The 57,516-nt window shown below is 68.7% G+C and carries 53 protein-coding genes (1 of these 53 only partly in view); 32 read left to right on the top strand and 21 right to left on the bottom strand.

The annotated features are described in order from the left end of the window. Positions 1-1,044: 1,044 nt before the first annotated feature. Positions 1,045-1,974 (bottom strand): zinc-binding dehydrogenase, encoded by a 930-nt coding sequence (locus AB0L60_RS17750; RefSeq protein ID WP_364614613.1) that lies wholly within the window; start codon positions 1,972-1,974, stop codon positions 1,045-1,047. A 140-nt stretch (positions 1,975-2,114) separates the two neighbouring features. On the opposite strand from AB0L60_RS17750, the gene AB0L60_RS17755 reads away from it, so the two are divergent. After that, the gene (locus AB0L60_RS17755; protein WP_364614616.1) at positions 2,115-2,762 is read left to right on the top strand and encodes a TetR/AcrR family transcriptional regulator; all 648 of its coding nucleotides are present in this window, start codon (positions 2,115-2,117) and stop codon (positions 2,760-2,762) included. Between the two features lie 15 nt (positions 2,763-2,777). Here AB0L60_RS17755 and AB0L60_RS17760 read toward each other — a convergent pair whose 3' ends face one another. Further along, on the bottom strand, positions 2,778-2,987 hold the full coding sequence (locus AB0L60_RS17760; RefSeq protein ID WP_364614619.1) for a hypothetical protein: 210 nt from the start codon (positions 2,985-2,987) through the stop codon (positions 2,778-2,780). A gap of 253 nt (positions 2,988-3,240) precedes the next feature. On the opposite strand from AB0L60_RS17760, the gene AB0L60_RS17765 reads away from it, so the two are divergent. Beyond that, a complete protein-coding gene (locus AB0L60_RS17765; RefSeq protein ID WP_364614622.1) occupies positions 3,241-3,435 on the top strand; it encodes a hypothetical protein in 195 nt (64 codons plus the stop codon). 31 nt (positions 3,436-3,466) lie between these two features. Here AB0L60_RS17765 and AB0L60_RS17770 read toward each other — a convergent pair whose 3' ends face one another. Both AB0L60_RS17770 and AB0L60_RS17775 read right to left on the bottom strand, forming a co-directional pair. After that, positions 3,467-3,742, bottom strand: coding sequence for a hypothetical protein (locus AB0L60_RS17770; RefSeq protein ID WP_364614625.1), 276 nt, complete (start codon positions 3,740-3,742; stop codon positions 3,467-3,469). Positions 3,743-4,140: 398 nt separating this feature from the next. Beyond that, positions 4,141-5,643, bottom strand: coding sequence for an MFS transporter (locus AB0L60_RS17775; RefSeq protein WP_364614628.1), 1,503 nt, complete (start codon positions 5,641-5,643; stop codon positions 4,141-4,143). Between the two features lie 114 nt (positions 5,644-5,757). On the opposite strand from AB0L60_RS17775, the gene AB0L60_RS17780 reads away from it, so the two are divergent. Then, entirely contained in the window at positions 5,758-6,390 is a 633-nt protein-coding gene (locus tag AB0L60_RS17780) for a TetR/AcrR family transcriptional regulator (protein ID WP_364614631.1), read from the top strand. Between the two features lie 316 nt (positions 6,391-6,706). Here AB0L60_RS17780 and AB0L60_RS17785 read toward each other — a convergent pair whose 3' ends face one another. From AB0L60_RS17785 to AB0L60_RS17800, 4 genes are all read right to left on the bottom strand, one after another. Further along, positions 6,707-8,137 (bottom strand): three-helix bundle dimerization domain-containing protein, encoded by a 1,431-nt coding sequence (locus tag AB0L60_RS17785; protein WP_364614634.1) that lies wholly within the window; start codon positions 8,135-8,137, stop codon positions 6,707-6,709. Positions 8,138-8,290: 153 nt separating this feature from the next. Then, positions 8,291-8,683: a hypothetical protein gene (locus tag AB0L60_RS17790; protein ID WP_364614637.1), complete on the bottom strand. Its 393-nt coding sequence runs from the start codon at positions 8,681-8,683 to the stop codon at positions 8,291-8,293. A gap of 256 nt (positions 8,684-8,939) precedes the next feature. Then, entirely contained in the window at positions 8,940-9,374 is a 435-nt protein-coding gene (locus tag AB0L60_RS17795) for a ferritin-like domain-containing protein (protein WP_364614640.1), read from the bottom strand. Continuing rightward, the gene (locus AB0L60_RS17800) at positions 9,371-9,955 is read right to left on the bottom strand and encodes a hypothetical protein (protein ID WP_364614643.1); all 585 of its coding nucleotides are present in this window, start codon (positions 9,953-9,955) and stop codon (positions 9,371-9,373) included. Before AB0L60_RS17800 ends, AB0L60_RS17795 begins: the two co-directional genes overlap by 4 nt. A 318-nt stretch (positions 9,956-10,273) precedes the next feature. On the opposite strand from AB0L60_RS17800, the gene rimP reads away from it, so the two are divergent. From rimP to AB0L60_RS17835, 7 genes are all read left to right on the top strand, one after another. Then, complete coding sequence (rimP, locus tag AB0L60_RS17805) at positions 10,274-10,888, top strand: ribosome maturation factor RimP (protein WP_364615226.1); 615 nt, start codon at positions 10,274-10,276, stop codon at positions 10,886-10,888. Next, positions 10,885-11,934, top strand: coding sequence for a transcription termination factor NusA (gene nusA / locus AB0L60_RS17810; protein WP_364614646.1), 1,050 nt, complete (start codon positions 10,885-10,887; stop codon positions 11,932-11,934). The genes rimP and nusA overlap by 4 nt, the downstream gene beginning before the upstream one ends. A gap of 152 nt (positions 11,935-12,086) precedes the next feature. Continuing rightward, positions 12,087-12,392 carry a YlxR family protein gene (locus AB0L60_RS17815; protein WP_364615229.1) on the top strand — a complete coding sequence of 102 codons (306 nt, stop codon included), beginning with the start codon at positions 12,087-12,089 and terminating at the stop codon, positions 12,390-12,392. Between the two features lie 108 nt (positions 12,393-12,500). Then, complete coding sequence (gene infB / locus AB0L60_RS17820) at positions 12,501-15,596, top strand: translation initiation factor IF-2 (RefSeq protein ID WP_364614649.1); 3,096 nt, start codon at positions 12,501-12,503, stop codon at positions 15,594-15,596. Between the two features lie 109 nt (positions 15,597-15,705). Beyond that, a complete protein-coding gene (locus AB0L60_RS17825) occupies positions 15,706-15,996 on the top strand; it encodes a DUF503 domain-containing protein (protein WP_040859602.1) in 291 nt (96 codons plus the stop codon). A gap of 20 nt (positions 15,997-16,016) precedes the next feature. Then, a complete protein-coding gene (gene rbfA / locus AB0L60_RS17830) occupies positions 16,017-16,469 on the top strand; it encodes a 30S ribosome-binding factor RbfA (RefSeq protein WP_364614652.1) in 453 nt (150 codons plus the stop codon). Positions 16,470-16,476: 7 nt separating this feature from the next. Further along, the gene (locus AB0L60_RS17835; protein WP_364614655.1) at positions 16,477-17,463 is read left to right on the top strand and encodes a bifunctional oligoribonuclease/PAP phosphatase NrnA; all 987 of its coding nucleotides are present in this window, start codon (positions 16,477-16,479) and stop codon (positions 17,461-17,463) included. 19 nt (positions 17,464-17,482) lie between these two features. On the opposite strand, the gene AB0L60_RS17840 is transcribed toward AB0L60_RS17835, so the two are convergent. Then, positions 17,483-17,863 carry an MFS transporter gene (locus tag AB0L60_RS17840; protein WP_364614658.1) on the bottom strand — a complete coding sequence of 127 codons (381 nt, stop codon included), beginning with the start codon at positions 17,861-17,863 and terminating at the stop codon, positions 17,483-17,485. An 83-nt stretch (positions 17,864-17,946) separates the two neighbouring features. Next, positions 17,947-19,515 (bottom strand): DUF4139 domain-containing protein, encoded by a 1,569-nt coding sequence (locus AB0L60_RS17845; RefSeq protein WP_364614661.1) that lies wholly within the window; start codon positions 19,513-19,515, stop codon positions 17,947-17,949. A 401-nt stretch (positions 19,516-19,916) separates the two neighbouring features. Between AB0L60_RS17845 and AB0L60_RS17850 the strand changes: the two genes are divergently transcribed. Continuing rightward, complete coding sequence (locus tag AB0L60_RS17850; protein ID WP_364614664.1) at positions 19,917-21,335, top strand: MATE family efflux transporter; 1,419 nt, start codon at positions 19,917-19,919, stop codon at positions 21,333-21,335. Positions 21,336-21,401: 66 nt separating this feature from the next. On the opposite strand, the gene AB0L60_RS17855 is transcribed toward AB0L60_RS17850, so the two are convergent. The 3 genes from AB0L60_RS17855 to grpE form a co-directional block, all read right to left on the bottom strand. Next, a complete protein-coding gene (locus AB0L60_RS17855) occupies positions 21,402-22,547 on the bottom strand; it encodes a Rieske 2Fe-2S domain-containing protein (protein ID WP_364614667.1) in 1,146 nt (381 codons plus the stop codon). A 19-nt stretch (positions 22,548-22,566) separates the two neighbouring features. Then, entirely contained in the window at positions 22,567-23,355 is a 789-nt protein-coding gene (locus AB0L60_RS17860; protein WP_364614670.1) for an SDR family oxidoreductase, read from the bottom strand. 63 nt (positions 23,356-23,418) lie between these two features. Then, positions 23,419-23,943, bottom strand: a complete 525-nt coding sequence (grpE, locus tag AB0L60_RS17865; RefSeq protein WP_364614673.1) for a nucleotide exchange factor GrpE — start codon at positions 23,941-23,943, stop codon at positions 23,419-23,421. Between the two features lie 49 nt (positions 23,944-23,992). Here grpE and AB0L60_RS17870 point away from each other — a divergent pair, with 49 nt between their 5' ends. From AB0L60_RS17870 to AB0L60_RS17880, 3 genes are all read left to right on the top strand, one after another. Then, positions 23,993-25,675 (top strand): Hsp70 family protein, encoded by a 1,683-nt coding sequence (locus AB0L60_RS17870; protein WP_364614676.1) that lies wholly within the window; start codon positions 23,993-23,995, stop codon positions 25,673-25,675. 27 nt (positions 25,676-25,702) lie between these two features. Further along, on the top strand, positions 25,703-28,099 hold the full coding sequence (locus AB0L60_RS17875) for an Ig-like domain repeat protein (protein ID WP_364614679.1): 2,397 nt from the start codon (positions 25,703-25,705) through the stop codon (positions 28,097-28,099). Positions 28,100-28,184: 85 nt separating this feature from the next. Continuing rightward, positions 28,185-29,141: a metallophosphoesterase gene (locus tag AB0L60_RS17880; RefSeq protein WP_364614682.1), complete on the top strand. Its 957-nt coding sequence runs from the start codon at positions 28,185-28,187 to the stop codon at positions 29,139-29,141. 67 nt (positions 29,142-29,208) lie between these two features. Here the strand turns inward: AB0L60_RS17880 and AB0L60_RS17885 are convergent, their stop codons facing one another. From AB0L60_RS17885 to AB0L60_RS17895, 3 genes are read right to left on the bottom strand one after another with little or no spacing between them, the layout of a single operon-like run. Continuing rightward, entirely contained in the window at positions 29,209-31,455 is a 2,247-nt protein-coding gene (locus AB0L60_RS17885; RefSeq protein WP_364614686.1) for a xanthine dehydrogenase family protein molybdopterin-binding subunit, read from the bottom strand. Then, positions 31,452-32,459: a xanthine dehydrogenase family protein subunit M gene (locus tag AB0L60_RS17890; protein ID WP_364614689.1), complete on the bottom strand. Its 1,008-nt coding sequence runs from the start codon at positions 32,457-32,459 to the stop codon at positions 31,452-31,454. The genes AB0L60_RS17885 and AB0L60_RS17890 overlap by 4 nt, the downstream gene beginning before the upstream one ends. Further along, a complete protein-coding gene (locus AB0L60_RS17895; RefSeq protein ID WP_364615233.1) occupies positions 32,456-32,935 on the bottom strand; it encodes a (2Fe-2S)-binding protein in 480 nt (159 codons plus the stop codon). The genes AB0L60_RS17890 and AB0L60_RS17895 overlap by 4 nt, the downstream gene beginning before the upstream one ends. A 303-nt stretch (positions 32,936-33,238) precedes the next feature. Between AB0L60_RS17895 and npt the strand changes: the two genes are divergently transcribed. From npt to AB0L60_RS17935, 8 genes are all read left to right on the top strand, one after another. Beyond that, positions 33,239-33,913 carry a 4'-phosphopantetheinyl transferase Npt gene (npt, locus tag AB0L60_RS17900; RefSeq protein WP_364615236.1) on the top strand — a complete coding sequence of 225 codons (675 nt, stop codon included), beginning with the start codon at positions 33,239-33,241 and terminating at the stop codon, positions 33,911-33,913. Next, the gene (truB, locus tag AB0L60_RS17905) at positions 33,913-34,866 is read left to right on the top strand and encodes a tRNA pseudouridine(55) synthase TruB (protein ID WP_364614692.1); all 954 of its coding nucleotides are present in this window, start codon (positions 33,913-33,915) and stop codon (positions 34,864-34,866) included. The genes npt and truB overlap by 1 nt, the downstream gene beginning before the upstream one ends. Before the next feature lie 149 nt (positions 34,867-35,015). Further along, positions 35,016-35,411, top strand: a complete 396-nt coding sequence (locus tag AB0L60_RS17910) for an ester cyclase (protein ID WP_364614695.1) — start codon at positions 35,016-35,018, stop codon at positions 35,409-35,411. Positions 35,412-35,486: 75 nt separating this feature from the next. After that, the gene (locus AB0L60_RS17915) at positions 35,487-36,380 is read left to right on the top strand and encodes a LysR substrate-binding domain-containing protein (RefSeq protein WP_364614698.1); all 894 of its coding nucleotides are present in this window, start codon (positions 35,487-35,489) and stop codon (positions 36,378-36,380) included. Positions 36,381-36,566: 186 nt separating this feature from the next. After that, positions 36,567-37,301 carry an SDR family oxidoreductase gene (locus tag AB0L60_RS17920; protein WP_364614701.1) on the top strand — a complete coding sequence of 245 codons (735 nt, stop codon included), beginning with the start codon at positions 36,567-36,569 and terminating at the stop codon, positions 37,299-37,301. 249 nt (positions 37,302-37,550) lie between these two features. Beyond that, a complete protein-coding gene (locus AB0L60_RS17925) occupies positions 37,551-38,498 on the top strand; it encodes a hypothetical protein (protein ID WP_364614704.1) in 948 nt (315 codons plus the stop codon). 19 nt (positions 38,499-38,517) lie between these two features. Next, the gene (locus tag AB0L60_RS17930) at positions 38,518-39,564 is read left to right on the top strand and encodes a M4 family metallopeptidase (protein ID WP_364614707.1); all 1,047 of its coding nucleotides are present in this window, start codon (positions 38,518-38,520) and stop codon (positions 39,562-39,564) included. Positions 39,565-39,589: 25 nt separating this feature from the next. Next, positions 39,590-39,889, top strand: a complete 300-nt coding sequence (locus AB0L60_RS17935) for a protealysin inhibitor emfourin (protein WP_364614710.1) — start codon at positions 39,590-39,592, stop codon at positions 39,887-39,889. Positions 39,890-39,915: 26 nt separating this feature from the next. Here AB0L60_RS17935 and AB0L60_RS17940 read toward each other — a convergent pair whose 3' ends face one another. The 4 genes from AB0L60_RS17940 to AB0L60_RS17955 form a co-directional block, all read right to left on the bottom strand. Continuing rightward, positions 39,916-40,707 carry a metal-dependent transcriptional regulator gene (locus tag AB0L60_RS17940; protein ID WP_354839238.1) on the bottom strand — a complete coding sequence of 264 codons (792 nt, stop codon included), beginning with the start codon at positions 40,705-40,707 and terminating at the stop codon, positions 39,916-39,918. 44 nt (positions 40,708-40,751) lie between these two features. Further along, complete coding sequence (locus AB0L60_RS17945; protein ID WP_364614714.1) at positions 40,752-41,858, bottom strand: sulfite oxidase; 1,107 nt, start codon at positions 41,856-41,858, stop codon at positions 40,752-40,754. 114 nt (positions 41,859-41,972) lie between these two features. Further along, positions 41,973-42,710, bottom strand: a complete 738-nt coding sequence (locus tag AB0L60_RS17950) for a hypothetical protein (RefSeq protein WP_364614717.1) — start codon at positions 42,708-42,710, stop codon at positions 41,973-41,975. A 59-nt stretch (positions 42,711-42,769) separates the two neighbouring features. After that, complete coding sequence (locus AB0L60_RS17955; protein WP_364615239.1) at positions 42,770-44,317, bottom strand: HD domain-containing phosphohydrolase; 1,548 nt, start codon at positions 44,315-44,317, stop codon at positions 42,770-42,772. A gap of 209 nt (positions 44,318-44,526) precedes the next feature. Here AB0L60_RS17955 and AB0L60_RS17960 point away from each other — a divergent pair, with 209 nt between their 5' ends. The 7 genes from AB0L60_RS17960 (at position 44,527) to AB0L60_RS17990 (ending at position 53,275) form a co-directional block, all read left to right on the top strand. After that, positions 44,527-45,120, top strand: coding sequence for a hypothetical protein (locus tag AB0L60_RS17960; RefSeq protein WP_364614720.1), 594 nt, complete (start codon positions 44,527-44,529; stop codon positions 45,118-45,120). A gap of 84 nt (positions 45,121-45,204) precedes the next feature. Beyond that, positions 45,205-46,164, top strand: a complete 960-nt coding sequence (locus tag AB0L60_RS17965; RefSeq protein WP_364614723.1) for a bifunctional riboflavin kinase/FAD synthetase — start codon at positions 45,205-45,207, stop codon at positions 46,162-46,164. Between the two features lie 131 nt (positions 46,165-46,295). Then, entirely contained in the window at positions 46,296-46,565 is a 270-nt protein-coding gene (gene rpsO, locus AB0L60_RS17970) for a 30S ribosomal protein S15 (protein ID WP_040859570.1), read from the top strand. Between the two features lie 419 nt (positions 46,566-46,984). Next, a complete protein-coding gene (locus AB0L60_RS17975) occupies positions 46,985-49,246 on the top strand; it encodes a polyribonucleotide nucleotidyltransferase (RefSeq protein ID WP_354839254.1) in 2,262 nt (753 codons plus the stop codon). Between the two features lie 106 nt (positions 49,247-49,352). Then, the gene (locus tag AB0L60_RS17980) at positions 49,353-50,672 is read left to right on the top strand and encodes a pitrilysin family protein (protein WP_364615242.1); all 1,320 of its coding nucleotides are present in this window, start codon (positions 49,353-49,355) and stop codon (positions 50,670-50,672) included. Between the two features lie 84 nt (positions 50,673-50,756). Continuing rightward, positions 50,757-52,502: a protein kinase gene (locus AB0L60_RS17985; RefSeq protein WP_364614728.1), complete on the top strand. Its 1,746-nt coding sequence runs from the start codon at positions 50,757-50,759 to the stop codon at positions 52,500-52,502. Between the two features lie 89 nt (positions 52,503-52,591). Continuing rightward, positions 52,592-53,275, top strand: a complete 684-nt coding sequence (locus AB0L60_RS17990; RefSeq protein ID WP_364614731.1) for a pyridoxamine 5'-phosphate oxidase family protein — start codon at positions 52,592-52,594, stop codon at positions 53,273-53,275. 126 nt (positions 53,276-53,401) lie between these two features. Here the strand turns inward: AB0L60_RS17990 and AB0L60_RS17995 are convergent, their stop codons facing one another. Next, complete coding sequence (locus AB0L60_RS17995; RefSeq protein WP_364614734.1) at positions 53,402-53,764, bottom strand: ArsR family transcriptional regulator; 363 nt, start codon at positions 53,762-53,764, stop codon at positions 53,402-53,404. Between the two features lie 93 nt (positions 53,765-53,857). On the opposite strand from AB0L60_RS17995, the gene AB0L60_RS18000 reads away from it, so the two are divergent. From AB0L60_RS18000 to AB0L60_RS18010, 3 genes are all read left to right on the top strand, one after another. Continuing rightward, positions 53,858-55,102 (top strand): MFS transporter, encoded by a 1,245-nt coding sequence (locus AB0L60_RS18000; RefSeq protein WP_364614737.1) that lies wholly within the window; start codon positions 53,858-53,860, stop codon positions 55,100-55,102. Positions 55,103-55,386: 284 nt separating this feature from the next. Then, positions 55,387-56,796, top strand: a complete 1,410-nt coding sequence (locus AB0L60_RS18005; RefSeq protein WP_364614740.1) for a pentapeptide repeat-containing protein — start codon at positions 55,387-55,389, stop codon at positions 56,794-56,796. 88 nt (positions 56,797-56,884) lie between these two features. Beyond that, a protein-coding gene (locus AB0L60_RS18010; RefSeq protein WP_364614743.1) for a hypothetical protein crosses the window boundary here: on the top strand, positions 56,885-57,516 show its 5' portion. It continues 118 nt past the right edge of the window; 632 of the gene's 750 nt are visible here — the first part of the coding sequence; the start codon lies at positions 56,885-56,887; the stop codon falls past the right edge of the window.

Consider the following 57,516-nt stretch of genomic DNA (forward strand, 5'->3'; position numbering starts at 1 on the left):
ACAGCCACCAATCCCTGTGCTCCGCAAGCGATCCGGCGCACACCACGACTGTTCAACTTCATTCTTCGAACTCCTGCTCGCGACCTGGCAACTCCTGGTCGTGAGGAACGGTAATCCCGCCCGGTTGTGAATCGAAGACGTTTCCAAAACCTGGTGTGCCCCGAATCCCTTGGGCAACGGGATTCTGATCATCGGGGATATTCGTCGCGAGCACGCTATTCAGGCGGGCTCATGGAGTTGCAACGCTTCCGGTTTCACGTGGATACCCTCAGCGAGGTCCGCCCGGGCAGATTCCGTTGGCATTGCAGGAGTCCGTCGCGCGGGGCAAGAGCTGCCCGAGCAGGGAGGCGAGTGATGACGAACCGCTCGAACTCCCCGCGTTGGCGGTGGGTGTGCTATCCGCGACGACGTTGACCCCGGGCGCCGATGCGGGGGTGCCGGCGTAGGCGGGGCTCGAGGCTGTGGCGAGGGCCGCCGTGAGCGCGAAGAGAGCGAGTCCGGTTCGGGCGGTGCGACTATGCAAGATCATGCAGCGAAGACTAAGTGAACCAAACGTGTTTCGAATCAACTCCGGCGACCCCAATATCCGGGGCAACCCGTGACTGGGCCGGGTCCGTTCCGATGAGCGCCCGGCGAGCGGAACAACAGGGAGTTGACCTGCGGGTAGCGGTCTACCTCGCACATAGCTGCCGAGGCGACGAAACCACCGGACACACTATTCTTCCGCGTACCGTGCTGACCGAACCGGCCGGCACGACCCTCTCTGAATGCATGCGTGGCTGTCGTTTTGGGGGCCCCAGCACCACATTCCAACGGGCGCCGAAAAGTGCGACTCGCAGCGGTAGATGCGGTGTTGTCGCACCCTCAGGTGGCGCGCCGGCCGCCGGAACCTGGTGTGGTGCAGAACGTCCGCTACTGCCGAATGCCGGATGGAGTGTTGTACCCGAGGATGGCCTCATGGGGGCTTTGCGGATGCGTGGTCAGGCAGGTTAGTCGGCGGCGAGGAACCTATCGTCTCCGTCGAGGCATGGATTGACGAAGCGGTCAGCTCAGGTCGAGGACAGCTTTGCCGTGAAGTCGGCGCGACAGCAACGCCTCGGTCGCTTGCCCCACCTGGTTCCAGTTTCCCCGCCACGCGATACCCGCGTCCAGGCTTCCGGCCGCGACCTGGCCGGCGAGCCAGCTCATATCCGGGCCCAGGTTCGTGCATGCAAACAGGAAGAATGTGGTGATCGAACGGTCGTGGCGGCCTTGATCGCCGAAGAATGCCCCGAACTCGAATGTCTCGCCCTGTCCTGCCGAGTGGCCGACTGCGACCACCGTGCCACCCTCGGCTAGCCGCTGGTAAGCGTCCACCAGCTGGCTTCCTCCGACGAGATCCACCACTCCGTCAACCAGATTCGGCAACTCGGCCGGGCTGGACACGACCTCGGCCGCCCCCGATGCCCGGAGGGCCTCACCGTGTCGGACGGGGTCTCCGGTGGTGGCGAGGACGTGCGCGCCGCCGAGTTTCGCGAGCTGGACAGCGAAACGACCGACTCCGCCGCTCGCGCCCGTGATCAACACCCGCCGGCCCAGGATCGGGCCGAGCCGATGCAGCGCCCGCAGCGCGGTGGCACCCGCGATCGGAACGGTGCTCACTGCGCCCAGGTCCGCACCATCCGGGACGACGCCAAGCAAGTCGGTGTCCACCGCACGCAATTGCGCCCACGCCCCGGCCGTCCCGAGCGTGACCACGGAGGTGCCGACCGCCGGACCTGAACCATCGGCGGCAGCGCGTTCGACGATCCCGGCCGCGTCCCAGCCCAGTACCTGTCCGTCGGGGGCATTGGCCAGTGCGAACCGGACCTCACCGTAGTTGAGCGAGGTCGCGGTGACCCGTATGAGTGCCTGATTCGGGGCCGGTTGCGGGTCGGGCACCTCCCCGACCCGCAAACCCGACTGCACAGAATGATCGACAACCAGTGCGCGCATACGTGGACGCCTTTCGAGACAGCACAAACATGTGGTCGTTCACCGCCAAGGCCGACGGCGACGACAATGTGCCACTCAGTGGCAAATGCTGTCAAGTAGCGATAGCTTCCTGGCGGCAGTATTCCGATACCCTGGCGGCCATGTCTGACGCTGTGATCGATCAGTTGCCGCTGCGCGAACGCAAGAAGCTGCGCACCCGGCAGGCACTGATCGACACCGCACTGGAGATGTTCGGTGATAGGGGTTTCGACCACGTCACCCTTGATGCCCTCTGCGATGCCGTCGAGGTGTCCAAACGCACCTTCTTCCGCAATTTCACCAGCAAGGAAGACGTCGCCATGGCACCCCTGCAGGACCTGTGGACAGCCTTCCTGACCGAACTGGCTGCTTGTGACACCGATTCCGGGACACTGCTGCAGACCCTGCAGCACACGCTGCTGACCGCCCTCGATCACACAGCCGTGGACGGCTGGGCAGAGCGTGCGGTGCGCAGCCATCGTCTCGCCCGCGCCACTTCCGCCATGGCGGCGCACAACCTGCAGTTCTGCGACCGCACCGTTGGTGAAGCCCTGGCGATCCTCGACCTACGCTTCGAGCTCGACCTGCCCGCCGATCAGCGTCCCCGCCTTGCTCTCGATATCCTCATCGCCGCCTTCCACAGCGCTCTCGACGCCTGGAGCAACCACCCTCGGCCAGACATCTCAACCTTGGCAATCCAACTGCGTAACACGTTCTCCTGCGTGCCCCAAGCGCTGATCATGACGGCGACGCCACGGCATGCCGACTGAGCACCACAAGACGGCTCAGCCGAAGAAATCGAGCAGGAAGGGCGCGAGTAGTTCGGGCTGGTTCAGGATTTCGTGATCAGCACCGGGTAGCACTACCCGGCGTGCGCCGGGGAGGGCGGCGGCCAAGGCCTGGTTCGCGGTCTGGATCCGAGGCCACGTCTGATCGCCGTTGACGACCAGCGGCGGGACAGTGATCGCGGCGTAGCGGTCGGATTGCAGACGCATCTGAGGACCTTCACCGGCGCGGCCTGACACACCCGGCGAGAAGCAACGCACGATAATGCCGCTACCCGCGCGGTTCGAGCCGGCCGGCCGGGGATGTGGGAGATCAACTGGGACTGCCGATCCGGGGCCCGCAGTGCGCGCTATTGCCGAGTTTCGGGCCACCGGTGCAATCCCGCACAATCCGCTGTAGAACAGCGATTTTCCGCCAATTCCTCAGCTGTAGGGCACGTTCGGAACGGTGGGTTGGCCGTTCATGCCCGCATGGCAGCGCGCTCTGCTGGTGCATCCTGCGCTGACCGAGCCCGCCGGTGCGCTGCAGCCGAAAATCAACGGGCACTGGGTCTTCGACGTCGACGGAACTCCGGTTACTGCCGAATGCAGCATTTCTTCGATCGCCGGACCTCCTTCTACCGCGTCTGTCGAGTGGATTGGTCGAGGCAGGATGTGAGAGCGGCCTCGACACTCATTGCAACCGTAGTTCAGAGCGGCGTGATCACCTGTCGGATCGGCAAGCCTTGGCGCCGCGCGAGAATGATCCCCCCGAGCTTGCTCTCGGCTGAGGTGAGAGTTCTGGATGCCTCGACGACGAAACCGGCATCCTCTAGCCACGCACGCATTTGGCTGTGCTGGCGACGATGGACACAGAGGTTCATTTGGTGCCCGCCGTAGCCATGGGTCATCAACTGCGACTCGGCTCCGACGTGGAAGCCCAAGGCGAAGCCGAGATCGACTGCGCCACAGTTGATCCTGTCCAACTCGGGCTGTTGGTATCCGGGGGTCGTCCCTGACTGCCGAGTACCTGTGCACCACAGGTGACGGTTGCGTCCGCGTAGAGCCGATCTCCAATCGTTCGTACCCTGGCAGGCACAGACGCTAGCGAGGGTGTCCGTGCACTATGCAGAATCATCGTATTCCGCACCATTGCTCGCAGCTCCTGACCGAACCGGCCGGCGCGGGGTGGTCGGCGGGCGGAATCTGTTGCGCCGCAGAGTATCCGCTACTGACGCGAACTCGCCATGAGGCCGCGTAGTGCCTTGTTCGAACCGGCCACGCAGCATCGGAAGAGAACGGACTGAGGCCATCTCGGGCTGCTGACTCCACAGAACTTCCTGCGGTGCCGAGCTGCGCCCGAATTGGACCTCAGGCCCGACCGTCAGAGGCTGGTCGACACCGTCGCGAACTCGCCGGCGCGCGCCAGGGCGATGTCCTCGTCGACCTCGTGCCGGGTCAGGCGCCGGCCGCTGGGGCCGAGGCCGAATCCGGCCAGTAGTGCCGCCACCGCGAAGAAGGCCGCGCCGGTGAAGAAGGCGATGCGGTAGGCGCCTTCGGCGGGCAGGGCCACCACCGCACCGTTGGGCAGGGCGTGGCGCAGGGTGTCGCTGGTGAGGATCGTGACGACCAGCGCGCTGCCGATGGCGCCGCCGACGGTGCGCATGATCGAGTTGATCGAGTTGGCGATTCCGGTCTCGTGCGGTGCGACATTGGCGACCAGCAAGGCGGGCATGGCGGCGTAGGCGATCGCGATCGCGGCATTCGCGACGACCAGTGCGACAACGACTTCCGCGCTTGTCGCGTGGAGCAACGCCAGGGCGGTGAGAGCACACAGGCCGATGACGCTGGCGAGCAGCAGAACAAAGCGCGGGCCGATCCGCCCGACCAGACGCCCGGCGAGCGGACCCATCACCACCGACACCACGGCGCCCGGCAGCATGAAGGCCACACTCGTGCGCAGCACCGAGGCGTCGAAACCGAAACCCGCCAGCGCCCGCGGCGTCGCCACGAAATAGGTCGCCCCCAGGAACACGCTGAACATCGCGAAACCGACGCAGAAACTGGCCAGGTTGGTCACCGCGACCGGCCGATGCGCCAGCAGCGAGGTCGCCACCAGCGGCTCACGCAGCTTGGACTGCAGCAGCAGGAACCCGGCCAGCACGATCGCCGCGGCCACGAACAGCCCGATCACTCTCGCGCTGCCCCAACCCCATTCGTGTCCCTGCGAGATCGGCAGCAACAGGCAGACCAGACCGGTGCCGAGGACCGCGGCACCCACATAATCGACGCGGCCGCCCTGCCCCGCGCGGCGCGGCAATGTCACGAACGCCAGCACCAGCACCACTGCCGTCAGCACGACGCACAGCCAGAAGATGCGGCGGTAGTCCGCACCGCCCTGTGTCAGCAGACCCGTCGCCACCAGCGCAACACCGCTGCCCACGCCCAGGGTCGACGCGGTGATGGCCAACGCCCCGGTCAGGCGCTCGGCAGGAAGTTCGTGGCGCAGCACGCTGATCGCCAGCGGGAACAGGCCGAAACTGGCTCCCTGCAGGGCCCGTCCGACGATGAGCAGATCGATGCTGTGCGCCGACGCGGCGAGCAGGCTGCCGGCCAGCGTGACCACGAGCGTCGACAGCACGACCGGTTTGTGCCCGTAGACATCACCCAGTCGCCCGAGCAGCGGCGTCAGCGCCGAGGCGGCCAGCATCGTCGCCGTCGTCACCCATCCGACGGTCGTCGCCGAGACGCCGAGCTGCAGACCGATCTGCGGCAGCGCGGGCACAGGCAGCGTTTGAGCCATGGCCAGCAGAAACACGGTGCTGGCCATGGTCAGCACGATCGCGGTCGGCGATGAGGCACGCCGGAGCTCGAGCGTTGAGGTCATTGCTGGCACGCTACGCTGGAATCGACATAGTGTCGATTATGATAGACGCCACGTCGATTACCGGAATGTAAATCGCTTTAGGGTGGGGTCATGGTGCAGAAGGGCGGAGACGGAGTGAACCGGACCCAAGACACGACCGAAGGTCTCCGCCGCCGCGGCACCATGTCCAAAGGTGATCAGCGCGAGGCTCAGATCCTCCAGGCGACCCGCCACCTGCTGACGAAGAAGCCGATGGCCAACCTGACCGTCGACGACATCACCAACGCGACCGGCATCTCACGCACCAGCTTCTACTTCTATTTCCCCTCCAAGCAGGCGGTCTTCGCTCGCCTCATGGAGGACGTGAGCGACCGCTACGCGCAAACCCACGTCTGGCTGCCGTCCACCGGCCCGCAGCGCGAGCTCCTGCGCACCCAGCTCAGCGGAGCGGCCGAGATCTGGCACGACAACAGCGCGATCCTCGTCTGCTCGCTCGAGGGCTACGACAGCAGCTACCCCCCGCTGACCGAGTTCATCGCCGGCATCCAGGCACGATTCACCACTGGGCTCGCGGCCAAGATCGACCGCGACCGTGCGGCCGGGCTCGCTCCCGAGGGGATCGACTCGGCAACGCTCGCGGGCCTGGTCGCGCTCATGCGCGACGGGCGGCTCTCCCAGTTGTCCGCAGCGCCCCAGGATGACATGCCCGGCAGCATCGACGACCTCGCCGAGGCGATTCTGCGCCTGATCTACGGCCGACTCGATTGACATCGCCATGCGGTGCCCGGGCGTGACCAGGATCGGCGGCTGATTCGCGAATCTGTCGCGCTGAAGATTGGGGCCGGAACCGCTGAGCGAGAAGGCCGTTGGACAGTGCCGAGCCGGATCGACGCCGGATGTGAATGGGCCGTCGGCCGGACTCCGCCCATTGCTCGCAGCTCATCGGCATCCCCCTGACGCTTCGTTCGACTCATCCCGGAGGAACTCGGACCGGGTTTGTCGCTGGATGGAACCGGACCGGGTCGGCGGTTTTCCGGAGGGCCGCGCAACCCCTTCGGTGCTGCGCGGCCGGGGACTCGGGCGCTCAGTTGTAGGACTTGGCGACGCCGTCGAGAAGGTGTTCGAGGGTGTCGTAGTCGGGTGGACTGACCTGGTTAACCAGGTTCACGTCGACCGGGACCTGGTGGGCGGCCGTGGTATTCGTGAACAGGGTCACGTCGGTGGGTCGGAAGCCGTGTTCGGCGGCCAGGCGCTGCAGGTCGGGGTCGGTGGTGAGGAGCTTGCCGATCCGGTCGCCCTTGTCGTCGAGGGGGACCACGGTGTGCTGGGACATGACCGTCGGCCTGGGGTACATCAGGACCATGTCGGGCTTGAGCTGGTTGTGCACGGCCGCGTCGACGTACTGGGCCTCGTAGATCCAGGCCATGGGGACCGTGCCCATGCCGTTCGACAGGTAGTCCTTGAAGGGGCCGTCGCTGCTGGACTCGGTGAAGCCCTGCCGGGTGAACAGGCGCGAAACGCGGGACACCGCAAAGTCTTCCGCCTTGGCACCGCGCACAATGGTGTTGTCGTTGGCGACGTAGGCGGTCACCGCCAGGTACATGGCCGCCGAGTTGGAGGTGCGCGGATCGGTCGTGGAGACCAGCACGTTCTTGGGCACCGAATAGGTCGAATTGCCCTCCAGCTGGTTCCACTGGACGCCCTTCTCGGCCAGCACCAGATACTTCTCGACGTCGAAAGTCGTTGTCGCGCCCGGCTGCACGATCCCGGCCTGGGTCAGCAGGTCGGCGATCGGCTTGAAGGTGGCGATGACCATGGGGGAGGAGAACGGCACGTACTTGCCCGTCACTCCGCTCTTGCGCTGAACCAGCTCCGCGGCGGCCGAGCTGGACGGGAAGGCGAAGTCGTACTTGCCCAGATCCACCGAGGTGGCGATCTGCCGGGACCCCGCGGGCTCCACGTCCACCTTGAACCCGCGCTTGGCCAAGGCGTCGGCCACCTTCGGATCGTCGAAGAACGCCGACTTCTCCGAGCCGGCCACGCCGTGCACGGTGGTCAGGGCCGGCGCGGCGGTGGTTCCCGACGTCGAATTTGGTTGCCGCACAGCCATGATCACCGCGAACGCCAGCACCACCACGACACCCGCCGCGACCACGCTCAGTGCCCGCTTGTTCTCGACCAGCCGAGCCGAAACGAATCGCCCTGCGACAGCGGCGAATACGCTCGTGGTCTCCGCCGGATGCCCATCCGGCGAACCCTCCTCGCCGACTGCCGCCTTGGTCAGATCCACCTCCGTGGCGGCATTCATGGACCGCTTCGGATCCAATTCCCGCCGCGCAATCCGCTCGACGAGAATCGGTACGAACTCGCGCACCGAATGCCCCTCGAACCGCTTGCGCACCGCCCCCACCACGGCCTCGACCCGCTCTGCCGGATGCGCCTCGCCATAGTCCTCGACCAGGCGATTCGTCACCTCCCGCAGTGCCTTCTCTTCCCGCGCAGCATCGACCGCCACAGCATCTCCTCGACCTCACACCGAATTCCGTTGCACGGCAAGAAAAATGCGAAGGAGCCGCGCCGACCGGACCCTATGCCGCCAGAGTGCCCACATGTGATCGCCAATGCAAACGTCAAGTGCGCCTTCGGCGAATTCCTGGTGACCGCTCGGTCAGAACTCGAGCTCAGCCCAAGGGATGTGGATGGGGAAAGGATGCTCGGAGAGGATCTCGGTCGACGTGTCCGGTTCCCACTCGCCCGCCAGGAAGTAGTTTGCGGGATGGAGCGGGGCCACTCCGGGCGGGAGTTGGCCGTGACTCAACTCGAGAACGTAGGCGCGAACGCTTTCGATGCCGCCCAGGTCCTGCACCAGGGAGACTTCCCAGTACCAGGGGATACCCGCACCTGCGTAGCGGGCCTTCTTCGCCTCGATAACGCGCGGGGTGTTCGAAGGTGACAGTACTTCGCCGGCGATCAGCACGTTTGCTGCGCGGATATCTTGATTGCGCTGCGCGAGATAGTGGTAGACGAGAAAGTCGGGTGTGCTGATGGTCAGCTGGGCCACGCCGCATCCATACGACCCGACCTTCCCACAGCTCGATTTCTCCGGCGATCTCATCCGGTAACCGCTCGAGGTCCTCCCAGGTCATGAAATCCGGGAGGTTCGGACGATCGACATCCGGGGTCGGCATACCCGCAATGCTTCCGAGACCAACCGTAGGATCGGTCCGCCGCTCGCCACTTCTCATTGATCCCCCTGACGGTCTTGTCCCGAGGAGGATTCGATGCGGTTACCGCGGCGGATTGCCGTGGATGGTGGTTCAGGCCTGACCGGGAAACGCGACCGTTGTGGGATTCGTGCCCAGGATCGACTGCCAAGTGGCAAGGCGGACAGCGCATTCGGTGAGAGCCTCGATGCCGGTGCGGCGGACATCCGGGTTGTCGGCTCGTTCGACTACCGCGCGCCAGGCCGCTGCAGTGTCGGATTCGACGGTGACGGCGAGCTTGGCGGCAGGGATCGGATCGTTCACGGGGAACGGGGCCGTGTAGGCGGCCGCGGGCTCGGGAACCGTTGCGCCACCGGACTTCAGCGTGTCGATGGTGGCGTCGCGGCGGGCGCGGTGGGCTGCTGTGAACTCGGCGACGAGTTTGTCGCGGTCGTGATTGGCGTAGGCCGCGATCACGCCGTAGGCGTAGACAGCGGCGTACTCGGCGCTCAACGCATCGATGAGTGCCTGCTGGTCGGTTGTGGTCATGCCAGGAGAACCCCCGCGTGGGTAGCGCACGATGCGCTGATCGAAGAGAGGAGACCGGCGCGGTAGCCGGAGAGCTGGGCCGACAGGTCGGCCGCCGAGCGCTGGGACTGCTGGAGCTGGGTGCGCAGGACGGCGACGCCCGGGGGCGGCACGGGCGCGGTCGGGGTGACCGGCGGGGTGCGGCGGCTGGGGGTGCTGCCGTCGCCGTAAACACCTATGGCGCGGTCGATTTCGGTGCGCAGGGCAACGGCGTGCGCGGTGCGCTGGGTGGCGATGGTCTGCAGCGCGCCGGCCTTGTCGGGAGAGGTCGCGATGGCGGCGGTCGCGGCGGCCGCGTCGGTACGGGCCGAGGTCTCCTGCGCGATCAGCGGATCCGGAGCCGCAGGGGTGTCGTTCCTGGTGCAGGCGGCCAGCGCGCTCACCGCCGCCACCGCCAGCGCGCCGCCACCGGCCAGTCGCATCGCGCTGCGGCGGTTCAGGGCGGGGAGGGGAGGTTCGGGGGTGGGGGAGGACCCGGTTCGGTCCGGCGGGACCGTGAGACCGACGACATCGGCCGGAAGGCCGCTCTGACTGCTGGGCACGGCATACATGGTGCCAGCCGTCGCGGACAGCTTGCTGCGTGAGGGCCGTCGGATAGGCTGTGATCTGGAACGACGGGGAACCGTCATGGGCGCGTCGTGCTGGACACGCCGTCAGCACCACAGCGCCGACCATGCCGAAATCGAGCGAGTTGGCTGGTCCTTTACACTCTTTCCGCGCGTTACGCTAGACCTTCGGCACGGCATTTCGCCGAATCCTCCCTCCCGAGGGCGGAGACGGGTCTGCCGACCGTGCCCGACCAGTATCGATATCGACAACTCAACCCGTGACAACTGAACCAGGAGCCGCCCCACATGCCGATGCCGACCGAGGAAAGGGTGAGCCAGCTAGTTGCTGAGCTCGTCGAACGCCGAGGACTCGACCTCGAAGGCGTCGCGATTTCGGCTGCCGGTACAGCGCAGGCCAAGCTCAAGGTCACCGTCGACAGCGACGAATCCCCCGACCTGGACGTGGTCGCGGAACTCAGCTCGGAGATCTCGCAGACCCTCGACGACGCCGGTGACTTCGGCGAGACCGCCTACCTGCTCGAGATCACCACCCCCGGCATCGACCGGCCCCTCACCTCCCTGCGCCACTGGCGGCGCGCCCAGGGTCGCAAGGTGAAGATCGTGCTGCGCCCCGGCGCCGAATCACCGGAGGAGAAGGGCAAGACCACGTTCGAGGCCCGCGTCGGCGTCGTCACCGAGACCGACGTCGCCCTGGTCCTCGGCGGCAAGCGGAAGCCACACCGGGTGACGGTGCCGCTCGCCGATATCCAATCCGCCGTCGTGCAGGTGGAATTCAGTCCACCCGGCGTGGCCGAACTGGAACTCGCAGGGGGAGTAGCGCCGGGCCGTCCCCAGCCCGGTGCGCAGGAGGGATCCGAAAACGAAGCAGCAGAGTCCGATTCACAGACCGAAGGGATCGTGGAATGAACATCGAAATCGAAGCCCTGCGCGCGATTGTCGCCGACAAGGGGATCTCGATGGAGACGGTGATCTCCGCGATCGAGTCCGCCTTGCTCACCGCCTACCGGCACACCGAGGGCCACCAGCCCAACGCCCGCATCGACATCAACCAGAAGACCGGTGTCGTGCGCGTGATGGCCCGCGAGCTCGACACCGACGGCAACGTCATCTCCGAATGGGACGACACCCCCGAAGGTTTCGGCCGCATCGCCGCCACCACCGCCCGCCAGGTCGTGCTGCAGCGGCTGCGCGACGCCGAGAACGAGAAGTCCTTCGGCGAGTTCTCCACCCACGAGGGTGACATCGTCGGCGGCGTGGTGCAGCGCGACGCCCGCATGAACGCCCGCGGCACCGTCGTGGTTCGCATCGGCTCGGAAGCCCATGGCGCGGAAGGCGTCATCCCGCCCGCCGAGCAGGTGCCGGGCGAGACCTACGAGCACGGCGACCGCATCAAGTGTTACGTGGTCGGCGTCTCTCGCGGCCCGCGCGGTCCGCAGATCACCCTCTCGCGCACCCACCCCAACCTGGTGCGCCGCCTGTTCGCGCTGGAGGTCCCCGAGATCGCCGACGGCTCGGTGGAGATCGTGGCCGTGGCCCGCGAGGCCGGGCACCGCTCCAAGATCGCCGTGCGTTCGACGGTCCCCGGCGTCAATGCCAAGGGCGCCTGCATCGGCCCGATGGGCCAGCGCGTGCGCAATGTGATGAGCGAGCTGGCCGGCGAGAAGATCGACATCATCGACTACGCCGAGGACCCGGCCACCTTCGTCGGGAATGCGCTGTCGCCGTCGAAAGTTGTATCCGTCACCATCGTGGACCCCGAGGCCCGCGCCGCGCGGGTGGTGGTTCCGGACTTCCAGCTCTCCCTCGCCATCGGCAAGGAGGGGCAGAACGCCCGCCTGGCGGCCCGGCTCACCGGCTGGCGCATCGACATTCGTTCCGATGCGGCGCCCGAGGTCCAGGGTGGTGTGCGTCCCGCGGCGGCGGCCGGCGGTGGCGAGGCCCACCGGGGTTGATCTTGCCGGATCCATCCGGCCCCGTCGGTCCCGAGATTTGTGAAACAGACCCCTGGGATGACAGGTTGGTAACTTCCAAGGGGTACGGATGCGGAGATCGGGACGTGACAGCGGTAGAGTGGACGCAGGCTCAGCGCGAGTCTTCGGCTTCTCTGCGCGCCGAGCGGGTGTCAGCAAGATCGGCACCCGTCCGGACCTGCATCGGATGTCGCAGACGCGAGCTGGCCGCCGATCTGATGCGGGTCGTGGCGCAAGGGTCTGCCTCCGGGCAGGACGTTGCGGTCATTCCGGATCCGCGGCACAGACTTCCCGGAAGGGGTGCCTGGTTGCACCCCTCTTCGGCTTGTCTGAGCCAAGCAGTTCGGCGCCGAGCATTCGGCAGAGCACTACGAGTGTCCGGACATCTGGATATCTCAGCCCTGGAGCATTACGTAGAGAACAGGCACGAGCACTCATGAGCAAACCGTGAAGTCCCAGAAATGATCGGCCTTCGAAATTAGTCGAGGTCGTGCGCGCGTCCCGTCGTGAAACGGGCTGCTGCGCTCGACCTCTGAGTGAGGAGAGCAGTGGCAGGCAAGGCCCGCGTGCACGAGTTGGCTAAAGAACTCGGTGTCACGAGCAAAGAACTACTCGCGCGGCTCAAGGAGCAGGGCGAGTTCGTGAAGTCGGCGAGCTCGACGGTGGAAGCACCCGTCGCGCGCCGGCTGCGGGAGTCGCTCGCACCCAAGAGCACCCCGTCCAATGGGACCGCCAAATCGGCGACCCCCAAGCCCAGTGGTGACGGCGCCCCGCGTCCGGCCGCCAAGCCGGCCGCCCCCGGTGCCGGTCCCCGTCCGGGCCCCCGCCCGACGCCGCAGGCCCCGGCCCCCGCGGCGCAGGCTCCGGCCCCGCAGGTGGCTCCGGCTGCCCGCGCCGAGTCGGTCGAGGCTCCGGCTGCCCGTCCGGCAGCCCCGGGACCCAGGCCCGCTGGTCGCGAAAACGTTGCTCCCGCAGCGGCTTCCGCGTCGGCAACCCCGTCTGCTCCGGCCCCGCAGGCCCCGCGTCCGAACGCGCCGCGTCCGGGTGCCCCGGCCCCGCGTCCGGCTCAGCAGGGCAGCGCCCCGGCGGCTCAGCAGGGCGCCCCGCGTCCGGCCGGACCCAAGCCGGGTCCGAAGCCGCCGCGGGTCGGTAACAACCCGTTCTCCTCGGCTCCGGAGCGCCCGGCGCCGCGTCCGGCTCCCCGTCCGGGCCAGCAGCAGCAGGGCGGCCCGCGTCCGGGTCAGCACCAGGGCGGTCCCCGTCCGGGTCCGGCCCAGGGTGGTCCGCGTCCCGGTCCGCAGGGCGGTCCCCGTCCGGGTCCGGGCCAGAGCGGCCCGCGTCCGGGTCCCGGTCAGGGCGGTCCGCGCCCCGGCCCGGGTCAGGGTGGTCCGCGTCCGGCCGCGGCCGGTCAAGGCGGTCCCCGTCCGGGTGGCCCGCGTCCCAGCCCCGGCTCGATGCCGCCTCGGCCCAACCCGGGTGCCATGCCCGCGCGCGCTCAGCGCCCGGCCGGTCCGGGTGGCGCAGGCCGTCCGGCGCGTCCGGGTGGTCCGGGCGGCGCCGGTGGCGGTCGTCCCGGTGGCGGCGGCGGTGGCTACCGCGGCGGCGGCGCTCCCGGTGGCGGTCAGGGTGCCGGCGCCGGTGCCGGTACCGGTGGTGCTCCCGGTGGTTTCCGCGGTCGTCCCGGTGGTGGCGGCGGTGGCCGTCCCGGTTCCGGTGGTGGTCGCGGCGGTGCCGCGGGTGCCTTCGGACGTCCGGGTGGCGCTCCCCGCAAGGGTCGTAAGTCGAAGCGGGCGAAGCGCGCCGAGTACGAGAACCAGCAGGCGCCCATCGCCGGTGGCGTGCGGCTGCCGCGCGGCAACGGCGAGATCGTTCGCCTCGCCCGTGGCGCGTCGCTGTCCGACTTCGCCGAGAAGATCGGTGCCAACCCGGCCTCGCTGGTGCAGGCGTTGTTCAACCTCGGCGAGATGGTCACCGCTACCCAGTCGGTGAACGAGGAGACCCTCGAGCTGCTGGGTTCGGAGATGAACTACGTCGTGCACGTGGTCTCTCCGGAGGACGAGGACCGCGAGCTGCTCGCCAACTTCGACCTCACCTACGGCGAGGACGACGGCGACGAGGCGGACCTGCAGGTCCGTCCGCCGGTCGTGACCGTCATGGGTCACGTCGACCACGGTAAGACCCGACTGCTGGACACCATCCGTAAGGCCAACGTCCGTGAGGGCGAGGCCGGTGGCATCACCCAGCACATCGGCGCCTACCAGGTGCTGGCCGACGTCAATGGCGACGACCGTCTCATCACCTTCATCGACACCCCCGGTCATGAGGCGTTCACCGCCATGCGTGCCCGTGGTGCGAAGGCCACCGACATCGCGATCCTCGTGGTCGCGGCCGACGACGGCGTCATGCCGCAGACGGTGGAGGCCATCAACCACGCGCAGGCCGCGGACGTGCCGATCGTGGTGGCGGTCAACAAGATCGACAAGGAAGGCGCGAACCCGCAGAAGATTCGCCAGCAGCTGACCGAATACGGTCTGGTCGCCGAGGAATACGGTGGCGAGACCATGTTCGTGGACATCTCGGCGAAGCAGGGCACCAACATCGAGTCGCTGCTCGAGGCGGTCGTCCTGACCGCGGACGCGGCCCTCGACCTGCGGGCGAACCCGGACATGGACGCGCAGGGTGTGGCCATCGAGGCCCACCTCGACCGCGGCCGTGGCCCGGTGGCCACCGTCCTCGTCCAGCGCGGCACGCTCCGCGTCGGCGACTCGATCGTGGCGGGCGACGCCTACGGTCGCGTGCGCCGCATGGTCGACGAGCACGGCGACGACGTCGAGGCGGCGCTGCCGTCGCGGCCCGTCCAGGTCATCGGTTTCACCTCGGTGCCGGGCGCGGGTGACAACCTGCTCGTCGTCGAGGAAGACCGCATCGCGCGTCAGATCGCCGACCGCCGCAACGCTCGCAAGCGCAACGCCCTGGCCGCGCGCAGCCGCAAGCGGATCTCCCTGGAAGATCTGGATGCCGCTCTGAAGGAGACCTCGGAGCTGAACCTGATCCTCAAGGGCGACAACTCTGGTACCGTCGAGGCCCTCGAAGAGGCGCTGCTCGGTATCGATGTGGGCGACGAGGTGCGGCTGCGCGTCATCGACCGCGGTGTCGGTGGCGTCACCGAGACCAACGTCAACCTGGCGTCGGCGTCGAACGCGATCATCATCGGGTTCAACGTCCGGGCCGAGGGCAAGGCGACCGAACTGGCGAACCGCGAAGGCGTGGACATTCGCTACTACTCGGTCATCTACCAGGCGATCGACGAGATCGAGAAGGCCCTCAAGGGTCTGCTCAAGCCGATTTACGAGGAGCACGAGCTGGGTCGGGCGGAGATCCGCCAGATCTTCCGGTCCTCCAAGTTCGGCAATATCGCGGGTTGCTGGGTGCTCTCGGGCTCGGTCAAGCGCAACGCCAAGGCGCGCCTGATTCGCGACAACGTGGTGGTCGCCGAGACCACCATCCAGTCGCTGCGTCGCGAGAAGGACGACGTCACCGAGGTCCGCGAAGGCTACGAGTGCGGTATGACCGTGGGCTTCAACGACATCAAGGACGGCGACATCATCGAGGCCTACGAGCTGCGGGAGAAGCCGCGCGACTAGGAACCAGTACACGATCCCGCCGGGCCTTCGGGTCCGGCGGGGTTGTGCCCCTTCCCTTTCCGGGTAACCGTGCGCGCATTCCCCGGGGCGCGTTCATATGACTGAAAAGATGTTCTTCGGAGCGCTCGAGTTCGATATCTTGCTCGGTGATGTGCATTCACTGAAAGAGAAGCGCTCTGTCATCCGCCCCATCCTCGCCGACCTGAAGCGGTTCGAGGTGAGTGTCACCGAGGGCGGAGATCATGACCGGTATCGCCGGGCATTGCTCGGTGTGGCAATGGTCAGCTACGGCATGAATCATCTGACCGAGGTGCTGGACAAATGTGAACGGCACGTCGCCAATCGTCCGGAGTTACAGTTGCTGGCGGTACGCCGTCGCGTCTTCGGACCCGAAGACTGAAGAAGTGAGGAGGGCTCGGCATGGCTGATCAGGCTCGAGCACGCCGACTCGCGAAGCGCATCTCGTCCATCGTCGCCACGGCGATCGAATACGAGATCAAGGATCCGCGACTGCGGTTCGTCACCGTCACCGACGCCAAGGTGACCGGTGACCTGCGCGAGGCGACCATCTACTACACCGTCATGGGCGAAACCATCGACGCCGAACCCGATTTTGCGGAAGCCGCCGCCGGCCTGTCGAAGGCCGCCGGGATTCTGCGATCCAAGGTCGGCGCGGGCACCGGGGTGAAGTTCACCCCGACGCTGGCGTTCAAGCTCGATACCGTGCCCGACGCGGCCCGCGAGATGGAGGAGCTGCTGGCCAAGGCCCGCGCCTCCGACGCGCGCGTGGCGCAGGTGGCGGTCGGCGCGAACTACGCCGGTGAGGCGGACCCGTACAAGTCGGACGAGGACGAGGAAGACGACGAAGCCTGACCACGCCGTGACCCCCGTCGATGTCACCCCTGCCGTCGAGATTCTCGAGGCCGCGAAATCGGTGACGATTCTCTGCCACATCCAGCCCGATGCCGATACGGTCGGCAGCGGGCTGGCCCTGGCGCAGGTGCTGCGCCGGCGCGGGGTCCCGGTCGTCGTCTCCTTCGCCGAACCGGCCGAACTGCCGGTGTCCATGCGGTCGCTGCCCGGCACGGAGTTGCTGGTCCGCGCCGACCAGGTGCCGCGCGAGGTCGATGTCCTGGTGTCCGTGGACTGCGGCAGTGCCGGACGGCTCGGCTCGCTGCGTGACCGCTTGGACAGCGCCGCAACGACTTTGGTCATCGATCACCACCGGTCCAATACCCGCTTCGGTCGGGTCAATGTCGTGGACGAGGCCGCCGAATCCACCGCGGGCGTCATCGCACACATCCTGGAGGCGTGGGGCGAACCCATCGATCGCGATATCGCGCACTGCCTCTACGCCGGATTGGTCACCGACACCGGCTCTTTCAAATGGGTGCGCCCCGGCTCCCACACCCTGGCCGAACGCCTCCTGGCCACCGGCATCGACGGCGCGGCCATCACCCGCACCCTGATGGACACCCATCCTTTCGCCTGGCTCCCCATGCTGTCCCGGGTCCTGGCCTCCGCCCAGCTGATTCCGGATGCCGCTGCCGGCGCGGGCCTGGTCTACGCGGTCGTCCGCCGTGAGGACACCGAAGCGGTCCGCTCCGAAGAGGTCGAGAGCATCATCGACCTCATCCGCACCACCGCCGAGGCCCAGGTCGCCGCGGTTTTCAAGGAATCCCGCACCGACCCGGACCACTGGACGGTCTCCCTGCGCTCACACGATGCCGCCGATGGCTCACCCGGCCTGGACGTCGCCCGCGTCGCCACCGCCCTCGGCGGCGGTGGACACCGCTATGCCGCAGGCTATTCCACCATCGGCCAGGCCCCGGACCTGCTGGCGAACCTCATCCGCGAACTCGGCTGAACCCGGGTCCCGGTGTCCCTCAGTTCAATTCGTCACTGCGGCCCGTGGTCGACCCGCCGATGCCGCGCAGGGTGATGTAGGCGAACAACGCGCCCATGACGGCGACGCCCGCCCACATGGCCTGCTGGCATCCGTCGACGAAGGACTGCTGGGCGGCGCGGATCAGGCCCGGTGCGTGCGTGCCGGTGCTGCCCGCGACTTCGCCGATCGCCTTGCCGCGCTGCGCTTCGGGGAAGGTAGCGGTGATGACGGCGAGGGTGATGGGCATGATCATCGCGGCGCCGATGCCGGCGGCCGCACGGGCGATCAGCATCATCTCGGCCGAATGTGCCAGTCCCGCAGCCGCGCTCGCGGTGCCGAAGATACCCGGCCCGGCGATCAGCATGGGATTGCGGCCCAACCGGTCACCGGGTCACCGATGGCCCCGAGCGGCAGCAACAGTGCCGCCAGGACCAGGGTGTAGAGGTTGATGATCCACCCGGGTCAGTCCGGTAGGCCGAAAATGCGGACGCCCTTGGGGGCTTCGACTCGGTAGCCGAGGGTGATGACCGTCCGGTCCTGCGGGTCGAGGTTGCGTTTCCAGGTGAGGATGCCGAGGTCGTTGCGCTCGGTCGGGGACGGTTTCAGGACAGTGTCGCGGACGGTGACAGCGGCGTCGCGGGCTACCGGCAGGCGGTCGAGGACGGTCACGGTGGTGGGGCGGGCGCCGTGGTTGGTGACGGTTATCGTGTACTCCATTTCGACGCGGCGAGCCGAGCCGAGGGTCGCCCTGGAGGCATTGCGGCGCACCAGTTCTCGTTCGACACGGATGCGATCGTCCACACCGAGGGCGAGTTCGCGTTCCTCGCCGGGGGCCCAGAGGTCGAGATCGGTGGCGCCGACGTATTCGGTGTCGTTGAACAGGGACGCGCGGCCCTCGGGGAAGGTGTGCTCGGAGGTGTTGCGCGCGGTGGCGCGCAGGATCGCCTCGGGTGCGTGGATCGGCGCGGTCACGTGATCCAGATCGGCCTCGAGGTCGAGGGCGATGATCAGCGTGCGGTGTTCGGTGCCGTCGGCGGCGATGGCGACCGGGCGCTGCGGGGAGTAGGTCGCGGCGGTGGCCCCGTGCTCGACGGTCGTGACCGCTTCCCGGACCGGGGGCGGTGGCGGTGGCGGCAGCGCACCAGTGGGCGCGGGAGCGGCCGCGGCGAGCATGGGGTTCGCGCCGTCGGGGTCCCAGGACCGGGAAGCGTGCCGCCTGACCATGAGTTTCGGCTCGGGTGGCATGGTGCTGAGGTACCAGGGGTCCAGTTCGGGCACGTCGAGGGCGACCGCCGGGCGGGCGGTCGACAATTCGAGGCGGCATCCGGGCCAATCCTCGCCGGTCTGCTGACGCACCAGTCCGAACCAACGCAGGCTCAGGCCCCTGTCGCCGAGGCGCAGATCGTAGGTGCTGGTCCAGCGCGCGCCGGGCACCACATAGGACAGTTCCAGTTCGGCGGTGGCCGGTTGGGCGGCGTCGACGGTGATGACCGCGGCCCGGATGTCGGGGCGGTTCTTGCGGCCCAGGTCCGCCAGTCGCCGCTCGATCGCCCGCTTGTCCAGAATGTGTTCCTGTCGCAGGCGTTCTCGGTCGCGGCGTCCGGCATGCACGGCCCCGTATTGCGCCTCCAGACTGTCGCCGAAGGCGATAACCCGCTCGTCGGTCGTCTTGGCCAGGTGCCCGGCGGATTTGCGGACCAGGCGCTGCAGGAATTCGATGCGGGCGTCGGCGGCGCGGTCGGCGTCGGCGAGCTGGGCCAGCGCGGCATCCAGTTCGTTTCTGCGGGAGGTGAGCTCGGCGATCTGTTCGTCGTCCGGCTCGGGCTGCCGTTCGGTGATGATGTCCACCCCGAGGACCGTCACGTCGCCCCGGCCCGCTACGCGGATCGAGTCGCGCAGCAGTTCCAGCGGCAGCGGTGACACGCGGATGCGATGTTCGCCCGTGCCCAGCGTCGCCTTGCCCGACCGGGTGACTCGGGCCCGATCCGGATAGACCGTCACCGCCGCGATTGTTGTTTCGAGATCCACCATGCCGCTCAGCCTGCCCGAGGAGCCGTCTCGAGTCGACGGAATACGCGCGGCGATATGACCGTGCCGGGGGAGGGGAGCCGCGAATAGCTGTCTGCCGGTGCCGAATTCGCAGGTGCGATTGTCCGGGGTTGCGAGCGAGTTGCCCGGGGTGGCCGAGGAATTGGTGGCGAACCTGGTCCGATGGCCCAGCCGAAGGCGGTCGGTGAGAACGCCGCACTGGTGAGTCGGATGCGGACACGGACATATATTTGCTCGACTATGGGTCTCGATCGGTGGCCGGCGGCACGGGTCTCGCTGCCTGCGGGATCTGGAAAAGCGGTGGTGACAGGCGGATCAGCGGGTTCGAGGGTGGGGTGGCGGCGCGGTGCGGCTGGGCCGGGGTGGTGTGGGATGGTGGGCGGATGAGCAGTGCCGGCGTGGTGGATGGTGGAGGGGAGGACCCGGCATTCGTGGCCGCGTCGGCGGAGGACTTGGCGGCGGTGCGGGGCGCTGAGCCTGCGTCGGCCGGGCCGCGGCGGATTCTCGGGATCGCGGTGCCGACGCTGGGGGTGCTGGTCGCTGAGCCGATTTATCTGCTGTTCGATATGGCTGTGGTGGGGCGGCTGGGGGCCTTGGCGTTGGCCGGGCTGGCTGTCGGGGGATTGCTGCTGGCGCAGGTCGGTTCGCAGTTGACGTTCTTGAGTTATGGGACGACGGCTCGGGCTGCGCGGCGGCACGGCGCGGGGGACGAGCGGGCGGCTGTTGTCGAGGGGGTGCAGGCCAGTTGGATCGCGGTGGGGGTGGGGTTGGCGATCGTGCTGGTGGTGCAGATCTTCGCGGGGCCGATCACACGGGCCATCGCGGGCGGGGACGACATCGCGCGGGCGGCGGAGTCGTGGGTGCGGATCGCGTTGTTCGGGGTGCCGCTGATCCTGTTGTCGATGGCGGGAAACGGGTGGATGCGCGGTGTGCAGCAGACTCGGCGGCCGCTGAGGTATGTGGTTGCGGGGCTGGTGGTTTCGGGAGTGTTGTGCCCGACGCTGGTGCACGGGCTGCTGGGGGCGCCGCGAATGGAGCTGGCGGGGTCGGCGGTCGCGAATCTGGTGGGGCAGTCGATTTCCGGTGCGCTGTTCGTGAGTGCGCTGTGGCGGGCGAAGGTCCCGCTCACACCGCATCTCGAGATCATGAAGGCGCAGTTGGTGCTGGGGCGGGATCTGATCGTGCGGAGCCTGGCGTTCCAGGCGTCGTTCGTGTCGGCGGCGGCGGTGGCTTCGCGGTTCGGGGCGGCATCGGTGGCGGCGCATCAGCTGGTACTGCAGATCTGGAATTTCCTTGCGCTGACCCTGGATTCGCTGGCGATCGCGGCGCAGACCCTGGTGGGTGCGGCGCTCGGGGCCGGAAACGCGCGCGGCGCACAGGGTCTGGCGCGGCGGATCACTGGCTGGTCGACGGTCTTCTCGGTGCTGCTGGCGGCGGTGTTCGCGGCCGGATACTCGGTGATCCCGCGGTTGTTCACCGATGATCCGTCGGTGCTGGATCGCACCCACGTGGTGTGGTGGTTCTTCGTCGCCATGATCCCGGTGGCGGGCGTGGTGTTCGCGCTCGACGGCGTGCTGCTCGGCGCGGGCGATGCCGCGTTCCTGCGCAATGCCACGCTGGGGTCGGCGCTGCTGGGGTTCCTGCCGATGATCTGGCTGTCGCTGGCCTACGACTGGGGGATCGGCGGAATCTGGACCGGGCTGGTCGCTTTCATGCTGCTGCGCTTGGTCGCCGTCAGCTGGCGGGCACTGTCCGGGCGCTGGGCGCGGGTCGGGGCCGAGGTGCCGCGCCGCACCGCGTAGGAGAAATGCTTTCGGCGGCAGCGGGATCGGCGGCCGAGGCGGAGTGTGCCCCGGCCACCCCCGGAGCTAGTCGAGCGCGCCGTTCGTCTGGGCGGCGGCCTGCCGTGCGAGGTTCTCGGCGACCTCGGCCTGCCAATTCTCGTTGGCGTGCGTGGTGTCGACCTCGTATTCGAACCGGTCGGTCATCTCCGGCTTCACGTCGGCGACATCGACATAGAACTGCTCGTACCACCGACGATGCTGGTAGACCGGGCCGTCCTCCTGCGTCAGCAGCGGATTGTCGATGCGGGTCTTGTGTTTCCAGATCTCCACGTCCTGCAGGAATCCGACGCCGAAGCTCTTGCCGAACGCCTTGGCCAGCTTCTCCGACTTCTCCGGTGGCAGGCCCTCGATGCGCTGCACGCTCACGCCCCACTGCAGGACGAAGGAATTGTGCGTCACCGGGTAGTGGCAGTTGATGAGCACCACCTCGACGGTGTTGTCGCCGAAGTCGTTGTGCAGGGTGTTGATCATGTAGGACGGCCCGTAATACGAAGCCTCCGAACGCAACAGCGACATCTCCTGCGAGTAGTTCGACTTCGCGTGCACGTCCGGCCGCCCCTTGGAGTGCAGGAACTGCGTCGCGACGTGCCCTTCGAACACATTCTTGAAGTACACCGGGTACGCGTAGTGGATGTAGAAGAAGTGCGCCATATCGACGTTGTTGTCGATGATTTCGCGGCAGTGCGCGCCCTCGATGAGCAGCGTATTCCAGTCCCAGTCGCTCCACTCGTCGGTGTCGATGCCCTCGATGTGCGGGATGGCGACCTCGGGCGGCGGCGGATTGCCCTCGGGATCGTTCCACACGAAGAACTGCCCGTTCTCCTCGCAGGTGATCCAGGATCTGGTGCGCGCCAACGGCGGAACGCGGCGGGCATAGGGGATGGCGGCGCATTTACCGTCGCCGCGCCAGCGCCAATCGTGGAAAGGGCAGGCGATATTGTCGTCCTTGACGCTGCCGTAGGCGAGGTCCGCGCCCATGTGCCGGCAGTACCCGTCCAGGGCGTGCAGCTCGCCCTTGCTGTCGGACCAGATCACCAGTTTGGTGCCGAAGGCGTTGACCGAGTGCGGTTTTCCGTCCCGGAAGCTCTCGGCCAGCCCGAGACAGTGCCAGCCCCGGGCGAATCGGGTCATCGGCTCGCCGACATCGATGCTGCGATAGTGCTGTTTCATGGGCGTCCTTCGCGCTGATTCATGTGCGTCCTCCGCGATTGATGATCGGCGCCATCACGTCGGGCAGGAGCCTGTTGAGCCCGATGATGAGGCGGTTGTAGGCGGGAAAGCTGATGTACTGCTTGTTCTTCGCGACGCCGTCGAGAATCGCGTCGGCGGCGGCGAGCGGCTTCACCTTGGCGAAGGGCAGCTTGTCGATGGAGGCGCGGTAGTCGTAGCCGGGCAGATTCACGGCACTGTCGAAGATGCCGGTGTCGACCACGCCCGGCAGCACCACGCTGACCTTGATGCCGCGTTCGGCGGCCTCGGCGCGCAGCGCGGTGCTCAGGCCGACCACGGCGTGCTTGGTGGCGGTGTAGGCGACCGATCGCGCCACCGGCAGGACGCCCGCGCTGCTGGCGGTATTGACGATGTGCCCGCCGCCCTGGTCGAGCATGCGCGCGTAGGCGAGCTGGGTGCCGTGCACGACGCCCCAGAAGTTGACGTCGACGATCTGGTTCCAGGCGATGTCGGTCATCTTGGCGAAATCGCCGCCGACCACGATGCCGGCATTGTTGAACATGAAGTCGAGCCGCCCGTGCTCGGCGACGGCTCGCTCGACCACGTCGGCGAGGGCCTCGCGGTCGGTGACGTCGGCGACCATGGTGGTGAGGTCGCCGGCGCTGTTCGCGGCCAGGGAGTCCAGGCCCGCCACCGCGCGGTCGACGGCATAGACGCATGCGCCGCGCTGCAGCAACCGGGTCACGAGCGCTCTCCCCATGCCGGAGGCGGCACCCGTGACGATCGCGGTGGCGGCGGAATAGGTCATGAGCCCGAGGTTAAGCACTTGTGCTTACTGTAACAAGTGTCAGTTTCGGGCGACGGGGGCCGGTCAGGCCCTGCGATACCGGCGCACAACGACTTTCGCGGGCCGGATGGACCGATCTCCTATCGTCAGCCCCGGCTGGATGACCGACTCCACGGTCCGGTCGGCGGCCGGATCGTCGGTGTCGGTGAGTTCCGCGGCCTCCATGGTGTCCGGATCGAAGTCCGTGCCCCGGAACGGCGTGACCAGCTCACCGCCCCGCTCGGCCAGCATGCGCTCGACCCGGCGGCTCATGGTCTCGAAGCCCTGGCGGTCCGGCTCCGAATCGGTGGTGGAGGCGAAGGTCTGGGCCAGGCCGTGCAGGGCGAACAGGTCGCGGATCAGAGGAGCGTCGGTTTCGGCGCGCTCGTCGCGAATCTTCAGTTTCGCCTCGTCGGCCAGTCGCTCGATGGTGGCGGCCTGCCGGGCGATGACGCGTGCCAGGTCGTCGATGCGTTCGGTGATGCGGTCGAGCGTCGTGGCCGGTAGGTCGGTCGGGGCGGGCACTGCGGGCAGGGCCGGGAGGGTGGCCGCCGGGGCTGGATCGGTCATGCTCGAACGATAGACCCGGTAGTCGGTCCCGGCTGCTACCATCGCCGTCGTGGGGGTCTATGGAATCGATCTGGGCACAACGAATTCGGCAATTGCGACAATTGATGCAGACGGCCGGCCGGAGGTGCTGATCGGGCTCAATGGGGAACCGACCGTCCCGTCTGTCGTCTTGTTCGCCTCCGCCACCGACCATGTGGTGGGGGAGGGCGCGCGCCGGCAGGCCCGCCTCGATCCCGATCACGTGTGCACGCTGGTGAAACGCCGCATGGGAGATGCGGAGTGGCGGTTCGGCGCGCACGGGCAGCTGTGGTCGGCGCCCGCCGTCTCCTCCCTCATTCTGAAAAGCCTTGCCGCCGATGCCGAATTCGCGGGCGGCGAACCGGTGCGGCGGGTGGTGATCACGGTGCCCGCCTACTTCGGCGACGAGGAGCGCCGGGCCACCATCCAGGCCGGCACCTACGCCGGATTCGAGGTGGCGGGCGTGCTGTCCGAGCCCATCGCGGCGGCGCTGTCCTACGGTTTCGGGCGGCTCGACGGCGGCATCGAGATCGGCGCGTCGCCGGCGCGTGAGACCGTGCTGGTCTACGACCTCGGCGGCGGCACCTTCGACGCCACCGTCATCGAACTCGCCGACCGGCGCATCTCGGTGCTGGCCGTGGAGGGCGATCATCAGCTCGGCGGCGCGGACTGGGACGAGCGGCTGGCGCTGCACCTGTCCCAGCGGTTCTGCGCCGCCAATCCGGATGCCGAAGACCCCCTGGACGATTCGGTCGGCTCGCAGCTGCTGGTGCTGGCGGCCGAGCAGGCCAAACGCGAGCTCACCACCGCCGACAGCACCGAGGTGGTGATCGCGCACGACGGCGCGCGGGCGGTGATCCCGCTGACCCGCGACGAACTCGAGGCCATGACCGCTTCGCTCATGCGGCGCACGGTGGATCTCACCAAGGCGGTGCTGGCCGCGGCCGGGCAGCGCGGGGTCCGGCAGGTGGATCGGCTGCTGCTGGTGGGCGGCTCGTCGCGGATGCCGGTGGTGGCCGAGCAGCTGCACAAGGAATTCGGGCTGATCGGTGAGCTGCGCGATCCGGATCTGTCGGTGGCGCGCGGGGCCGCGCTCTACGGGGAGAAGCTGGAGATGGAGCGGCTGGTGGCCGCGGATCTGGTGACCCGCGGGCGACTACGCGACGGCGCCGGGCTGCGTGAGGCGGATCCCGTTGATCTGGAGGCCTCGCTGGCGCGGGTGGCCGATTCGTTCGGGCAGCCGGTGAGCCTGGTGCGCCGCATGATCGAGATCCAGGTGGACACGGTGGTGTCGCGTGGCTTCGGAGTGCTGGCTCTGGATCCGTTCAACGGGCTGGCGGCCAGCTGGCTGGTGCATCGCAATCAGACCCTGCCCATTCGCGTGCGGCGGTCCTACGGGACGGTCCGGGCGGACCAGGACCAGATCGAGCTGACCATCGTGGAGCAGCAGGGGCAGGCGGCGTCGACGCGGCCCGAGGACACGAAGGTGTTGGTGGAGGGCAGGATTCGGGACATTCCACCCGGGTATCCGGAGGGTAGTGAAGTCCGGGTGACCTTCGAGATGGGATTCGACGGCGTGCTGCACGTGACCGCCTACCATGTGGATGCCGATCTGCCGCTGACGCTTTCGGTGCAGACCGGGGCCACCTTGTCGCAGGCGGATGTGGAGCGCGAACTGGATCAGTTGCAGCGCACCCGCCGCCGCAACTCCTGACCGGTATACGCTGTCCGACGACAAGCCATGCATGCCTTCGATTCCAATGACTACCGCAAGCGCGTCCTCGCCGCCGTCGAACGCCGGGGCGGGCTCGGTGAGTCGGATGCCTTCGAGCTGTACGACATTCCACTCGCGGAGGCCGCGCGGCTGAGCGACGCCGAGGTGGCGGCGCGGGTCGAGGCGGTCTGGGCGTTCTGGCAGAAGCTGCGCGATCATCCCAAGTACCGGGTGCTGGCCGCGCTGCTGGTGGACGCGCACGCCGAACTCTCGGAACCCTTGCTGCACACCGGTTCCCGGCTCGTCGAGGCCGATCGGGTGTCGCAGTTGCGGGCCCGGCGGGAGGCCGAGCGCTACGAGATGCTCGACGCCGCCATCGAGCGGCTGGCGGCGCGGCACGGCGGCATTCCCGCTGCCAAGATCCCCGGCCTCGAGGACATCGGCCGGATGGGCGGGCTGACCGTGGCCGAGATCGCCGCCCGGGTACGCCGCCACCGCATCATCGACGAGGCGCCCGCGCCGGCATCGCCGTCCGCCGTGCCCGCCCTGAATTCCGAACGCCGCCGGCAGATTCGCGCGCTCCTCGCCGAATACGAGCGCCTGCTTCCCGGCGATCCGGTTCCCACCCTGCTGGCCCTGCTCGGCATGGAATTCGCCGCCGCCCACCACACCAATGAGATCCGCCTGCGCGCCGGCGCCCTGCGCGCCCGCACCCGCGAACTGCCGCCCGGCCGGATCCGTGTCGTCCTCGACGAACTCCTCATCCATATCGGCGACCTGCTCGAGCCCGGTGGCGCCATGGTCGACGCCTACCTCCTCGCCATCACCGAGACGGTCACCGACCAGCTCCGCCCCCAGGTCCGCGCCGCCGTACTCGTCGAAGACCTCCTGGTAGCAGCGGATTTCGACTACCTCCTCGGCGTCGCCATCGCCGCCGGCCTCGACCGCGCCGCCGCCGAACGCATCCTCATCACCCTCACCGACGAACTCGGCACCACCGTCGAAGGCCGCGAACACCTCGCCGCCCCGTCCCGCCCCGGTGGTCCCGCGCAGACCAGCTCCGCCACAACGACTTCGACCCGCTCGACGGGGAATGGTGCTCCGTCGGGGACCGGCGCGTCCGCCGGAAGCGAATTCGGCCGCAACCCCGCGAGCAGCCCTCAGGGTGAGGGTCCGGCCGCCTCCGGCACCGGCGACTCGCCGGGAACCGGTGGCGGGCAACGGCACTCGGGCGGTGGCGTACCTGCTCGAGGTCGTGGAGAGGCGCCGGAGGCGGCGCAGTGGCAGCGGACGCCCTATACGGGCGAGGCGGCAGGGGCTGGTACGGGGCGGCCGTGGGAGGCGGCGTTGCGGGCGGCGCGGGCCGCGTTGCGGGCGGGACGCCCCAGGGAGGCGGCCGGATTCGTCGCCGATGCGCGACGCGGGGTCGGGGACGACGGTCTGGGTGCGCGGTCGGTGCGGGCGGTGGGGGAAGAGGTCGAGCGGGTGCTGGCGGAGGCGGCCGTGCACTGGCGGGCGGCCGTGTCCTGTTGTGCGGGGCGACGGTTCGTGGAGGCGCTGGGCGAGCATCTGGATTTCCTGGATCGGCGGGCGGCGGACGTGCCCAATCCCGATCCGCGGGGAGCGGGCCGGGAGTTGCTGATCGGGCGGGCGCGGGCGGCGGTGATGGAGGCGGGGCGGCTGTTCGAGGCGCTGCCGTTGGATCCGGGACTGCGCATGCAGGCGGTGCGGGCCGTGCTCGAGGTGTGCGCCGACCATGCCGAGGCGCTGGCGGCGCTGGCCGAATTGCAGGTGGGCGCGCCGGGAACGGTGACGGTGAGCCGCAAGCCGGACGGGACGGTGGTGATCACCTGGCTCCCGTCGCGGACCACGCAGGTGGAGTATCGGGTCACGCGGTTGCTGGCCGACGGGTCGTGGCGGGTGGTGGGCCGCACCCGCGGCACCGCGCTGGAGGACGGCGGGGCGCCGACCGGTCCGGCGCCGGTGTACGGGGTGGTGGCGTCCGTCTCCGGCCGGGCCTCCGAAATGGCCCGGTCCGATGGGGATTCGGACCGCGGTACGGCCCACGGCGGCGAGCCGGATGCCGCGGGTGGCGGGCCCGATGGCGACCGGCCCAGCGGCATGCCCAGCGTGCGCAGCCTGACCGAACAGCGCGGGCTGCTGGTCTTCGAATGGCCGATCGGCATCACCGAGGTGATGGTGGTGGCCCGCCCCGACGCTCCGCCGGTGGATCCCGAGGATCCCCGGGCGCGCCGGTGGAAGGTCACCAATATGCGCTACGAGATCGACGGCGGGGTGCGGATCCCGTCCGAGATCCCGCGGCCCTGTCATGTCGCCGTGGCTTCCTGCCGGCGCGATGCCACCGGAACTCTCACTGTCGCCGCTGGATTCGGCCCGGACGCCCGGATTCGCTGGGTGCGCTGAGAACCGCTGTGGCCCCGCATGGGAATCTGGTGGGGGCCGGGTCTGTTGCTGCGAGGACCGGTCGCGAACAGAGAGGCGGAGCTGGGTGATTCCGAAGTTGATGGCGGTGAGCGACATCCATGTCGGTCATCAGGGCAACAAACCGGTGGTCGAGGCGATCCGCGCGGATTCCCCCGAGGACTGGCTCATCCTGGCCGGTGACGTCGGCGAGAAGACCGATGACATCCGCTGGGCCCTGGAGACCCTGCGGGGCCGCTTCGCCAAGGTCATCTGGGTGCCCGGCAATCACGAATTGTGGACCACCGCAAAGGATCCCGTGCAGATGCACGGCGCCGCCCGCTACGACTACCTGGTCTCGCTGTGCCGTGATGTGGACGTCGTCACACCGGAGGACCCGTTCCCGGTGTGGGAGGGCGCGGGCGCGGAGGAGTTCGGCGGCGCGGTCACCCTGGCCCCGCTGTTCATGCTCTACGACTACTCCTGGCTGCCGGAGGGTGCGAAGACCAAGGCCGAGGGCCTGGCCATCGCCAAGGACCGCAATGTGGTGGCCACCGACGAGTTCCTGCTCTCGGCCGAGCCGTACCTGACGCGCGATGCCTGGTGCCACGCCCGCGTCCAGTACACCCAGCGCCGCCTCGACGCCCTGCCCGCCGAGACCCCACTGGTGCTGATCAACCACTTCCCGCTGCTGCGCAAGCCGGTCGACATGATGTGGTACCCGGAGTTCTCCCTGTGGTGCGGCACCGACCTCACCTCCGACTGGCACACCAGCTACAACGTGGTCTGCGCGGTCTACGGCCACCTCCACATCCCCCGCACCACCTGGTACGACGGCGTCCGCTTCGAAGAGGTCTCCCTCGGCTACCCCCGCGAATGGCAGCGTCGCGGCCTCCCCGACAAACTCCTGCGCCAGATCCTCCCTGTCCCCGACTACGGCGACACGCTCAACGAGTGGGGCGGCCACTTCAAGATCACCCCCGAAATGCAGGCCGCCGCGTTGAAGATGAAGGAAGCCGCCGAACGCCGCCGCGGTCTGGCCTGACACCCGGTGAATCGGGCCGGCCGCTTGCCGCGCCGGCCGGCCCGATTCACCAGTGGGACACCGGTTTTCAGAGCAGGTGTTCGATGCGTACCGGGAACTCGCGGATGCGTCTACCGGTCGCGTGCGCGATCGCGTTCACGATGGCGGCGGCCGCGCCGATCATGCCGAGCTCGCCGAGCCCCTTCACACCCAGCGGGTTGACGATCGCGTCGTTGACCTCCACGAAGGAGATGTCGACCTCCGGCGCGTCGGCGTTGACGGGCAGCAGATATTCCAGCAGTGACGGATTGGCCCACGCGCCGGTGCGCGCGTCCGGCAGCGTCGCCTCCAGCAGCGCCTGTGACAGCCCCCAGTTCATGCCGCCCAGCACCTGGCTGCGCGCCAGCTTGGCATTGAGCACCCGGCCGGGCGCGAAGGCCCCCGCCATGCGCCGCACCCGGACCAGCCCGAGTTCCGGATCCACCGCCACCTCGGCGAACTGCGCGCCGAAACTGATGCGCCCGTACGGCAGATCGCCGGTGGGCGGGTGCCAGGTGCCGATGGTCTCGAGGTCTGTGAGATGGTGCCGGGCCAGCAGTGCCGAATACCTCTCGCCGACAGCGGGATTGAAGCGCACCCGCAGCCGCCCGCCGCGCGCCTCGATCTCCGGGGCGATCCGCCCGTGCAGCGGCGAGTCCGGATCGCCGACCGCGAGCGCGATCAACTGCCCGCGCAGATCGGTGCACGCGGTGTGCACGGCCGCGCTGATCATGCCCGCACCCATCGATCCGACGGCCGCCGCGATGTTCGGGTAGTCGGTGTCGCCGATATCGATTCGGATGCGGTCGAATTCGACGCCCAGGGCGTCCCCGGCGACCTGCGCCATGGCGGTGGCCACGCCGGTGCCGAAGTCCTGGGTGCCCGCCTGCACGATCAGCGCCCCGTCGGCGAGCAGGCGCGCATGGGCGCGCTGCGGCTGTCCCGGCTCGTACACCGGGTATCCGGCGGTGGCCATGCCCCAGCCCAGCAGCCAGTGACCGTCGGCGCGCGGGGCACCACGCCCGTTCTCGATGGACCAGCCGAAGCGTCCGGCGGCGGTGCGCACGCATTCGGCGTACCCGTCGGAACTCCACGGATGCCCGCTCGCCGGGTCGATGGTGGCGTGATTGTGCAACCGCAAGGCCATCGGGTCCATGCCGATGTCGGCGGCCAGCTCGTCGACGGCGCACTCCATGGCGAGCATGCCGGAGGCCTCGCCGGGCCCGCGCGTGAACGTCGGCGACATGAGATTGCCTCGAATGAGGCGATACTGCCCGTCCCAATGCGGAATCGCGTACGCCTGCCCCGCCACGCCCAGCGACACCTCGGCCCAGTCGTCGAACGGTGAGGTGACGGACAGCTTGTGGTGCCGCAGCCCGGTGAAGGTCCCCTCGCCGTCGCAGGTCAGCGTGACCCGCTGCTCCTGTTCCTCCCGCAATCCGGTGCCGTAGAACATCTGCTCGCGGGTGAGCACCACCTTGACCGGGCGGCCCAGTTCCCGGGCGAGCATGGGCGCGAGCGTGACATGCGGCCAGATCAGGGCCTTGGCGCCGAAGCCGCCGCCCACGTAGTGCGCGACCACTCGCACATTCGCGGGCGAGATGCCCAGGTACGCGGCCACCGTGGCCTGGGTGGCGCTCACGCCCTGGGTGGCGTCGTACACGGTGACGGTGTCGCCGTCCCAGCTCGCCGCGGTGGCCGAGCACTCGATGGGATTGTGGTGGTTGGCGGCGAAATGGTAAGTGGCGTCGACGGTGTGGACCGCGGCGCCGGCCGCTGCCTCGAAGTCCCCCCGCGACTGCACGGCCGGGACGAGACCGCAGAATACTGTCTTCGGCTGATACTGCGCGTCGCGCCCGTCCTCGAGCCGGATGAGCGGCTGCCGCACGTCGTAGTCGGCCCTCACGAGCTCGGCCGCGTGCTGGGCGCACTCGAAGGTATCCGCGACCACCACGGCGATCGGCTGGCCGTAGTAGTGAATCGTGGTGCCCTGCAAGGGGAAGAAGGTCTGCCCGGGCGCGGGCCCGCCGAAGCCGGACGGCCACTGCGACGGGATGGCCGCCACCTTCGGCAGGTTCTCGTGCGTGTACACCGCGACCGCCCCCGCCGCGAGCGCGGGCCCGCTGTCGATGGAAAGCACTGTGCCGCTTCCGATCCGCGCGCCCACGATCACCGCGTGCGCCAGCCCGGGCAGCGGCACCTCGGCGGTGTACTGCGCCGCCCCGGTGACCTTGGCGCGCCCGTCGACCCGATCGAATCCCTGCCCGATCAGCGGCCGGGCCGCGGTGGCGGTCATCGCGTCGCTCCCGAAAGTGGTTGCGGTGACACCGTTTCCAGCGCCCGCACCAGCGTCCGCCGCGCCAGTTCCACCTTGAACGCGTTCATGGGATGCGAGGTGTCCGCACCCTGCACTTCGGTCGCCGCGGCCTTGTCGAAGTTCTCGCGGGTCGCGGACACCCCGATCAGCAACTGCTCGGCGATCCGGGCCCGCCACGGCTTGGTCGCGATACCGCCCAGCCCGATCCGCACATCCAGCACCGTGCCGTCGGCGACGCTCAGCGCGACCGCCGCCGAGGCGAGCGCGAACTCGTAGGACTCCCGGTCGCGCACCTTCAGATAGTGCGAGTTGCGGGCGAACGGCAGTGCGGGCACATCGATGCGGGTGATCAGTTCGTCGGGGGCGATCGGATGCTCGAGCTGCGGGGTGCGGCCGGGCAGCAGGAAGAAGTCGTCGAAGTCGATCGTGCGTTCCCCGCGCGGACCCCACACGGTGACCGTCGCCTCCAGGGCAGTCAACGGGACCGCCACATCCGAGGGATGGGTGGCGAAGCACCGCTGTCCGGTCCCCAGCACCGCGTGCCCCCGGTGCAACCCGTCGATCGCATCGCAGCCCGAGCCGGGATCGCGCTTGTCGCAGGCGCTGGCGGGATCCCGGAAATACGAGCACCGCACCTTCTGCATGAGGTTGCCGCCCATGGTCGCCATGTTCCGCAGCTGCGCCGACGCCCCCTGGCGCAGCGCCTGCGACAGGAACGGATAGCGTTCGGCCACACCGGATTCCGCCGCCACCTCGCTCATGGTGGCGAGCGCGCCGATGCGGAGCCCGCCGTCGGCGGTGTGCTGGATTCCGCCCAGCGGCAGCCAGGTGATGTCCACGACATTGTCCGGTTCCAGCGCGCCGGTGCGCAGCAGGTCCACCAGTGTGGTGCCGCCCGCCACGAAAACCGTTGCGGGCCTGGAGGTCACGGTGCTCACCGCCTGTTCGACGGTGGTCGGCCGGGCGTAGGAGATGGGTTTCACGGTAGCTCACCCTCCTCGCGCCGCAGGGCGTCCCGGCCCCGGCAGACGGCCTCCCGGATGTTCTGGTAGGCCGCGCACCGGCAGATATTGCCGCTCATCCACTCCGCGATCTCGGCCTCGGATTCGGCGTGGCCCTCCTCGATGCACTTGATGGCCGACATGATCTGGCCGGGAGTGCAGTAGCCGCACTGGAATCCGTCGGCCGCCAGGAACGCCCGCTGCACCGGATGCAGCCGGTCCCCGTCGGCCACGCCCTCGATGGTGGTGATCTCGCGGCCCTCGGCGGCCAGCGCCAGGGTCAGGCAGGCCAGCACCCGCCGATTGTCGATCCAGACCGTGCAGGCGCCGCAGGCGCCCTGGTCGCAGCCCTTCTTGGTGCCGGTCAGGTGCAGGTGCTCGCGCAGTGCGTCCAGGAGGCTGGTGCGGGGTTCGAGCACGGTGTACTGGTCGTGGCCGTTGACGCGCAGGGTGGTCATGGTGCGGGTGGGTCCGATGAACCCGGCCGGCGCGGGGCCGATCCGTTTCGATGGTTCGACGGTCATATCGCGCCTCCTGCCTCGCGGACTCGCCGGGAGCGCCGCGATGATTGCGGACTGCGGATTGGATATGAGCTGGCAAAAGCCTAGCAACGGACCCGCGGCGGTGTCCGGCGAAGAGTGCTCCCGGATGACCGGCGGAGCCGCCGGCGCCTGCCCGGTAGGCTCGATTCGACAGTGCCGGAAGCGAGCAGGAGGCGGGTCATCGAGGAGCGGGCAGTCGCGGCGACGGAGTCGGCGCGCATACTCGGCAGGATTCTGCCCAACGGGGTCGCCACGGCCGAACTGACGGCGTACCCGGAGGACCTGAAACCGCATCCCGGCGAGGAGCACCTGATTGCCCGCGCGGTCGAGAAGCGGCGCCGGGACTTCATCGGCGCGCGCTATTGCGCCCGGCAGGCGCTGGCCCGGCTGGGGGAGCCCGCCGTCGCCATCGGCAAGGGCGGCACCGGTGAACCGGTGTTCCCGCGCGGCATCGTCGGCAGCCTCACCCACTGCGACGGCTATCGGGCCGCCGCGCTCGGCCACAAACTGCGCTTCCGGTCCATCGGCATCGATGCCGAACCGCACGGTCAGCTGCCGGACGGCGTTCTGGACTCGGTGAGCCTGGCGCCCGAGCGGCAGTGGCTGCGGACCGTCCTGCCCGGCACCGATCTGCACCTGGACCGGCTGCTGTTCTGCGCCAAGGAGGCCACCTACAAGGCGTGGTTCCCGCTCACCGGCCGGTGGCTGGGCTTCGAGGACGCGCACATCACCTTCACCGTGGACGAGGAGTCCGCGGGCGGCGGCGCGGGCACCTTCCACACCGAGCTGCTCGTCCCCGGCTCGGTCACCGATGGCGGCAGTCCGCTGACCTCGTTCGACGGCCGCTGGCTGATCAGCGACGGCCTCATCCTGACCGCGATCGTGGAGTCCTGATGGGCGCGGTGCAGGCCAAGCGCGAGAAGCTGCCGCCGCTGGTCGACGCCTTCGGCGGCCTGCTGATCGTCGACAAGGACGGCGGCTGGACCAGCCACGACGTGGTCGCCAAGAGCCGAAGGCTGTTGCGCACCAAGAAGGTCGGGCACGCCGGCACCCTCGACCCGATGGCCACCGGGGTGCTGGTGCTGGGTGTGGAACGGGCCACCAAACTGCTGGGGCAGCTGATCCTGACCACCAAGGCGTACACCGCCACCATCCGGCTCGGGCAGTCCACCGTGACCGACGACGCCGAGGGCGAGGTCACCGCGACCACCGCGGCCGGGCATCTCACCGACGCCGAGATCGCCTCGCACATAGCCACATTGACCGGCGACATCCAGCAGGTGCCCGCCACCGTCAGCGCCATCAAGGTCAATGGCGAACGCGCCTACGCGCGCGCCCGCGCCGGTGAGGACGTGGAGCTGGCCGCGCGCCCCGTCACCGTCAGCCGCTTCGACGTCCTCGCCCGCCGCGATATCGACACCGGCACAACCAGATTCGTGGATCTCGACGTCGAGGTGGAGTGCTCCTCCGGTACCTACATCCGGGCGCTGGCCCGCGACCTCGGCGAAAAGCTCGGTGTCGGCGGCCATCTCACCGCGCTGCGCCGCACCCGCGTCGGCCCCTTCACCCTCGAGCACGCCCGCACTCTGGACCAGCTGGCCGTGGCCGCGGAGGCGGGCGAACCGCTGCTGAGCCTGGACATCGACACCGCCGTGCGCACCGCCTTCCCGGCCCGCGACATCACCGCCGCCCAGGCCGAAGACCTGCGCAACGGCCGCTGGCTGGACCCGATCGGCCTGCCCGGCGTCTACGCCGCCGTCGATCCCGAGGGGCACGCCATCGCGCTGCTCCAGGAATCGGGCAAACGCGCCTCCTCGGTCATGGTGGTCCGCCCCGCGAATCTCTGAGGCGGCCCGGTCTTCTGGCGTGGCGCCGACCGATCTCTTCTGGCATGGCACTGCCCAATCGCCGACACCGCGCTGCCCAATCCCTCACGCCGCGTGGGCGACCGGGCGCACCATGGAGAGGGTCGCCCGGCCGCGCAGAGGAGGCGAAGATGCCCACCGACCTCTCCCTCGAATCCATGAAGCAGTTCGTCGCCGACCATTTCGAGGAGTTCGTGAACCGGCGCAATGCCGCTGTCATCCACCGCAATATGACCCCCGACTTCGTCGACCACGACGGTCCCGGCGGCCGCCCCACCGACCTGATCGGCGACGAGAAGATGATGCTCGGCATGTACGAGGCCATGCCCGACCTGCACGTCACGGTGGTGGAGATGCTCGCCGAGGGCGACCGGGTGATGTGCCGCAACATCTGGCGCTGGACCGACCGCGCCACCGGGCAGCCGCTCAGCTTCCAGGGCTTCGTGCTGTGGCGCTTCCAGGGCCGTCGCATCGCCGAACGCTGGGCCACCGTCACCTCCCCCGCCCCGAGCCCGGGCTGGGCGTAGCGCCCCCGAATTCCGCGGCGATTCGGGTGCCCGGCGGGTTGTTCGCGCAGCCGCGTGGCCGCCTACTCTTCAAGGGTGGAATTGCGGCAGTTGCGGTACTTCGTGGCGGTGGCGGAGGAGTTGCATTTCCGGCGTGCGGCGGAGCGGTTGTTCATCTCCACTCCGACGTTGAGCCAGCAGATCCGCGCCATCGAACGTGAGGTCGGCGGACCGTTGCTGATCCGCGGCAGTCATGGCGTGGAGCTGACGGCCGCGGGTGAGGTGCTGTTGAAGACGGCCCGGAATGTGCTGGAGGCGGCCGAGACCGCGCTGCGCGAGACCCGCGCGGTCGCCCAGCCCGGCAATGCGGTGTTCCGTCTCGGCATCGTGAACGGCGCCCCCGCCTGGCTGCCGGGACGGCTCGAGGCGCTGCTCAAGGCCCGCCAGCCGGGGGTGCGCATCGCGCTGTCCACCGGTACCAGCGGCGACCAGGCGCGGTTGCTGGATCGGGAGGAGGTCGACCTGGCCGTGCTGCGCATGCCGGTCCGGCTGGCCGATCACCTCACCTGCACCCCCATCGCCGACGAGGAGCTCGGTATCGTCATGTCCCGCGAACACCCGCTCGCGGCAGCGGTTTCGGTGGAGCCGGCGCACCTCGGCGACCACGAGCTCATCATGTTCGCCCGCGATGCCGCCCCCGAGGTCCACGACTCGGTGATGTCGCAACTGCGCGAGCGCGGCGCGACCGTCGTCCTCAGCGACAGCGCCATGAGCCACGCCCAGATGCTGCAGCTGCTTCCGCTCCGCCCCGGGGCCATCGGCGTCGGCTCCGCCCGCACCGCGACGGTCCCCGGCCTGGTCTGGCGGCCGCTGCAACCCCGCCCCCTGGTCATCACCTACGCCGCCGCCTGGCGCACCAGCACCCGAAACCCCCTGCTGCACACCATGGCCGACGCCCTCGCCGGCGGTCTCCGCCTCGGTTCCAGCTGACCGGTACCCGCCCGGGCCCCGACTTCGAGAACGATCCGGGCGGCGACCGCCGGCGAGGGCGTCGGCCGTGCTCGCGGCGTTCCAGCCCTGACACACGCGGCCTGCCTGCGGTGTTAGCCCGCGCCTCACAGCTGTTCGACCGCGCGTCGTGGACGCGGGGTGTGCGCCGCCGGTTTGCTTGATGGCATGACAGACAACGGATTCGGAACACAGGTCGGACGGGCGGTCGTGGTGGGCGGCGGCTCCGGTATGGGCCAGGCGATCGCCGACGCCCTGCTGGCGGCGGGCAACGAGGTGATCATCGTCGGCCGGTCGGAGCAGCGGCTGGCCGACGCCGTGCGGGAGCTCGGGGATGGGAAGGTGAGTGCCGTCGTCGCGGATGTCGCTGACGAGGAACAGGTTTCGCGGTTGTTCGAGACCGTCGGGACCGTCGATCATGTGATCACCACCGCCGCCGATCTGGCCGGGGCGTACGGACCCGTCGCCAGCTTCGACTTCGAGCACGGGCGCGGCTTTCTCGAGACCAAGCTGATCGGGTCGATGCTGCTGGCCAAGCACGCGCGGTTGACGGAGAACGGCTCGCTCACCTTCATTTCCGGGATCGCCGCCTACCGCCCGGCGGTGGGCGGGGCCATGGTGGCGGCGGTGAATGCCGCGCTGGAAGGGTTGACGCGGGCGCTGGCGGTGGAGCTGAGCCCGATCCGGGTGAACGCGGTCTCGCCCGGCTGGGTGCTGACCGATATCTGGGAGTCCATGCCCTGGGAGGACAAGGAGGAACGGCTGGCGGCCATGGCGGGGAAGCTGCCCGCCAGGCGGTTGGGGCGACCGGACGACATTGCGGCCGCCGTGCTTTCGGTCATCGGCAACGGTTTCGTCACCGGCACCGTCCTGCACGTGGACGGCGGGCACCGCCTCGTCTGATCTCGGCGCCGGTGGTTCTCCGGATGCTGCCTGATTGCCGACGCGTCGATTCGAGTAGCCGAGTACTCATGCCCTTCGGGTCGGATCGGCTCACCCTGGAGAGGGGCGAAACGGGCCCATCCATTACCGGCCTCGGGGGTGAGGAGGCTGTGGCTACTCGCGGCCTCCGAACTCCTTCTCCGGCTGGGTCATTCGATGATCCCGCAGCTTCGACCCTGCTGGAAACCGCCCGAAGAGGAGACCACCGCAATGAGCACATCACGCGACAACGAGAACTACGTGGTCGGATCCGGCCCGGCCGACATGGCCGGCGTCGAGGCCGGCGAAGAATACTGGACGCCCGAACGCCGAGCCGCGGCCATCCCGGTTCCGCTGCCGCGGGAGCGTAAGGCCGCACACCCCCGGCAGGCGATCGCACCGCAGCCATCCGGAAAGGCCGGACATACTCCGGCGGGTCACAATGGAACCGCACGCGCGCACCGAGATTCGGGCCAAGGCGGCACCAGCGACGCCGACCCGGTACTGAACCCGCTCGCCTACCCGTACACCACCTGCGGCAAGCTGTTCTTCACCCAGAACAACGGCAACTTCGCCGGATCGGCGGCGTTCATCGCGCCGAACGTCCTGCTCACCGCCGGCCACTGCGTCTTCGGCGACGGCAACTGGTCCACCAATCTGGCGTTCTTCCCGTCCTATCCCAGCCGCGCCAGCTCGGACCCGGCCTACAGCTTCAACTACAGCTCCGCCGCGGCCTGGACGGCGTGGACTCAGCAAGGCGACCGCGCCTTCGACTACGGGATGGTCTGGTTCGACAGCGCGCCGGGAAATCAGGTGGGCTGGCTGGGGCTGCTGTGGAACGCCGCCACCGCGGGCCGGGTCTGGGACGCGGTCGGCTACCCCGCGACACCCAGCCCGCCGTTCGACGGCAACAAGATGGACGAGGCCCTGGGCACGGTGCAATCCAGTTCGACCACCGGCACCATCGGGCTGAGCAACGACAATATGGAGCACGGCAGCAGCGGCGGACCGTGGATCACCGATTTCAACGGTTCGGCGCGCCAATATGCGAACGGGCTGCAGAGTTTTCACATCAACGACGGCGACACCGTGGAATACGGGCCGTACTTCACCCAGGACGTCAAGGGCCTGCTCGACTGGATCTCCGATCCGGCGAACCGCAGCCTCGTTCGCGCCTGAGAACCAAGGGGGAGACATCATGAGAAGGCATTCGCTCGCCTGCATTCTGCCGCCCGACCTGCTGGTCTCGCTGGCGAGGGAGGCGACGCACGAGCAGCGGTTGGCGGTCTTGACGGCCTTGGACCGGGACAGTTCGTTCCGGCAAGCGCGTGCCGAGGTCGCCGCCCGGCTCGTCGCGCCCGTCCGGCTCGCGCTGGCCGCCGCCGGCGGCACCCCGCACCGCTGGATCTACGACCAGCGGCACTCGGAGAGCCCGGGTCCGGGCACACTGGTCCGGCACGAGGGCGACCCGCCGTCCGGGGACGCCTCCGCCGATGCGGCGTATGACGGCTTCGGCGCCACCTACTCGCTGTATTGGGATGTGTTTCAACGAGATTCGATCGACGGCCAGGGTATGCCGATCGCCGGGCTGGTGCATTATGGCACCGCCTTCGACAATGCGTTCTGGGACGGTCAGGGGCGCATGTTCTTCGGCGACGGTGACGGCCAGATCCTGACCGACACCACCCGGGGAATCGACGTGATCGGCCACGAGCTGACCCACGGCGTCACCCAGCACGAAGCGAACCTGATCTACTCGGGCGAGTCGGGTGCGCTGAACGAATCGATCTCCGACGTGTTCGGGTCGCTGGTCAAGCAGTACCACCTGGGCCAGAACGCCGCACAGGCGGACTGGCTCATCGGCGCCGACATCGTGGGGCCGTTGCTGACACCGGCGCTGCGGTCGATGAAAGCACCGGGCACCGCCAACAAGCATGACAATCAGCCGGCGGACATGGCCCACTTCGTGCAGACCACATCGGACAACGGGGGTGTCCACATCAACTCCGGAATCCCCAACCGCGCGTTCGCCGTCACCGCCCTCACGATGGGCGGACCGGCATGGCAGGCGGCGGGCACGATCTGGTACGAAACCCTCAACGATCCGAGGCTCAAGCCCAACAGCACCTTCACCGGCTTCGCGACCCTCACGTTGAAGAACGCGCGCACCCGCTTCGGTGCCACGAGTACCGAAGCGGACGCGGTGCGGGCCGGCTGGGACGCGGTGAAGGTTCCGGTGCAGTGATCGCATCGGGACTACGCTCGTTCGTATGTCGCCGATACGCATCGCATATCGACGGTCGGGTGGGCTGGCCGGTCTGGACCTGACCGCCGAGGTCGATGCCGCCGACCTGCCGCCCGGCGATGCCACGATCGCGGCGGGGCTGCTCACCGGCGACCCCGCCGGATCGATCCGGGCCGGTGTTCCCGATGGGTTCAGCTACGAGCTCACCGTCAGCGACGGAACCCGGACTCGGACGTATCGATGGAGTCAGCCGTACGTGCCCGCCGAGGTCTCCTCGCTGCTCGCGGCCCTCACCTCCCGGGCGACTCCGGCCGCGCCCGCCTGACCGCGACGGAGTTTCCGGCCGCCCGTTCAGTGCGCTTCGCTGAGCCAGATCGCTTCGGCCGCAATGCTTCCGAGGTCGATCGTGCGTTCGTCGACCTGCACCGCGATGGTGCCCGCGAAATCGCGCCGCTCCACCACGGCGATGGGTGTGTCCAGCGCGATGCCGAGCGAATCGAAGTAGCGCAGCATGGCCGGATCGGAGTCGGAAATCCGTGCCACCCGGCCGGATTCGCCGGCGTCGAAATCACTGAGCTGGCGGGCCGGGGGAGTGGGCACCGCGCCGTCCACCGAGGGAATCGGATCACCGTGCGGATCCCGGTCTGGGTGGCCGAGTTTGGCGTCGATGCGATCCATGAGCGTCTCCGAGACGGCGTGCTCGAGCACCTCGGCCTCGTCGTGCACCTCGTCCCAGCCGTAGCCGAGTTCATTGACCAGGAAGGTCTCGATGAGCCGGTGCCGGCGCACCATGGCGATCGCGGCGCGGCGGCCGTCCTCGGTGAGCGTGATGGCCCCGTAGCGGGCGTGTTCGACCAGCCCCTGGTCGGCGAGCTTGCGGACGGCCTCGGACACCGTGGAGGCGGAGACGCCGATCTTCTCGGCGAGCAGCTTGGTCGACACCTTCTCCTGCGACCACTCCTGCGCCGTCCAGATCACTTTCAGGTAGTCCTGGGCGACCGAGGACAGCACCGGGGCGACGGTCGCGGTCTTGCTGTGGGGTTCGGAAGGTGCGGACGGATCGGCCAGCTCGCGGCGGGTGGCGATGTCTCGTTTTCCGGGCACGTACCCGAGCTTAGGCACACCTCGCGCGGTTTCACACATCGGCGCGCTCGCTGGTAGGGAGCACGGTTCGGCGGGCGGGTCCGCTATCGCGTGACGTGGATCGGCACACAGTGAACCGCGTTTGCCCCGTACCCCAACCGATTCCATGCGGGCTCGTCGGGCTGGGTGTGGCCGGCCGCGTCCGTCGCCCGCACCCGCACGGTCGTCGGTCCGGGGGCATCGACAGAGGTGACGAGATCCCATTCGCGCCAGCTGTCCGGCAGTTGCTTCCCCGGCAATCGAGCCTGCTGCCAGCTGCCTCCGCCGATCGAGACCTCGACGCCGGTGATCGGGGCCAGCCCGGACCAGGCGACACCCTGGATGGTGAGCGGTCCGGGGCGCACAACGGCGTTCGACGCGGGCACCGTGATCACGGACCGTACTTCCTGCAGGCGCACCGGCTCGGTGACGACCTGCCCTCCGCGCTCCCACTCGTAGCAGTACTTTTCGGTCTGGAAGAACCCGGCGAACCGATGGTCGAGGACCTCGATGTCGGTGAGCCACTTCACCGATGCCACCCCGTACCAGCCCGGAACGACCAGCCGGAGCGGACGGCCGTGGAGGGCTGACAGCGGCTCACCATTCATGGCGTAGGCGAGCAACGCCCCGCTGTGCCGGGCATCGGTCAGGTCGAGGCTGCGCTCGAAACGGATCGTTCCCGAATGCCGGTCGACCGGCCCGCTGTCCGCGCCGCGGAACACCACCTCGCAGGCTCCGGGCGCGGGACCCGCCTGCGCGATCACCTCGAGCAGGGGCACGCCGGTCCATTCCGCGGTGCCGACCGCGCCGAGTCCCCACTGCTCTCCCGGCGTCGGTGGGTCCAGGGCCGCTCGGCCGTTGCCGGCGCACTCGAGGGTGACTGTCCGTGTCCGCGACGGCATTCGGCGCAGGTCGGGCAGAGTCCACGTCGACGGATGCGTGACGTGGCCGGTAACCCGAAGCCGCCAGTCGGCCGGGTCGAGATCCGGAATCCGGAAATGATTCCGCTTGTAGAACCGAGCGTTGGGAGTGACGTCGCCCCCCAGCTCGGAAACCGGTGTCTCGGCATTGAGCGGATCGCGGCACATCACGACCAGGCCCGCCGCTACGGCTTGTCGGTGGGCCGACCTTGGGCTGATCCAGGGTATGACCGGGCCGGTAGTCCAGGTCATCGAGGCTTACTCCTGACCTTTGGTTTCACTTCCCGCAGGCCCTAACCTACCGGCGCCGGAACGATCCGGATGTCGAATTGCGGCCTTCGAACATCGATGACCGACGGCCCGCGATCACGCCGCGGCGGCCGGGGCCAGGTGTCTGGCCGGGTCGAACGATTCGAACGCGGCTTTCGCGACGACGAAGACGCCGCGTTGCGGCAGCCAGAAATCGCCGAGCTGCTGCTGCTGTGGCAGCGGAGCGGGCGCGCCGAGATCGGCCCCGCGCAACCGCGCCCGGCCGGCGGAGACGAGCCACATCAGCATCGGTCCGGCCGCGAAGTGCTGCCCGTTCGGGGTGGTTCCGCTCATACGGACATGCCCGACCTGCAGCATCGGGCCCACGCCCTTGGCCATGATCCGGTGACAACGGTCGCTACGCCATACCGCGGCCGGGGTGTGGCGTCCGACGGCACTCAGCAGGCGGGTACGACCGGTGGCCTCCAGGTCGATCCGCCACTCGAGAATGCCGGGGATCCGGACTTCCAAGGAGTACGGGCCGACCCACTCGATATCGATCGGGGTGCGGACCGTGGTGGCCGAGCCGCCGTCGGAGAAGTACCGGGCACAGCTGAGTTCCGGCGCCACGTCGGAGTAGAAGGTCCATTCGCCGGCCGGGTTCCGGTGCCACACAGCGCGATAGCCCGAACCGATCGACGTGGCGGCGAAATGCCGCAGCGCCAGGTAGTCCCCGGTTTCGAACGGCATACCCATCACGCCGTAGCCGGCGAGCCGTTCGTCCGTGCCCGGCCAGAGCGCTGGTCGGTCGAGCGTCGCCTGCGCCGCGGTTCTGGGGTTCCTGATGGTCGTCATGCAACGATCGTCGTCGGGACGGCCGGGGTGGTCATGAGGCATTCGCCCCCTTTTCCGGTTCACAGTGACGCGGGGATGACCATGCCGTGCTGCGTCGCGAACAGGCTCGCCCCGACCCGATTCGTGACCCCGATCTTGCTGTAGATGTGTTCGACGTGATTGCGGACCGTCTTCTCCGAAACGCCGAGGGCCTTCGCGATCTCCCGATTCGATCGACCCCGGGCCACGTTGATCAGTACCTCGGATTCCCTGGGGGTCAGACCGGACGGGCGCGCGGGTCGCCGGGACCGCCGGTGTCCCGCGGCTTCCAGCACCGTCTCGACCGCCGTCGGTTCGAGTTGCCCGGCAGCTGCGTCGCGGCGTAGCCGGCGAGCAGCCTGATCGGGGTCGAGGGCCACCCGATAGGGTCGCGGTTCCCGCGCGCTGTGGTATTTCACCGCGGCTGCGAGCAGCCGGTCGTTCACCGAGAGCGCACCGCCGGTGAGACCGTTCGGGTACCCCGAGCCATCCAGGTGTTCATGATGCCGTTCCGCGACGGTCCGGACCGCCTCCAGACCGCCCACACGTCTCAAGATCCGGCCGGTCAGGTAGGGGTGCATCTGCGCGCGTTCCCATTCGGAGGCGGTGAGCGGACCCGGTTTCTCCCAGATGTGGTTGGACACGCCGATGCGGCCGAGGTCGTGGACATACCCTGCCCGCCGCATCAGGTCCGCGTCCGCCGGGCCCAGTCCGGCGCAGCTCGCCGCGGCATGCGCCAGGTCGGCCACCCCGCGCGAATGACCAAGGGTGAAAGGACATTTCAGGTCGACGAAGTCGCCGAGCGCCTGCAGCAGCGCATCGAGTTCGGCGCCGGTGACGATCCGATCCGGATCGGGCAGTGCGGCCGCGGCCGCCGACCACGCGTCGTCCGGCAGGCCGAGCAGGTCCCGTGCCGAGCCGGCGAGGACGGACACCAGTTGCGGGTCGAGCTGGCCGCCGCTTCGGCTGCGGGCCACCGTGATCGCCGCTTCGACGCCGTCGGCGCGATGAGGCACCTCGACGACATCGGCGAGCTGGACGACCCGCATCACGATCGGGATGCCGGTGCCCGCGACTCCGTTCGGCAGTCCACGCCCGTCCCACCGTTCGAAGGCGAAACGCAGCGCGCAGGCGACCTCCTCTCCCAGGCCGAACTGCTCGGCCAGCAGCGATGCGGAAGCGCAGTGCGAGCGTACGAGTTTGCCGAGGTTGCCCCTGGCGTCCTTGATCAACGTCGCGCCGATCTGCGCCCGCTTGCCCAACGGCAACCCGCGCCCGACATTGCGGAGCAAGAAACGGAGATACGGTAATCCCGACCAATCCACCGCGAAGCTGTCGTGGCGAACCGTGATGTCGTCGCCGAACCAGTGCGCGTACTCGTGCGAATCGGCATGGCATCCGATCCACATCAGCAGCGAGGTATGAAAGACGGCCGACCGCTCCTGCTCGGTCAGGCGCAGCAGATCGGCAAGCCGGGTCCCGATGACCGCGGACCGCAGCATGTGCTCCATCGGCTGGCCCAAGCCCAGATCGATGGCAATCGAAAGTGCCGCGAGGACCTCTCGTCTGGAAACAAACGGCGCCACGATCGTCTCCTGTCGTCGCGCCTACTGACGCTACGCCGACGCTGTTTCGGATACGACGCTCCGCCCCCGCCGGTGGCCACTCCCGAAAATGGGACAAATTCCTCATGTTCGACCGTTGCGGCGCGACTCTACTTGGTGCTGAAGAGCTTGATCACTTGGTGCTGAAGGGCTTATCGGCGCGGCCTCCACCGAGGAGACGGAGAGGAGTCTCGATGACCCGCATCCATACCGGCCGCGGCGCCGCCGATCTGACCCGGTTCGCCGGCGACGTGGACGCCCTGGTCCACGACAACAGCGACGAACACCGGCTTACGGCTCTGGTAGCCGACCGGCTTCGGGCGCTGTTGGCTTCGGATATCACCCTTCCGCCCGAATTCACCCAGCCGCATGCGGACCACTATGTGGTGTACCCGCTCCATGTCGCGACCGATGGATCGTTCAGCATCGTGTCGGCGGTGTGGGATGTCGGTCAGACCACGCCCGTCCATGGACACGAGACCTGGGGAGTGGTCGGGATCTACTCCGGTGTCGAACACGAGACCCGCTATGTCAAACCCGCAGCCCTGGACATCCCGCTCGTGGCGACCGTGGAACACGACTGGCATCGCGGTCAGGTGACGATCTGCTGCACCACCGACGACGACGTTCATCGGGTCAACTGCGGGAGTGAGACCCCTTGCGTCGGCATCCATGTCTACGGAGCCGACGTAGGGAGACTTCCACGCCGATGGTACGAACCCGATACCGGCCGCCAGCACTGGTTCATCTCCGGGTGGGTCACGCCGGCGGGCGGGCCGGAGTGGTGAACGCGGGGTGACGGACATGCTTCCGGCCGTGAAGATCCGCACCGCCGAATATTGTCTGTGACGCGCTTTGCGTAGGCTTCCCGTGTGCAGAGATGGCGAAGTCTCGAGGAGATGCCCGCGGACTGGGGCCGGTGTGTCCTCACCATCGGGGTGTTCGACGGCGTGCATCGCGGTCACGCCCAGCTCATCAGCCGTGCGGTGAAATCCGCTGCGGTGCGGGGCGTTCCGTCGGTGCTCATGACGTTCGACCCGCACCCGGTCGACGTGGTGCGGCCCGGTGCGCATCCGGCGCAGCTGTCCACCCTGGACCGGCGCGCGGAACTGGTCGAGGAACTCGGTATCGACGTGTTCGTGGTGATGCCCTTCACCCGTGACTTCATGAAGCTCACACCCGAGGAGTACGTCGAGGAACTGCTCGTGGACCGGCTGCACGTGGCCGAGGTCGTGGTGGGCGACAACTTCACCTTCGGCAAGCAGGCCGCCGGCACCGTCGACACCATGCGCGAGCTCGGCAGCCGCTACGGCTTCGACGTCGACGGCGTGCAGCTGCTCGGCGAGCACGCCGTCACCTTCTCCTCCACCTACATTCGCGGCTGCCTGGCCGAGGGCAATGTGGGCGCGGCCGCGGAGGCGCTGGGCCGCCCGCATCGCGTCGAGGGCGTGGTCGTGCACGGCGACGGCCGCGGCAAGGGCCTGGGTTTCCCGACCGCCAATGTGGCCCCGACCATGCACGCCGCCATCCCCGCCGACGGGGTGTACGCGGGCTGGTTCACCGTCCTCGAACCCGGCGACCCGCTGGCCGGCGAGCGCCACATGGCCGCCATCTCGGTCGGCACCAACCCGACCTTCGACGGCCGCAACCGCACCGTCGAGCCCCATATCCTCGACTTCGACGCCGACCTCTACGGCAAGCACGTGGCCGTGGACTTCGTCGAGCAGCTGCGCGGCATGCGGAAGTTCGGGTCCATCGAGGAGCTGGTCGAGGCCATCGGCAAGGACGTCGACCAGGCCCGCAAGGTGCTCGACGACGAGACCGGCGAATAGGGCTCCCCGGGGCCGATTTCCGCTACCACGGGTGCTCCGGTAAGCTATCCCGTCGGGTTTGCTGCGGTTCGCGGCGGCGCCCAACCGGATTCGTCCGGTCCCTCGAGCGCGGACTGAAACAAGGAGTATCTGTGGCTCTCACCACTGAGCAGAAGTCGGCGATCCTCGCCGAGTACGGCGTGCACGAGAAGGACACCGGTTCCCCGGAGGCGCAGATCGCGCTGCTGTCCAAGCGGATCGCCGACATCACCGAGCACCTCAAGAAGCACAAGCACGACCACCACACCCGCCACGGCCTGATGGCGCTGATCGGTCGTCGCAAGCGGCTCTCGAAGTACCTGCAGGACAAGGACATCGAGCGTTACCGTTCGCTGATCGAGCGTCTCGGCCTGCGTCGCTGACCCAAGCCGCGGACCCTCGGCGCGGCGAGGTGACACACCTCGTCGGCAGAGGTAGTTGACGAACCGGCCAACGAGGAGGCATAGAATCTCCTCGTTGGCCTTTCGTATATGTGGCCGTGTATCCCCACGAGGGGGAGGATCGGCCGGGTATACGCCAACACGAGCCGTATGCACCCGTCGCGTGGCGTCGGTCTTCGGTAGTGGCTTTTCGGGGCGCGAAGTGAGATGAACCATGCGCGCCCGGAGGGCTTCGATCGATGACCGCCTCCGCGTCGCCGTATCCAAGGGGATAGGGCCGGGTGTGCGCGCTGTGGCCAGGAGGGCCGCCGCGCGCCCATGCCGGGTACGGCTCATGAGCCGGGTCGCACGTGATCGATGCGTGCTGGATCCGGCGAAGACGAGAGGTTGAGATAACAAAGATGTCCGACACCCAGACCAGTTCCGCCGCCGAGGTCGAGCCCGGCGTTTTCGAGTCCGTCGCCCTGATCGACAACGGCAGCTACGGCACTCGCACCATTCGTTTCGAGACCGGCCGCCTGGCCAAGCAGGCCGCCGGTTCCGTCGTCGCCTACCTCGACGACGAGACCATGCTGCTGTCGGCCACCACGGCCTCCAAGCAGCCCAAGGATCAGTTCGACTTCTTCCCGCTGACGGTGGACGTCGAGGAGCGCATGTACGCCGCGGGCCGTATCCCCGGCTCGTTCTTCCGTCGTGAGGGACGCCCCTCGACCGACGCCATCCTGACCTGCCGCCTGATCGACCGGCCGCTGCGTCCGTCCTTCGTCGACGGCCTGCGCAACGAGATCCAGGTCGTCGTCACCGTCATGTCGCTGGATCCGAAGGATCTGTACGACGTGGTCGCGATCAACGCCGCCTCGGCGTCCACCCAGATCGCGGGCCTGCCGTTCTCCGGCCCGGTCGGCGGCGTGCGCGTCGCGCTGATCGAGGGCCAGTGGGTCGCCTTCCCGACTGTGGAGCAGCTCGAGGGCGCCGTGTTCGACATGGTCGTCGCGGGCCGCGTGGTCGACGGTGACGTCGCCATCATGATGGTCGAGGCCGAGGCCACCGACAATGTGCTCGCCCTGATCGCCGACGGCGCCTCCGCGCCGACGGAAACCGTTGTGGCCGAGGGCCTCGAGGCCGCCAAGCCGTTCATCGCCCGCCTGTGCAAGGCGCAGTCGGACCTGGCCGCCCTGGCGGCCAAGCCGACCGAAGAGTTCCCGATCTTCCTGCCGTACCAGCCCGACGCCTACGAGGCCGTCGAGGGCACCGCCAAGCGCGAGCTGAACGAGGCGCTGTCCATCGCGGGCAAGCAGGAGCGCGAGGAGAAAATCGACGAGATCAAGCTCTCCGTGCTCTCCGAGCTGGCCGAGTCCTTCGAGGGCCGCGAGAAGGAACTGGGCGCCGCCTTCCGCTCGGTCACCAAGAAGCTTGTGCGCCAGCGCATCCTGACCGACAGCTTCCGCATCGACGGCCGCGGCCTGGCCGACATCCGCGCGCTGTCCGCCGAGGTCGCCGTGGTGCCGCGTGCCCACGGTTCGGCGCTGTTCGAGCGCGGCGAGACCCAGATCCTGGGTGTCACCACCCTGGACATGGTGAAGATGGCGCAGCAGGTCGACTCGCTCGGCCCGGAGACCTCCAAGCGCTACATGCACCACTACAACTTCCCGCCGTTCTCCACCGGTGAGACCGGGCGCGTGGGCTCGCCCAAGCGCCGCGAGATCGGCCACGGTGCGCTCGCCGAGCGCGCGCTGGTGCCGGTGCTGCCGTCGCAGGAAGAGTTCCCGTACGCGATCCGTCAGGTGTCGGAGGCGCTGGGCTCCAACGGTTCCACCTCGATGGGTTCGGTCTGCGCCTCGACCCTGTCGCTGCTGAACGCCGGTGTGCCGCTGAAGGCCCCGGTCGCCGGTATCGCCATGGGTCTGGTGTCGGACACCGTGAAGAACGACAAGGGTGAGGACGAGGTTCGCTACGTGGCCCTCACCGACATCCTGGGCGCCGAGGATGCCTTCGGCGACATGGACTTCAAGGTGGCCGGTACCCGCGAGTTCGTCACCGCCCTGCAGCTGGACACCAAGCTCGACGGCATCCCGTCCAAGGTGCTGGCCGGTGCGCTGAACCAGGCCAAGGACGCGCGCCACACCATCCTGGACGTGATGGCCGAGGCCATCGCCACCCCGGACGAGATGAGCCCCTACGCTCCGCGCGTCACGGCCATCAAGATCCCGGTGGACAAGATCGGCGAGGTGATCGGACCCAAGGGCAAGGTCATCAACCAGATCACCGAGGACACCGGCGCCAACATCTCCATCGAGGACGACGGCACCGTGTTCGTCGGCGCGACCGACGGCCCGTCGGCGCAGGCCGCGATCGACGCGATCAACGCCATCGCCAACCCGCAGCTGCCGAAGGTCGGCGAGCGCTTCCTGGGCACGGTCGTCAAGACCACTGCCTTCGGCGCGTTCGTCTCGCTGCTGCCGGGCCGCGACGGTCTGGTCCACATCTCGAAGCTGGGCAACGGCAAGCGCGTCGCCAAGGTCGAGGACGTGGTCAACGTGGGTGACAAGATCCGCGTGGAGATCGCCGACATCGACAACCGCGGCAAGATCTCGCTGGTGCCGATCGACGAGGATTCGGACAACTCCGAAGCCTCTGCTGCGGCCGACGCGAACGCAGAGTAATTATTTCTCTGTGACGAAGAAGCAGTCCGCGGTGCGCGCGGGTTCCGCGCGCGCCGCGACAGACACGGCCCCCTTGCTCCGGAATCTGGAGCAAGGGGGCTCTTCACTGGTGGTTGCCCAGAATCAAGCGCCCGCAACGGATGTCGGCGTGCGCCGTACCGTGCTGCCCGGCGGTCTACGGGTGGTCACCGAGCATGTGCCGAGCGTGCGCTCGGCCTCGATCGGCGTGTGGGTCGGGGTCGGCTCGCGCGACGAGGGCCCGACCGTGGCCGGCGCCGCGCACTTCCTCGAGCATCTGCTGTTCAAGGCCACGCCCTCGCGCTCGGCGCTGGATATCGCGCAGGCCATGGACGCGGTCGGCGGTGAGCTGAACGCCTTCACCGCCAAGGAGCAGACCTGCTACTACGCCCACGTGCTGGACGAGGATCTGCCGCTGGCGGTGGACCTGGTCACCGACGTGGTGATGAACGGGCTGTGCCGCGCCGAGGATGTGTCGGTGGAACGGCAGGTCGTGCTGGAGGAGATCTCCATGCGCGACGACGATCCCGAGGACATCGTCGGCGACACCTTCCTCAGCGCGCTGTTCGGTGATCATCCGATCGGCCGCCCGGTGATCGGCAGTGTCGAGACCATCGAGGCCATGCAGGCCCAGCAGCTGCGCTCGTTCCACCAGCGCCGCTACCGGCCCGACCGCATGGTGGTGGCGGTGGCCGGCAATATCGAGCACGAGCACACCGTCGAACTGGTGTACCGCGCCTTCGGGGATCGGCTCGAATCCGGGCTGGAACCCGCTCCGCGGCGCGAGGGCCGGTTCCGGCCGCGCGGCAATCCGGAGCTGCTGCGCGTCCAGCGCGACAGCGAGCAGGCGCATCTGGTGTTCGGCACCCGCGCCTTCGGCCGGCACGAGGGTGAGAAGCGCTGGCCGCTGTCGGTGCTCAACACGGTGCTGGGCGGCGGGCTGAGTTCGCGGCTGTTCCAGCGCATTCGGGAAGAGCGCGGCCTGGCGTACTCGGTGTACTCCAGCGTCGACACCTTCGCCGACACCGGCGCGTTCTCGGTCTACCTCGGCTGCCAGCCCGAAAACCTGGGCCGCGTAGCGAGTTTGGCGCGCGGGGTGCTCGAGGAGGTGGCCGCCGACGGTATCACCGACGCCGAATGCGCCCGCGCCAAGGGTTCGCTGCGGGGCGGTCTGGTGCTGGGTCTGGAGGATTCCGGCTCGCGCATGAACCGGATCGGCCGCTCGGAACTCAGCTACGGCAATCACCGCAGCGTGTCCGAAACCCTCGCTCGCATAGACGAAGTCACCACCGACGAGGTCTCCCGGATCGCGGCCGCCCTGCTCGCCCGTCCCTTCGGCGTCGCGGTGGCCGGACCCTACCGCCGCACCCGCGACCTGCCCGCCGCCGTGCGTCGTCTCGTGGACTGAAATCGCTACTCGGCAGTAGTCCCGCCTGGCCGGTGAGGTATGCCCGTTTGTGGCTATGATCACCTCGCCGGAATGGGAGGGGTTGTGCTTTCTCCAGGTGAGAACTTCGCCGGGTACGTGATCGAGCGAGAGCTGGGGCGCGGCGGCATGGGGGCCGTGTACCTGGCCCGGCATCCGCGGCTGCCCCGGTGGATCGCGCTGAAGGTGCTGAACTCGGAGTACCACGGCGACACCGCGACTCACACCCGCTTCGAGCGCGAGGCCGACCTCGCCGCCCGGCTCAATCACCCCGGCGTGGTCACGGTGTACGACCGGGGTGTCGAGCACGGGCGGCTGTGGATCGCCATGCAGTACGTCGACGGCACCGAGGCCGAGGCGGTGACCGATATGTCGCCCGAGCGGGCGGTGGAGATCGTGAGTGCCACCGCCGACGCCCTCGACTACGCGCACCGGGTGGGCGTGCTGCACCGAGATGTGAAGCCCGCCAATATCCTGCTGGCCCGCGAGACCCGGGAACAGCAGGCCGGAGTGTTGCTCACCGACTTCGGGATCGCGCGTCTGCAGGAGGACACCGGACGCCTCACCGGTTCCGGCTCGGTGATGGCGACGTTGGCCTACGCCGCGCCGGAGCAGCTGCAGAATCACCCGGTCGACCACCGGTCGGACCAATACTCGTTGGCCTGCACGCTGTTTCGGCTGCTGACCGGGGTGCCGTTGTTCCCGGCCGCCGATCTCGGGGCCATTGTCAAGTCGCACCTGTACGACAGGCCGCCGTCGGTCGCGAGCCTGCGGCCCGGGCTGCCCACGGCGCTGGATCCGGTGCTGGCGCGGGCGCTGGCGAAGAATCCGGAAGAGCGATACCCGTCGTGTTCGGAGTTCGCGGCGGCGGCGCAGCGGGCGCTGGCGGCCGGGGTCGCGGCGGGCGCGCGGCCGGAACACGCCCCGGAAACGCCTGTACGCCCAGCGAATTCACCTGCCACCCGCCGGGGCACCAGAGGCACGGGTCCGCGCTCGGCACCGGTGGCCACGTCGGCCCAGCGACGTCCGGCGCAGTCGGATACCGGAGCGCGGCGGGTGCCGCAGTCGGATACCGGGGCACAGCGGCGGGCGTCAGCGACCCCGGTGGCCCTGCGCTCGGGACGGCTGACCGATATCCCGGATCTGTTCCAGCCGCCCACCGGCCGGTATCCGAAAGCGCCACCGGCGGAGGCGACTTCGCCGCGGTCGGTGCGCCGCTGGCCAATCGGGGTGCGGACGGTGCTGCTCGGCACCTGCTTGACGGCCGCGCTGGGACTGGCGGTCTTCCTGTTCACACCGTTGGGCAAGTCGGAGAAGCCGAAGGAGCCCGTCGCCGAGATCGGCGAGATCAGTGCGCAATTCCCGGGACTGGTTCCCCGGACGCCCGAGCTCGGTGCGGGTTATCGCGCCGCGAGTTGCCGGGTGGTGGATCACGACACCAAGGATTTTCTGCCGCCGTGGGCCTTCGAAGGGTGGTCGGCGGCCTGGGACTGCCAGTACTCGGCCGACCACGATGTCCGCGAGTACGTCCTGTTCGCCTACGGTTCGGGTGCGGCGGCCCGCGCGGTGGCGAATCGAATCCACCCGGCGGGCAGCACCTTCGAGAACCTTTCCTTCAAGGAGTACTGCGGCGCAAAGCAATACACCAATCTGCGCTTCGATTCCGTTCCGGACGTGCCCTCCACCGCCTTCGCCACCACCTTCTTCGACGATCCCGCGCGGGAGAAGTTCCTGCTGTACACCCGGGGCAATCCGGCCACCCAGAGCGGTGTGGTCGACTGGTGGAAGTCTCTGCCGCTCACCCGATCCTGATCGATGGCGACGAGCGCCACACCGCGCGGGCCTCGGACCAGCTGGAATGTACTGCTAGGTTCGATAGCGGGACAGCGGAAGGACGCGTCATGTCGAATCGGTACGCGCGGATCGCCTTCTCGGCAGCGGCGCGGGAACGTCAGAGGATCGCGGGGAGCTACCGGGACTACGGCGCCCAGCTCGAGAGCGGGCGCGACGAGCCGCAACCGCTCGAGCTGCGTGAGATGGGATTCATCCGCGCGGCCGACTCCTTCTTCCTCGGCACCGCCACCCCGGACGGCTGGCCGTACATCCAGCATCGCGGCGGGCCCAAGGGTTTCGTCCAGGTCCTCGACGAGCGCACTCTCGCCTTCGCCGACCTGTCGGGCAACCGCCAGTACGTCACTGTGGGCAACCTCACCGAGAACGACCGCGTCGCCCTGTTCTTCATCGACTACCCGGTGCGCGAGCGGCTGAAGGTCTACGGCCGCGCTCGCATGGTCGAGCGTATCGAGGATCCCGAGCTGGTCGACCGGGTGTCGGGGGCATACACCGGCGCGATCCAGAAGATCGCCGAGCGAGCGATCGTCGTCACCGTCGAGGCCTGCAACTGGAACTGCGTCAAATACATCCGCCCCCGTTTCACCAAGGAACGTCTCGACGAGGCCATCGCCCTGGAACGCCGCTATGCCGCCGCCGAGCAGCAGCGGCTGACCTCGGAGATCGAGGACCTGCGCCGCGAAAACGAGTCGCTGCGAGCGCAATTGGCCGCCGCCCGCGTCACCGCGGGATGATGTGGTGCGGGCGAGATCGTTCTGCCGGTCAGTGGTGACCCGGCCAGGCGGCGTCCTGATCGGCCCGGAATGCCGCGAGATCAACTGTCGGCGTGTCGCCTGACGTGGCGACGAACTGTTGTCGGGTCACGAATCGCTCTCCCGCGCGGCCGGGGTGTTCGCGTCGGCCGGGGTGTCATCGCGTTCACGATTCACGGCCGCCAGTACTGCGGCGAGCAGGCCGGGGAGGGCGGTGTCCAGGTCGGCGGAGCGCAGGCGCAGGTGGGTGTTGCCGTCGATGGTGACGCGGGCGGTGACGCCGGCCTCGCGCAGGATCTTGAAGTGGTGGGCGGCGGTCGATTTGCTGATGCCGTCGTAGGTCAGGCTGCAGCGCAGCGGGGTGCCGGCATTGGCCAGGCGCCGGACGATCTCCAGGCGGATCGGGTCCTGTAATGCGCCGAGCACCGCGGGCAGCGGGGCCACCGCGGGCAGCGCTTCGGTGTCGGGCATGAGCTACCTCACTCGGATATCTAGTTTGATAATCGTCGAACCCCGCGTAGGGTTTGGTTCGATCATAATCAAACTTACCTGATGGAGGGTTCGATGGCATCGGCAACGGTGGTTACGACTCGAGCCGAACAGGGCAGCCAGACCTGGGCCTACGCGCTCGTCCTCGCGGCCAGCGGTGTGGCGCTTGGCGTTTCGGGCGCACCGGCCCCGCTGTACGGGATCTATCAGCAGAGCTGGCATTTCTCCCCGCTCACCACGACCTTCGTCTTCGCCGCCTACGCGGTCGCGGCGCTGGGCGCGGTGCTGGTGTCGGGGCGGATCTCGGACGTGGTGGGCCGCAAGCCGGTCCTGCTGGGTGCGTTCGCGCTCATGATCGTGGGCCTGGTGGTGTTCCTGCTCGCCGACAATGTGGCCATGCTGCTGCTGGCCCGGGCGATGCACGGGGCCGCGGTCGGCGCGACCGTGGTCGCGGGCGCGGCGGCGCTGCTGGATCTGCGGCCGCAGCAGGGCGCGCGGTCCGGGCAGCTGTCCGGGGTAGCCTTCAATGTCGGTATGGCCGTGGCGATTCTGGGTTCGGCGGTGCTGGCCCAGTACGCGCCGCATCCGCTGCGCACGCCGTATGTGGTGATCACGCTGGTGTGTGTGCTCATCGCGGCGGGTGTGCTGGCGCTGCGGGAGCCGCACGGGGCGCGGCAGAAGCAGCGCATCACCATTGCCAAACCGGCTGTGCCGCAGGAGATCCGCGGTGACTTCTGGTTCTCGGCGCTGGGCGTGATGGCGGCCTGGTCGGTGCTGGGTGTGCTGCTGTCGCTGTATCCGTCGCTGGCCTCGGCCAAGACGGGCATCCACAATCTGGTCTTCGGCGGCGCGGTAGTGGCCTCGACAGCGACCGCGGGTGCGATCGCGCAGGCCATCGCGGGCGGGATTCCGGCCCGGCGCGCGGCCATCGCCGGCGATATCGGCATGGCGATCGCGCTGGTGATCACGATTCCGGCGCTGAACACCCACAACTGGGTGCTGGTGCTGCTGGCAGGATTCGCCCTGGGCGGCACCTTCGGGCTCGGCTTCGGCGGATCGCTGCGGCACCTGTCCAACGTTGTCCCGCAGCACAAGCGGGGTGAGACCATGTCCGCCTACTACCTGCTGGCCTACTCGGCCATGGCGGTGCCGACCGTGGTGGCGGGCTGGGCGGCCACCACCTGGGGGCTGAGCACGGTGTTCCCCTGGTTCGTGGTCGTGGTGGCGCTGGCGTGCCTGGGTGCCGCCGGTATCGGGCTGCGCCGCAATGCGGAGGCCGCGGAGGTGGAGCAGCCCGTGGAGGCGGCGACGGCCGCCTGATTTCCCGAATGGCCATGCCTGCGTCCGCCCGGTGACCCTGTGTCGCCGGGCGGACGCCGTATGTGGCGCCAGGCGGATACGACGCTGCTGCCGGTCGGAGGCGGTGCTGCCGCCGCGTCGACTTTGTGCCGCCGCCGCACATGCACACCACCTTCTCGGTGAAACGGTTTGGTGTGTCGCGATTTTCGGGTGCGCGAGGTCGCGGTGGAATTGTCGCATCCCATGCGTGACCGGGCCGGGGTCGCTATTGTTCGGCTATGCGGCGGTGGAGGTTCGGTGGGGTGGTGAGCCGGACGGTACACCGGTCGGGTCTGATGGTGTCGGCGGTGGTGGCCGTGCTCGGCGGGCTCGCCGTCGCGGGCATCACCTGGTGGGTGCTGTGGCACTTCTTGGGCGCGCGGGCCGAGACGCCGAATCAGCTGGATCTGAGCAAGATTTCGCTCGCCGTGACGGCGGGTGTCTTCGGAGCGGTCGCCCTGGTGGTGGCCTACCGGCGGCAGCGTGATGCCGAGCGCGGGCGCTTCGCCGACGTCTTCGGGGCCGCCGCCCGTCAGCTCGGGGATCCCGATGTGGCGGTGCGCATCGCCGGGGTCTACGCCATGGCCGGGGTGGCCGACGAATTCTCCGCCCGCTGGCGGCGGCAGCAGTGCGTGGATGTGCTGTGCGGGTACCTGCGGCTGCCGTATCAACCGGAGGAGGGGGCCAGCCACCTGGTCTCCAGATCGCAGCGCATCGAGGATCACGGCACGGCCGTGGAACGGGTGTACACCTATCGCCAGAACGATCGGCAGGTCCGCGACACCATCGTGCGGGTGATCGCGGAGCATCTGCGGCCCGCTGCCGAAACACCATGGTGCGGCTGTGATTTCGACTTCTCTGACGCTGTGTTCGAGCACGCCGACTTCCGGCACGCAGTGTTCGCGGGCCGCAACACCCGCTTCACCAACGCCATGTTCCTCAGCGGTCGCACCGTGTCCTTCGAGCGGACGCGGTTCCTGGGCGAGCGGGTCACCTTCCGCGGGGCCGTCTTCCGCGGTATGGCCGTCTTCGACCGGGCGGTCTTCGCGCCCACCGAGGTCGACCGGACCGACCGCGAGAATGCCGGAGCCACCTTCACCGAGGCCACTTTCGGTGGCGGCGTGAGTTTCGAGGGCGCGCAATTCCGCGGCGTGCGAACGGCATTCGACCGCGTCACCTTCGCGGGCGAGCCCGCCGTCTTCGCCGAGGCCGGCTTCGGCGCGGCCCTGACCACCTTCGAACGCGCCGTGTTCGACGGCGACCGGGTCAGTTTCACCGGTGCCGAATTCACCGGCGTGCGGGTTACTTTCGCCGGTTCCCGCTTCTACTCCGAGTCCTGTTCGTTCGACGGCACCCGGCTGGGCGCGCAGGTGCGGTGGCGCACCGGCCGCACCCGGGAGGTGTCCTTCGCCCGGGCCGAGTACCACGGGAAGGTCTCCTTCGCCGATGCCGTGTTCGCGGGGCGGTCGGTGATCTTCGCGGGTGGCGACTTCTTCGGCGACATCTCCTTCCGCCGCGTCTCCTTCGATGCCCGCGCCATCACCTTCGAACAGCCCCGGGCGTGGGTCGGCGTCCACTTCGACTGGGACGCCAGTCCTGCCACCAAACCGGCCAATATCACCCCGACGCCCTGGCCGCCCGCGCTCGCCGAGTCCACCCCCGAACTCGCCTCCTGAGCCCGTCGCGGGCTGTTCGCCGGTTTTGCCCGAAGCTCACCGGTGGGATAGCTTGCAGACGAGTTGAGTTGAGACAGGGGATTGTGTGGTGGGGAGCCACGGCGTCGGTTGGGTTGCCGGTGTGGCGGTGCTGCTGCTCTGCCTCGCGGCGCTGGTCGCGAGCCGGGCGCGACAGACACCGCATCGGGCGAGCCGCGGGACGCGCGCGATGGCAGCGGGCTCGGCCCTGGCCGGCTGGGTGCTGGTATTCGGCGCGATGACCGCCATGATCTCGCCGCTGCCCCGGGACACCGTCGTGGGCAAGGCGATTGCCGCGCCACCGGAACTCGTACAGGCCGGGCTGCCGACCACCGCCGCCAAGCCCGACGCCCCCGATCCGATGGCCGCTCTGAAGGCGGGTGACTGCGTCGAGGTGCCCATCAAGCAGGCCAAGGACGCCTCCGGCGCACCGAGTTGGAAGGCCGGCTCGCCGGAGCCGTCGGACTGCAACTCGGTGGACGCGAACTACCGGGTGCTGCAGAACGGCCCGGACCCCTGCTCGGGCCCGCTGTACACGCTGGAATCCGCACCCAAGGACAAGACCGGCAAGGCCCGCTACCACCTGTGCCTGACCTTCGACTGGCGGACCGGAGTCTGCTACGACACCGTCGATATGGATGTCCCGTCCAAGGTCGTCTGCGGGACTCCGGGTGACCACATCGTGCAGGCGACCGCGGTGCT

The organism is Nocardia sp. NPDC051981, from assembly GCF_040680715.1.
Taxonomy (GTDB): domain Bacteria; phylum Actinomycetota; class Actinomycetes; order Mycobacteriales; family Mycobacteriaceae; genus Nocardia.

Bases quoted from the DNA above. Each gene is read 5' to 3' on its own strand.
- AB0L60_RS17940 (WP_354839238.1), bottom strand. From the start codon at position 40,707: ATGTGTGAAACCGCGCGAGGTGTGCCTAAGCTCGGGTACGTGCCCGGA.
- AB0L60_RS17875 (WP_364614679.1), top strand. From the start codon at position 25,703: ATGCATGCCTTCGATTCCAATGACTACCGCAAGCGCGTCCTCGCCGCC.
- truB (WP_364614692.1), top strand. From the start codon at position 33,913: ATGGGCGCGGTGCAGGCCAAGCGCGAGAAGCTGCCGCCGCTGGTCGAC.
- AB0L60_RS17850 (WP_364614664.1), top strand. From the start codon at position 19,917: ATGAGCAGTGCCGGCGTGGTGGATGGTGGAGGGGAGGACCCGGCATTC.
- AB0L60_RS17930 (WP_364614707.1), top strand. From the start codon at position 38,518: ATGAGAAGGCATTCGCTCGCCTGCATTCTGCCGCCCGACCTGCTGGTC.
- AB0L60_RS17920 (WP_364614701.1), top strand. From the start codon at position 36,567: ATGACAGACAACGGATTCGGAACACAGGTCGGACGGGCGGTCGTGGTG.
- AB0L60_RS17775 (WP_364614628.1), bottom strand. From the start codon at position 5,643: ATGACCTCAACGCTCGAGCTCCGGCGTGCCTCATCGCCGACCGCGATC.
- AB0L60_RS17825 (WP_040859602.1), top strand. From the start codon at position 15,706: ATGTTCTTCGGAGCGCTCGAGTTCGATATCTTGCTCGGTGATGTGCAT.
- AB0L60_RS17945 (WP_364614714.1), bottom strand. From the start codon at position 41,858: ATGACCTGGACTACCGGCCCGGTCATACCCTGGATCAGCCCAAGGTCG.
- AB0L60_RS17910 (WP_364614695.1), top strand. From the start codon at position 35,016: ATGCCCACCGACCTCTCCCTCGAATCCATGAAGCAGTTCGTCGCCGAC.
- AB0L60_RS17845 (WP_364614661.1), bottom strand. From the start codon at position 19,515: ATGGTGGATCTCGAAACAACAATCGCGGCGGTGACGGTCTATCCGGAT.
- AB0L60_RS17960 (WP_364614720.1), top strand. From the start codon at position 44,527: ATGACCCGCATCCATACCGGCCGCGGCGCCGCCGATCTGACCCGGTTC.
- AB0L60_RS17975 (WP_354839254.1), top strand. From the start codon at position 46,985: ATGTCCGACACCCAGACCAGTTCCGCCGCCGAGGTCGAGCCCGGCGTT.
- AB0L60_RS18000 (WP_364614737.1), top strand. From the start codon at position 53,858: ATGGCATCGGCAACGGTGGTTACGACTCGAGCCGAACAGGGCAGCCAG.
- AB0L60_RS17925 (WP_364614704.1), top strand. From the start codon at position 37,551: ATGAGCACATCACGCGACAACGAGAACTACGTGGTCGGATCCGGCCCG.
- AB0L60_RS17855 (WP_364614667.1), bottom strand. From the start codon at position 22,547: ATGAAACAGCACTATCGCAGCATCGATGTCGGCGAGCCGATGACCCGA.
- AB0L60_RS17885 (WP_364614686.1), bottom strand. From the start codon at position 31,455: ATGACCGCCACCGCGGCCCGGCCGCTGATCGGGCAGGGATTCGATCGG.
- AB0L60_RS17755 (WP_364614616.1), top strand. From the start codon at position 2,115: ATGTCTGACGCTGTGATCGATCAGTTGCCGCTGCGCGAACGCAAGAAG.
- AB0L60_RS17760 (WP_364614619.1), bottom strand. From the start codon at position 2,987: ATGCGTCTGCAATCCGACCGCTACGCCGCGATCACTGTCCCGCCGCTG.
- nusA (WP_364614646.1), top strand. From the start codon at position 10,885: ATGAACATCGAAATCGAAGCCCTGCGCGCGATTGTCGCCGACAAGGGG.
- rimP (WP_364615226.1), top strand. From the start codon at position 10,274: ATGCCGACCGAGGAAAGGGTGAGCCAGCTAGTTGCTGAGCTCGTCGAA.
- grpE (WP_364614673.1), bottom strand. From the start codon at position 23,943: ATGACCGATCCAGCCCCGGCGGCCACCCTCCCGGCCCTGCCCGCAGTG.
- AB0L60_RS17860 (WP_364614670.1), bottom strand. From the start codon at position 23,355: ATGACCTATTCCGCCGCCACCGCGATCGTCACGGGTGCCGCCTCCGGC.
- AB0L60_RS17995 (WP_364614734.1), bottom strand. From the start codon at position 53,764: ATGCCCGACACCGAAGCGCTGCCCGCGGTGGCCCCGCTGCCCGCGGTG.
- AB0L60_RS17765 (WP_364614622.1), top strand. From the start codon at position 3,241: ATGCCCGCATGGCAGCGCGCTCTGCTGGTGCATCCTGCGCTGACCGAG.
- AB0L60_RS17895 (WP_364615233.1), bottom strand. From the start codon at position 32,935: ATGACCACCCTGCGCGTCAACGGCCACGACCAGTACACCGTGCTCGAA.
- AB0L60_RS17990 (WP_364614731.1), top strand. From the start codon at position 52,592: ATGTCGAATCGGTACGCGCGGATCGCCTTCTCGGCAGCGGCGCGGGAA.
- AB0L60_RS17795 (WP_364614640.1), bottom strand. From the start codon at position 9,374: ATGACCACAACCGACCAGCAGGCACTCATCGATGCGTTGAGCGCCGAG.
- AB0L60_RS17750 (WP_364614613.1), bottom strand. From the start codon at position 1,974: ATGCGCGCACTGGTTGTCGATCATTCTGTGCAGTCGGGTTTGCGGGTC.
- AB0L60_RS17950 (WP_364614717.1), bottom strand. From the start codon at position 42,710: ATGACGACCATCAGGAACCCCAGAACCGCGGCGCAGGCGACGCTCGAC.
- rbfA (WP_364614652.1), top strand. From the start codon at position 16,017: ATGGCTGATCAGGCTCGAGCACGCCGACTCGCGAAGCGCATCTCGTCC.
- AB0L60_RS17935 (WP_364614710.1), top strand. From the start codon at position 39,590: ATGTCGCCGATACGCATCGCATATCGACGGTCGGGTGGGCTGGCCGGT.